At 41.8% G+C, this 57671-nt stretch carries 52 protein-coding genes (2 of these 52 only partly in view); 26 read left to right on the plus strand and 26 right to left on the minus strand.

Going from position 1 to position 57671, the window contains the following annotated elements; genetic code table 11:
- Both SY85_RS19130 and pdxA read right to left on the minus strand, forming a co-directional pair.
- Positions 1-413 carry the 5' portion of an Ig-like domain-containing protein gene (locus tag SY85_RS19130; RefSeq protein ID WP_066406581.1) on the minus strand. 964 nt of this gene lie to the left of the window's left edge, so only the first 413 of its 1377 coding nucleotides appear in the window; the start codon lies at positions 411-413; the stop codon falls past the left edge of the window.
- Between the two features lie 414 nt (positions 414-827).
- Positions 828-1925, minus strand: coding sequence for a 4-hydroxythreonine-4-phosphate dehydrogenase PdxA (pdxA, locus tag SY85_RS19135; RefSeq protein ID WP_066406582.1), 1098 nt, complete (start codon positions 1923-1925; stop codon positions 828-830).
- 357 nt (positions 1926-2282) lie between these two features.
- Here pdxA and SY85_RS19140 point away from each other — a divergent pair, with 357 nt between their 5' ends.
- The 8 genes from SY85_RS19140 to SY85_RS19175 all read left to right on the plus strand — a co-directional run bounded on the left by SY85_RS19140 (position 2283) and on the right by SY85_RS19175 (position 16488).
- Positions 2283-6326: a PQQ-dependent sugar dehydrogenase gene (locus SY85_RS19140; RefSeq protein ID WP_066406583.1), complete on the plus strand. Its 4044-nt coding sequence runs from the start codon at positions 2283-2285 to the stop codon at positions 6324-6326.
- A gap of 490 nt (positions 6327-6816) precedes the next feature.
- Positions 6817-11019, plus strand: a complete 4203-nt coding sequence (locus tag SY85_RS19145; protein ID WP_066406585.1) for a T9SS type A sorting domain-containing protein — start codon at positions 6817-6819, stop codon at positions 11017-11019.
- Positions 11020-11091: 72 nt separating this feature from the next.
- Positions 11092-11865, plus strand: coding sequence for a 16S rRNA (adenine(1518)-N(6)/adenine(1519)-N(6))-dimethyltransferase RsmA (gene rsmA / locus SY85_RS19150; RefSeq protein WP_066406586.1), 774 nt, complete (start codon positions 11092-11094; stop codon positions 11863-11865).
- 77 nt (positions 11866-11942) lie between these two features.
- Positions 11943-12872, plus strand: a complete 930-nt coding sequence (locus SY85_RS19155) for an NAD(P)-dependent oxidoreductase (RefSeq protein WP_066406587.1) — start codon at positions 11943-11945, stop codon at positions 12870-12872.
- Between the two features lie 135 nt (positions 12873-13007).
- Positions 13008-13388 (plus strand): fibronectin type III domain-containing protein, encoded by a 381-nt coding sequence (locus tag SY85_RS19160; protein WP_066406588.1) that lies wholly within the window; start codon positions 13008-13010, stop codon positions 13386-13388.
- A gap of 60 nt (positions 13389-13448) precedes the next feature.
- Positions 13449-15410 (plus strand): T9SS type A sorting domain-containing protein, encoded by a 1962-nt coding sequence (locus SY85_RS19165; RefSeq protein ID WP_066406589.1) that lies wholly within the window; start codon positions 13449-13451, stop codon positions 15408-15410.
- 113 nt (positions 15411-15523) lie between these two features.
- A complete protein-coding gene (gene greA, locus SY85_RS19170; protein ID WP_066406590.1) occupies positions 15524-15997 on the plus strand; it encodes a transcription elongation factor GreA in 474 nt (157 codons plus the stop codon).
- A gap of 89 nt (positions 15998-16086) precedes the next feature.
- Complete coding sequence (locus tag SY85_RS19175; protein WP_099459398.1) at positions 16087-16488, plus strand: HIT family protein; 402 nt, start codon at positions 16087-16089, stop codon at positions 16486-16488.
- Between the two features lie 344 nt (positions 16489-16832).
- On the opposite strand, the gene ruvC is transcribed toward SY85_RS19175, so the two are convergent.
- A complete protein-coding gene (gene ruvC / locus SY85_RS19180; protein WP_071891038.1) occupies positions 16833-17402 on the minus strand; it encodes a crossover junction endodeoxyribonuclease RuvC in 570 nt (189 codons plus the stop codon).
- A 23-nt stretch (positions 17403-17425) separates the two neighbouring features.
- Here ruvC and SY85_RS19185 point away from each other — a divergent pair, with 23 nt between their 5' ends.
- The 5 genes from SY85_RS19185 to SY85_RS19205 all read left to right on the plus strand — a co-directional run bounded on the left by SY85_RS19185 (position 17426) and on the right by SY85_RS19205 (position 21736).
- Positions 17426-18454 carry a lysylphosphatidylglycerol synthase domain-containing protein gene (locus SY85_RS19185; RefSeq protein WP_066406595.1) on the plus strand — a complete coding sequence of 343 codons (1029 nt, stop codon included), beginning with the start codon at positions 17426-17428 and terminating at the stop codon, positions 18452-18454.
- Positions 18455-18479: 25 nt separating this feature from the next.
- Positions 18480-19310: a DUF3108 domain-containing protein gene (locus SY85_RS19190; RefSeq protein ID WP_082886614.1), complete on the plus strand. Its 831-nt coding sequence runs from the start codon at positions 18480-18482 to the stop codon at positions 19308-19310.
- 529 nt (positions 19311-19839) lie between these two features.
- On the plus strand, positions 19840-20523 hold the full coding sequence (locus SY85_RS19195) for a DUF6624 domain-containing protein (RefSeq protein ID WP_066406597.1): 684 nt from the start codon (positions 19840-19842) through the stop codon (positions 20521-20523).
- Between the two features lie 126 nt (positions 20524-20649).
- On the plus strand, positions 20650-21066 hold the full coding sequence (locus tag SY85_RS19200) for a nuclear transport factor 2 family protein (RefSeq protein ID WP_066406598.1): 417 nt from the start codon (positions 20650-20652) through the stop codon (positions 21064-21066).
- A gap of 193 nt (positions 21067-21259) precedes the next feature.
- Positions 21260-21736, plus strand: coding sequence for an SRPBCC family protein (locus SY85_RS19205; protein WP_066406599.1), 477 nt, complete (start codon positions 21260-21262; stop codon positions 21734-21736).
- A gap of 100 nt (positions 21737-21836) precedes the next feature.
- On the opposite strand, the gene SY85_RS19210 is transcribed toward SY85_RS19205, so the two are convergent.
- Positions 21837-22481 (minus strand): hypothetical protein, encoded by a 645-nt coding sequence (locus tag SY85_RS19210; RefSeq protein WP_066406600.1) that lies wholly within the window; start codon positions 22479-22481, stop codon positions 21837-21839.
- Positions 22482-23306: 825 nt separating this feature from the next.
- Between SY85_RS19210 and SY85_RS19215 the strand changes: the two genes are divergently transcribed.
- Positions 23307-23888, plus strand: a complete 582-nt coding sequence (locus tag SY85_RS19215; protein ID WP_066406602.1) for a hypothetical protein — start codon at positions 23307-23309, stop codon at positions 23886-23888.
- A 190-nt stretch (positions 23889-24078) separates the two neighbouring features.
- On the plus strand, positions 24079-24309 hold the full coding sequence (locus SY85_RS19220; protein WP_066406604.1) for a hypothetical protein: 231 nt from the start codon (positions 24079-24081) through the stop codon (positions 24307-24309).
- Between the two features lie 23 nt (positions 24310-24332).
- Here SY85_RS19220 and SY85_RS19225 read toward each other — a convergent pair whose 3' ends face one another.
- A complete protein-coding gene (locus tag SY85_RS19225) occupies positions 24333-25370 on the minus strand; it encodes an IS110 family RNA-guided transposase (protein WP_066406606.1) in 1038 nt (345 codons plus the stop codon).
- A gap of 190 nt (positions 25371-25560) precedes the next feature.
- Here SY85_RS19225 and SY85_RS19230 point away from each other — a divergent pair, with 190 nt between their 5' ends.
- The 9 genes from SY85_RS19230 to SY85_RS19275 all read left to right on the plus strand — a co-directional run bounded on the left by SY85_RS19230 (position 25561) and on the right by SY85_RS19275 (position 34572).
- Positions 25561-26010, plus strand: coding sequence for a hypothetical protein (locus SY85_RS19230; RefSeq protein ID WP_066406608.1), 450 nt, complete (start codon positions 25561-25563; stop codon positions 26008-26010).
- Between the two features lie 433 nt (positions 26011-26443).
- Positions 26444-27445 (plus strand): alpha/beta hydrolase, encoded by a 1002-nt coding sequence (locus tag SY85_RS19235; protein ID WP_066406610.1) that lies wholly within the window; start codon positions 26444-26446, stop codon positions 27443-27445.
- Between the two features lie 209 nt (positions 27446-27654).
- Entirely contained in the window at positions 27655-28827 is a 1173-nt protein-coding gene (locus SY85_RS19240) for an acyltransferase family protein (RefSeq protein WP_066406611.1), read from the plus strand.
- A 106-nt stretch (positions 28828-28933) separates the two neighbouring features.
- Positions 28934-29269 carry an RDD family protein gene (locus SY85_RS19245; RefSeq protein WP_066406612.1) on the plus strand — a complete coding sequence of 112 codons (336 nt, stop codon included), beginning with the start codon at positions 28934-28936 and terminating at the stop codon, positions 29267-29269.
- 26 nt (positions 29270-29295) lie between these two features.
- Positions 29296-30180, plus strand: a complete 885-nt coding sequence (locus SY85_RS19250) for an XAC2610-related protein (protein ID WP_066406613.1) — start codon at positions 29296-29298, stop codon at positions 30178-30180.
- A 781-nt stretch (positions 30181-30961) separates the two neighbouring features.
- Positions 30962-31912 (plus strand): hypothetical protein, encoded by a 951-nt coding sequence (locus SY85_RS19260; protein WP_066406615.1) that lies wholly within the window; start codon positions 30962-30964, stop codon positions 31910-31912.
- Positions 31913-32015: 103 nt separating this feature from the next.
- Complete coding sequence (locus SY85_RS19265; RefSeq protein WP_066406616.1) at positions 32016-32504, plus strand: hypothetical protein; 489 nt, start codon at positions 32016-32018, stop codon at positions 32502-32504.
- A 159-nt stretch (positions 32505-32663) separates the two neighbouring features.
- The gene (locus SY85_RS19270; protein ID WP_066406617.1) at positions 32664-33290 is read left to right on the plus strand and encodes a peptidoglycan recognition protein family protein; all 627 of its coding nucleotides are present in this window, start codon (positions 32664-32666) and stop codon (positions 33288-33290) included.
- 679 nt (positions 33291-33969) lie between these two features.
- Entirely contained in the window at positions 33970-34572 is a 603-nt protein-coding gene (locus SY85_RS19275; protein ID WP_066406619.1) for a hypothetical protein, read from the plus strand.
- Positions 34573-34693: 121 nt separating this feature from the next.
- Here SY85_RS19275 and SY85_RS19280 read toward each other — a convergent pair whose 3' ends face one another.
- From SY85_RS19280 to SY85_RS19320, 8 genes are all read right to left on the minus strand, one after another.
- Positions 34694-35809: a TlpA family protein disulfide reductase gene (locus tag SY85_RS19280; RefSeq protein ID WP_158513006.1), complete on the minus strand. Its 1116-nt coding sequence runs from the start codon at positions 35807-35809 to the stop codon at positions 34694-34696.
- Positions 35810-36182: 373 nt separating this feature from the next.
- Positions 36183-36776: a hypothetical protein gene (locus SY85_RS19290; RefSeq protein WP_066406622.1), complete on the minus strand. Its 594-nt coding sequence runs from the start codon at positions 36774-36776 to the stop codon at positions 36183-36185.
- A 74-nt stretch (positions 36777-36850) separates the two neighbouring features.
- A complete protein-coding gene (locus tag SY85_RS19295; RefSeq protein ID WP_066406625.1) occupies positions 36851-37417 on the minus strand; it encodes a DUF4256 domain-containing protein in 567 nt (188 codons plus the stop codon).
- 87 nt (positions 37418-37504) lie between these two features.
- Entirely contained in the window at positions 37505-38098 is a 594-nt protein-coding gene (locus SY85_RS19300) for a YdeI/OmpD-associated family protein (RefSeq protein ID WP_066406627.1), read from the minus strand.
- A 139-nt stretch (positions 38099-38237) separates the two neighbouring features.
- Positions 38238-38711: a hypothetical protein gene (locus tag SY85_RS19305; protein WP_066406628.1), complete on the minus strand. Its 474-nt coding sequence runs from the start codon at positions 38709-38711 to the stop codon at positions 38238-38240.
- Positions 38712-38921: 210 nt separating this feature from the next.
- The gene (locus tag SY85_RS19310) at positions 38922-40283 is read right to left on the minus strand and encodes a S41 family peptidase (RefSeq protein ID WP_066406630.1); all 1362 of its coding nucleotides are present in this window, start codon (positions 40281-40283) and stop codon (positions 38922-38924) included.
- 498 nt (positions 40284-40781) lie between these two features.
- A complete protein-coding gene (locus SY85_RS19315) occupies positions 40782-41381 on the minus strand; it encodes a hypothetical protein (RefSeq protein WP_066406631.1) in 600 nt (199 codons plus the stop codon).
- A gap of 1 nt (position 41382) precedes the next feature.
- Positions 41383-41880: an RNA polymerase sigma factor gene (locus tag SY85_RS19320; RefSeq protein WP_066406633.1), complete on the minus strand. Its 498-nt coding sequence runs from the start codon at positions 41878-41880 to the stop codon at positions 41383-41385.
- Positions 41881-42788: 908 nt separating this feature from the next.
- Here SY85_RS19320 and SY85_RS19325 point away from each other — a divergent pair.
- Positions 42789-43334 carry a GAF domain-containing protein gene (locus tag SY85_RS19325; RefSeq protein ID WP_066406636.1) on the plus strand — a complete coding sequence of 182 codons (546 nt, stop codon included), beginning with the start codon at positions 42789-42791 and terminating at the stop codon, positions 43332-43334.
- Between the two features lie 134 nt (positions 43335-43468).
- Here SY85_RS19325 and SY85_RS19330 read toward each other — a convergent pair whose 3' ends face one another.
- Complete coding sequence (locus SY85_RS19330) at positions 43469-44503, minus strand: adenylate/guanylate cyclase domain-containing protein (protein ID WP_066406641.1); 1035 nt, start codon at positions 44501-44503, stop codon at positions 43469-43471.
- A gap of 797 nt (positions 44504-45300) precedes the next feature.
- Between SY85_RS19330 and SY85_RS25715 the strand changes: the two genes are divergently transcribed.
- Positions 45301-45447, plus strand: a complete 147-nt coding sequence (locus SY85_RS25715) for a hypothetical protein (RefSeq protein ID WP_158513007.1) — start codon at positions 45301-45303, stop codon at positions 45445-45447.
- 359 nt (positions 45448-45806) lie between these two features.
- On the opposite strand, the gene SY85_RS19340 is transcribed toward SY85_RS25715, so the two are convergent.
- The 12 genes from SY85_RS19340 to SY85_RS19400 form a co-directional block, all read right to left on the minus strand.
- Positions 45807-46172, minus strand: coding sequence for a DUF2200 domain-containing protein (locus SY85_RS19340; RefSeq protein ID WP_066406643.1), 366 nt, complete (start codon positions 46170-46172; stop codon positions 45807-45809).
- A gap of 138 nt (positions 46173-46310) precedes the next feature.
- Positions 46311-47378 carry a toxin-antitoxin system YwqK family antitoxin gene (locus SY85_RS19345; RefSeq protein WP_148661240.1) on the minus strand — a complete coding sequence of 356 codons (1068 nt, stop codon included), beginning with the start codon at positions 47376-47378 and terminating at the stop codon, positions 46311-46313.
- A gap of 137 nt (positions 47379-47515) precedes the next feature.
- Positions 47516-47866 (minus strand): MmcQ/YjbR family DNA-binding protein, encoded by a 351-nt coding sequence (locus SY85_RS19355; RefSeq protein ID WP_066406646.1) that lies wholly within the window; start codon positions 47864-47866, stop codon positions 47516-47518.
- A gap of 122 nt (positions 47867-47988) precedes the next feature.
- On the minus strand, positions 47989-48534 hold the full coding sequence (locus tag SY85_RS19360) for a hypothetical protein (RefSeq protein WP_066406647.1): 546 nt from the start codon (positions 48532-48534) through the stop codon (positions 47989-47991).
- A 176-nt stretch (positions 48535-48710) separates the two neighbouring features.
- Complete coding sequence (locus SY85_RS19365) at positions 48711-49355, minus strand: SH3 domain-containing protein (RefSeq protein WP_066406648.1); 645 nt, start codon at positions 49353-49355, stop codon at positions 48711-48713.
- 111 nt (positions 49356-49466) lie between these two features.
- Complete coding sequence (locus SY85_RS19370) at positions 49467-50012, minus strand: dihydrofolate reductase family protein (RefSeq protein ID WP_066406649.1); 546 nt, start codon at positions 50010-50012, stop codon at positions 49467-49469.
- A gap of 163 nt (positions 50013-50175) precedes the next feature.
- Entirely contained in the window at positions 50176-51534 is a 1359-nt protein-coding gene (locus tag SY85_RS19375; protein ID WP_071891041.1) for an alpha-amylase family glycosyl hydrolase, read from the minus strand.
- A 196-nt stretch (positions 51535-51730) separates the two neighbouring features.
- The gene (locus SY85_RS19380) at positions 51731-52399 is read right to left on the minus strand and encodes a hypothetical protein (RefSeq protein WP_082886615.1); all 669 of its coding nucleotides are present in this window, start codon (positions 52397-52399) and stop codon (positions 51731-51733) included.
- Between the two features lie 135 nt (positions 52400-52534).
- A complete protein-coding gene (locus SY85_RS19385; RefSeq protein WP_066406652.1) occupies positions 52535-52939 on the minus strand; it encodes a hypothetical protein in 405 nt (134 codons plus the stop codon).
- A 263-nt stretch (positions 52940-53202) separates the two neighbouring features.
- Positions 53203-54243 carry a hypothetical protein gene (locus tag SY85_RS19390; RefSeq protein ID WP_066406654.1) on the minus strand — a complete coding sequence of 347 codons (1041 nt, stop codon included), beginning with the start codon at positions 54241-54243 and terminating at the stop codon, positions 53203-53205.
- A gap of 9 nt (positions 54244-54252) precedes the next feature.
- Positions 54253-56163: a hypothetical protein gene (locus SY85_RS19395; RefSeq protein ID WP_066406656.1), complete on the minus strand. Its 1911-nt coding sequence runs from the start codon at positions 56161-56163 to the stop codon at positions 54253-54255.
- A gap of 711 nt (positions 56164-56874) precedes the next feature.
- Positions 56875-57671, minus strand: partial view of an MBL fold metallo-hydrolase gene (locus tag SY85_RS19400; RefSeq protein WP_066406659.1) — the 3' portion only. 64 nt of this gene lie beyond the right edge of the window; 797 of the gene's 861 nt are visible here — the last part of the coding sequence; its start codon lies off the right edge, out of view — the gene reads right to left on this strand; the stop codon is at positions 56875-56877.

Raw genomic sequence — 57671 nt, forward strand, 5'->3', positions numbered from 1 at the left:
CGATAGGTGCCTGCAGCGAGATCAGGTAATGAATAACTTCGATAATTAGTGTTTGTTATAGTAAAATTATCTAATGTTTGTACAGTGCCGTTTTGAGAAATAATATTGACTTGTAAGCTAAAGCTGCTTGAATTAGTAGTTGCTTTATAGTCAAACTTTATAGAAGTTTTATCGTTGGATTTGAAATTTATGAACGGCGTTGTTAACGTGGCTGTGGTAACTCCTTTCGTAGAGGCAGCATCATTATTGTTGCCATTTCCTGCGTCTGCTTCTAAAATAAAGCCACTGTTAGCCCAGCAATTACTATTAGTTGGTACGCTGCCTTCGAATTTTACAGGAAAGCTCTGCGCTTTTGTTGAATTCCAAGCAAAACAAAGCAGGCCTAAAGTGAATAGGGTAAAAATGCGATTCATTTTCTTAGGGTTTGATTAGATGATTATCAAGCTCCCACAGAAGTACTGGATGGTTTTAGAGGTTTATCCGGGTTGGATTACTGGTGAAACGGGTTACGTTTCATTTAGCATGGTAATAATTTCAGTATTAGCGGTAAGTGCCGGAGACAGAATGTTCCTTTGTATAGGAGAGAACGTTTAGGCTACGGAACTATAATAATCACTTAAGCGTTTTGGCGCCTTTTCTTAGTGTTATTACTCAAACATACTAGGGGTATTTTACTAATACAAGTGGCTTGAAAAAATGAGGTTATTTTACTACATGGTTAGTCTAGCTGTATGTATGGGGCGATGCAGCATGAAATGGATAAAAGTAAAGGGCCGCAATAGCAATAGCTATACGGCCCTTTTAGAAAACAATGGAAATTAGATTATTTAGCGGTCAATAGAATCATCAATTTTTTCATCTTCTACATTACGCAATACTTCTGCTGTAATCTTGCGTAATGGATTTCGATTTCGTTCATCAAATTCATTACGGCGGTTGATAATATCAACACACTCAAAAACAGCTGATATAAAGGAAGATGGTTCGGCAATATTTTTACCCGCTATATCAAATGCAGTTCCATGATCGGGCGATGTACGTACAAAAGAAAGGCCAGCTGTGAAATTAACCCCTTCATTGGCTGCTATGGTTTTAAAAGGAATGAGTCCTTGATCATGGTACATAGCAAGTACAGCATCAAACTGCTGGTAACTATGGCGCGCAAAAAATGCATCGGCACTAAACGGTCCATAAATCAATTTGTCTTGTTGCTTAGCTTCTTTGATTGCGGGTTTTATGATTGTTTCTTCTTCATTACCAACTAAGCCCTCATCACCAGCATGTGGGTTTAATCCCAACACGGCAATCTTTGGTTTATCAATGCCAAAATCGCGTTGTAGGCATTGGTGTAATAAGCGAAGTTTAGAAACAATCATGGCTTTAGTAATAGTAGATGCTATCTCCTTTACGGGTATATGCTCTGTTACCAGTGCTACTCGCAAGTTATCAGCATACAATATCATCAGTACATCTTCCGCGCCACTGGCGGCTTTTAAGTAAGGTGTATGGCCGGTATAGTTGAAGGATTCCGACTGTACATTCTTCTTATGGATGGGAGCTGTTACAATACCTTGAATATGTCCTTCCTGCAAGGCCTGCATTGCTGACTGCAAGGATTTAACGGCATAGCGGCCACCTACTTCGTTTAATTGGCCAGGCGTAATGGTTACCTCTTCTTCCCAGCAATTAAAAACATTGATCTGCTTATGATTGACTTTGGAAAAGTCTTTAATAACCTGGTAGTTGAAATGGTTATCAGTAGCACCCTTTCGGTAAAAGTTGACCAGTTTGTTAGAAGCAAAAATGATAGGTGTACACTGCTCCAGGATCCGGTTATCGGAGAAAGTTTTAATGATAACCTCCATCCCTATACCGTTAAGGTCGCCACAACTGATGCCTATGATGGGTTTATGTAGATATTGCATACAAGTCTTTATTTCAATGCCTAAAGGTAGGAATCAGTGGGGGATATTACTATAAAAGAGAAAACAGGAGTTCTGGGGTGGTCAAATTAAGATAGTCAAATGAACGGTTTTGATGATCTCTTATCTGTAGATTACAGACCGAAGTTCCACATTTTATAAGAAGAGTAAAACTGCTCTTTTTTTATCGTAAATGTACTAGATGATATATGTAAACCTTCTATGGTATGAAGAGGGCTTTTTGTTGGATGAATTGTCAATTACAGGGAATGTAGTGTTCTTTCTATTGTGAATGTAGGTGGTATGCGTTTTCTTTGCGGCTTCTGTATATCGGAAAAACCAAACCCATTTAATCCGCTTATGAAGACTACGGTGTTGAACCTTACTAATTTCAAGTTAGTAGTAAGGTTATTGTCTTGTTTACTATTTCCTTTATTCTCTTATTCGCAAACCTTTTTTGGTGTATCCAGTAGTTCCGCTGATGGTACAGCGCAAACCGGGACCACGGTATCGATAACACCGCCAGGCTCTATGGCCACCGGTGATCTTGTTGTCATTTATGCGCTTTTTACTTCCAAAAACGGTGCTCTCGCTATGTCTGCTACAGGCGGACAGAGTTGGACCACAGAATCGAGTGGTACTAATAATGCCAGTAATTTAAGTTATACTATTTTTTGGTGCCGCTTCAATGGTACTTGGTCAACAACCCCTTCGGTTACCGATGGTGCGACCGCTTCCGGTCCGCTTTCGGCCACCATGTATGTATACCGGCCCACCAGCTCCAGTAGTGTATGGGGAATAGATAAAAAAGCAGATGTAAGTGCAAATGCCGCTACTACCATTTCCATTGCAGGTGTTACCGCGGCCTTCCCCAATACAGTAACAATGGCGTTTTGGAGCAGTCCGGCCACCAATACCTGGGGGTCGCTGACCAATACTACTGAATGGAGCAAAACCAGCCTGGATGCACAAAACAGGAATACCAGCCAGTCGTATTCGGCCGCCTATAATATTCGTTCCACAGCCGGAGCCGTAGCCAGCGTGGCACAAACGCAATCTACAAGCGAAAAATCACTCACCAGTCTTATTGGCTGGTATGAAATTGCCCGACCTGCAAACGATCAATGTGCAAATGCATTTACACTAAGTAGCAATACTAATTGCACTACCACATCGTGTACCTTAAATGTCGCTACCACCTATACTGCCACAGCCAATGCTTGTGGTACCAATAATAATGACGTTTGGTATTCGTTTGTAGCCAAGTCGCCCAATCCGACCATTACTCTAACCGGCGCCCCAACCGATGCGCGGGCCCAGATCATGGCGGGAGATTGCACCGGCGGCTTTGCTGCAGTAGGCAGTTGCCCATCCTCTACCACCACCTCTGCCAGCGGGCTAACGGTAGGGGCCACTTATTATGTGAGGGTGTATTCTACCTCGAATGCCAGTGGAACCTTCACCATCTGTATCACCGATCCGCCACCAGCGCCATCTAATGATCTTTGTTTGAATGCCCTTCCTTTGACTAGCAACTTTACCTGCACTACTACGTCAGGCACGTTAAATGCTTCAACAACTTATACTGCCACAACCAATGCTTGTGGTACCAATAATGATGTTTGGTATTCCTTTGTAGCCCAATCGCCTAATCCTACAATAACTTTGGGTGGTACACCTGCAGATACGCGGGCCCAGATCATGTCGGGTACCTGCACCGGCGGCTTTGCTGCAGTAGGTAGTTGCCCATCCTCTACCACAACCTCTGCCAGTGGGCTAACGGTAGGGGCTACCTATTATGTGCGGGTATTTTCCAACTCCAATGCCACCGGAACCTTCACCATCTGTATCACCGATCCGCCACCTGTTACTGGAGGTCGCATGAATGAAGTGTACAGGCAAACCACACTATCTGCTGCCAATGTTTTAGATAATCCATGGGAAGTGACGTATGGCCCTGACAACTATCTGTGGATCACAGAAGCAAAAGGATATAAAGTTTACCGCATGGATCCCAATACAGGAGCGAAAACGACTGTGTTAGATCTTAACTCCACTAGTACTGATCTTAGTGCCTGGGGGGCAGATTCTTTAAGAGCGGTAAACCTTACAAGCACAAGCAATTGGAATACAAGTGCCAATGCCTGGCCGCAGGGTGGATTGGCTGGCTTGGCGCTTCATCCTGATTTTTTAAATCCCGACAGTGCGTTTGTCTATATCTCTTATGTTCACCGCTACCTATATACTGCTAGCGGGGATGCCGGTATATTTTTCAGAAATAAATTAGTTCGGTTTACCTATAACAGTAGCACCGGCAAATTGGGGTCGCCAGTAGTGCTTTGTGATACCTTGCCAGGTGGACAAGATCATAACTCACAAAGAATGATCATAGCCCCGGTTGTAAAAGGAGGCAAGAACTATTTATTTTATGCTCAAGGAGATATGGGGGCTGGCCAGTTTAGCAACAAGTGGCGGACCAATAACGCACAGAATCTGGCTTCTTATGAAGGGAAAATTCTTCGGTTTAACCTGGTTTCAGATAAAGATAGCAATCCCTGGATTCCTAACGACAACCCCTATTCCTCCTCTAGTGCCGTGTATAGCATGGGTATTCGGAACAACCAAGGTTTTGCTTATGATAGTTCACTCAATATTTTGTACGGCTCCTCTCACGGACCATTCAGTGATGATGAAATAAATATTATAAAGGGTCATAAAAATTATGGACACCCCTTGGTTATAGGCTATTCATGGGATGGTAACGTTAATGGAACGACCGCTGGCGCCGGTCCTAAAATGGGCCAGGCGCATCCGTCCAGCTGCCCAATTATCAACGATGAAGCGGACACTGCATCGAAAATTCCAGATTACCAGGAGCCGCTTTTCTCAGCGTATCCTAACTCTCCAACTTACCCAAGTATCACCACTTTGTGGAATAATACAACCGGTGATAATTCACAATGGCCCTCCGAAGGTTGGTCAGGATTAGATTTATACACAAACTCCATCATACCGGGTTGGAAACATTCTTTGGTAGCTTCTTCGTTGAAATGGGGTCGATTGGTACGAATGAAACTGAACAGCACAGGTGATACTGTTATAAAGTCTGGTGGCGCCGATACGGTCAGTTATTTTGGAAGTACAAACCGTTACCGTGATATTGCCTTTGCGCCTAATGGCAAAGATATTTATGTTATCATGGACAGAGGGTCGACTACCTCTGGTCCTAGTGCTCTCAACCCCATTGTGCCGGCCTGTCCGGGCTGCCTGCAGAAATACACGTTCCTGGGTTATAGAGTAAATAGCGGTAGTGGAAACAGGAGTTATATATCAAATAGTATTGACATTGCTCCTGGTAAAGCCGATGGGTTTGAAACAGCCAATAAGGTTGTCATTAATGCGGCCAATGGTAACACTAATCTTTGGGTGCCTATTACTGATTCCAATAGTAATATAGTGGCAGAAATCTATTCACAGGGGCGTGATTTGGACACGGTGACCACCACTATTTACACAAAAACCGATACCAGTCGCCTAGCAAATGGGAAAAGTTACCTGAACAGGAATTTAACGATCTCGCCACAAAAGCAACCAGGCGGACAAGTTTTGATTCGGTTGTATATTTCCAAAAAAGAATTTAATCAATTGGTAAAAGATGGAGGCGTTGGAACGATCAGTGGATTGAAGATCATCAAGAATGAGGATTCTGCTACAACAGTTATCTCTTCTAACACCAATCTTGTAAATACCTCCATAGCTGAAGACTTTGGTTCAAATGGCTTTGTACTTCAGGGTGATATTAGTGGTTTTTCCTCTTTCTATTTTGCTTCCGATGTCGTGCCTTTGCCACTTCAGTTCCTTAGTTTCAAGGGAGCTTTACAGAACAATGCAGCCCTGCTTCAATGGGAAACAGCGAATGAAGTCAATACATCGCACTTTGTAATAGAGAGAAGTATTGATGGTTCTAGCTTTAATGCCATTGGTACAGTAGCAGCTGCTGGTCATTTTGCAGGTACATTAAAGTATAGCTATTTAGATAATAAAGCCCTGCTTCAATCTGCTTCCAAGCTTTATTACAGGCTAAAACAGGTTGATGAGAATGGCAGTTTCAGCTATAGCAAAACCATTGCTATAGACTTGAATTCAGACTTTACAGTTACAATGCATCCTAATCCAATTACAGATGTATTGAAGATCAGGCTTGCGCTGTCAAAAGCACAGAAGATCCACATCAGTGTAACTGATATGAGTGGCCGTTCTGTATATAATGGGTACAAATTGGTAAGTGAGGGTAATAATGAGTTACAGATCAATACTAAGTCTTGGCCTGCTCAAGTGTATTCTGTTAAAATCACTGGAAGTGACAGCAAGCCCATTGCTACACAAAACGTGATTAAATTGTAATTCAAACATAGGTTTGTATATAAAACCCCTCTCATTGAGAGGGGTTTTACTTTTTCAGCGATTGTAGATATTGCCCCAGTTGTCTCAATAGTAGTTGTATGGATGATTGTATCTTATATAAGTAGCGTTTTGCTAAAACAATTTTTGATCCCAAGGGATTCTGAAAATCATTGAGTTATAGAAATTAAAAGAGAAGAAAGTAGCAGTTCGTTTTAAAAAAGGATGGATTATTCCATTATGGAGTTAAAAACAAATAAATAAAAGTAAAAATACGTATGAGTAAAAACACTCTATTTTATACGTATATATTACTTATTTATAGAGTAGTGTTTCTATTTAATAAAGTCCTCTTTATTGAATGAAGGGGGGGATGTTCGGATGAATTGTCAATTACAGGGAATGTAGTGTTCTTTCTATTGCGTATGTAGGTGGTATGCGTTTTCTTTGCCAACTCTATATATCGGAAAAACCAAACCCATTTAAATCCGCTATGAAGACTAATGTGTTGACCCTAACTAACTGCAAGGCAGTGGTAAGAATATTATTTATTCTTCTACTACCCTTATTCTCTTATTCGCAAACCTTTTTTGGTGTATCCAGTAGTTCCGCTGATGGTACAGCGCAAACCGGGACCACGGTATCGATAACACCGCCAGGCTCTATGGCCACCGGTGATCTTGTTGTCATTTATGCGCTTTTTACTTCCAAAAAAGGTGCTTTAGCCATTTCCGACATGGGCGGACAAAGTTGGACTACAGAATCGAGTGGCACCGATAACGCCAGTAATTTAAGTTATACTATTTTTTGGTGCCGCTTCAATGGTACTTGGTCAACAACCCCTTCGGTTACCGATGGTGCGACCGCTTCCGGTCCGCTTTCGGCCACCATGTATGTATACCGCCCAACAAATCCCAATAACTTATGGGGAATAGATAAAAAAGCAGATGTAAGTGCAAATGCCGCTACTACCATTTCCATTGCAGGTGTTACCGCGGCCTTCCCCAATACAGTAACAATGGCGTTTTGGAGCAGTCCGGCCACCAATACCTGGGGGTCGCTGACCAATACTACTGAATGGAGCAAAACCAGCCTTGATGCACAAAACAGGAATACCAGCCAGTCGTATTCGGCCGCCTATAATATTCGTTCCACAGCCGGAGCCGTAGCCAGCGTGGCACAAACGCAATCTACAAGCCTAAAATCACTCACCAGTCTTATTGGCTGGTATGAAATTGCTCCACCTACAAACGATCTGTGTTCAAATGCGATACCGTTAAACAGTGGCGCCTCCTGTACTGCGTCAACCTCTGTAACCTTAAATGTCGCTACCACCTATACTGCCACAGCCAATGCTTGTGGTACCAATAATAATGACGTTTGGTATTCGTTTGTAGCCAAGTCGCCCAATCCGACCATTACTCTAACCGGCGCCCCAACCGATGCGCGGGCCCAGATCATGGCGGGAGATTGCACCGGCGGCTTTGCTGCAGTAGGCAGTTGCCCATCCTCTACCACCACCTCTGCCAGCGGGCTAACGGTAGGGGCCACTTATTATGTGAGGGTGTATTCTACCTCGAATGCCAGTGGAACCTTCACCATCTGTATCACTGATCCTGTTCCTGCAAATGATAACTGTAATGGCGCATTTGCATTGACATCATCAACAACTTGCAATCCTACTAGTGGTAACTTATATCTTTCAACAACGTCTGCTACACCTAGCGCACCCTGTGCAAGTTCAGTAGCTTATGATGTATGGTATAGCTTTACAGCCCAAACGACTAATCCTACTATTACCCTTGGTGCTATAGGCTCAGACGTTACTTCTGCCAGATTGCAATTGTTTTCGGGGAGTTGTACTGGTGGGCTTACCTCGCTTTTTTGTGGCACTACTTCTATTGCCAGCAGTGGGTTGACAATAGGAAGCACCTACTATGTTAGGGTGTATTCATCAACCGGACCGGCCCCTACATCTACTGCTAATGCAGGCTTTACTATATGTGTAACAGATGTTCCTCCTCCAGCGCCTTCCAATGATGATTGCACTGGTGCTATTACCTTGCCCACCAATGGAAGTTGTAGCAAGGTATGGGGTACTGTAGCTGGTTCTACGGGTTCAGGAATAGTTGTTTCTACTGGTTGTACCGGGGCGTCGGGTTATGATGTATGGTACAAGTTTGATGCAATTGCTACCAGTACAACAATCACAACTGCCGATTTTGGAGCTAACTTTCAAAATCGACGTCTGCAATTATTTAGCGGCACTTGCGGTGCATTGACGGCAATAAGTTGTGGTACAGGTAATACGCTTAGCCCAACCACTTTAACAGTTGGAGCCACTTACTATATACGATTATTTTCAGCTGATGCTACCGCCCCGATAACTAATGGAGATTTTAGCATTTGTCTTACCACGGCTACTTCCAATATTGGCCCCCGCTTTGGTAACAGTTATGTAAATATTTCCAAAAAGTCTTTGGGTGGTGTCGTGCAAAAAGGTGATACCCTTGAAATACGGATGACAATCAATCATACGTCAGGCACATTGTATAAAATGAGGTATTTGGATGATGTTCCCACTAATACGCAAATGCTTGCTGGAACAAATGACAAGATTTCAGTAATCACCAATGAAGGTGTAGCTATACAGAATTATACCCCCGCTGCCGGTGATGATGCGGCTACATATATAGCTGCCCCTCCGGCAGGACAGCGCCAGATTAGAATGAATCTGGGCTTTGGTACTACTGTTGCACCATCTCCAACGCTTTCCGTACCGACTGATAACACGGAAACAGAAATTACGTCTGCTACCGGGCAAGCTATAGCTGGTTCCCATATTCCAAAAGGTGGTGGCGGATTACTTTTTGCTACATCGTTCCGTGTTGTGGTGACCGGTAATGTAGGTGATGTTATTACGCTTGGTGCTGGTAAATTTATTTATCGCAATGTTTCTACTGGTGGGTCTGATATTATACTTACGGCTAATCCTTACCAGATTTTGATATCTGATCCTATGAGTCTTTGTGCCAATTCCACTGGTGTGAATATGTCGCAGGAGTCTGGAGGAACCTTTGGGGCCGGCAGTAACCTGAACCGAAATCAAGATCTGGCCTTCCCCATTCCAGGCTATTCTTTTGTAAAAACATCTAACACTCAAGCTGTCGGCGATGGTCAATATGCTATTGTAAAGAATATGAGTCCACGGAGTGGTACCAATAGGGATGCTGATCGTAACCCAACCAGTACATTCTCTCTTCCTGATCAGCGGGCTGCGGACTATCGGATGTTTAATGGGTTCTGGGATATTGATGGTGACCATACTGGAACCAATAATGCGGTGGGTAATATCCCTACAGGAGATGGCGTTAGTAGCGGCTATATGTTAATGGTGAATGCTGACTTCGTGGCTTCTGAAACCTATCGCCAAACCCTAACCAATCTTTGCCCCAATACCTATTACGAATTTTCTGCCTGGTTCCGCAATATCTGTCCTAACTGCGGTATTGACTATGTAACGGGAAGTAACTATACACCAAGAACACCTGGTGTGTTGCCTAACCTTACGTTTGCATTGGATGGCTTAGACCGCTATAATACAGGTGAAATATCTTATCTATATCAAAATGGAAACAGCGGGGGCTGGGTGAAAAAAGGTTTCGTTTTCATTACTGGACCTACGCAGACAACAGCCACTCTTTCCATCCGCAATAACTCTCAAGGTGGTGGAGGAAACGACTGGGCGATGGATGATATTACAGTGGCTACTTGTTTGCCTAGCATGACCTATACGCCAACATTAAACCCTACCGTGTGTCAGTTTAATCCCATTACGATCAGTAATAAAATGCAGTCTTACTTCAGCAATTATACTCACTACAAGTGGCAAAGAAGTACAGATGGTGGTACTACATGGGCAGATATTTCTGGCCAGTCAGGCTCGGGATCGCCAACTTTGGTGGGCGGCCAATGGGAGTACAATACTTCTTATACCATACCGCCTGCGAATACTACTTTGGCTAATAATGGTGACCGCTACAGACAAATTGTGGCTACTACGGCAGCCAACCTAAATGGTTCCACCTGCCAGGCGACGGATGGTGTAAGTATCATATCCTTGAACGTTCTTCCGGATTGCACGCCGCTTACTACTAACTTGCTTTCTTTCAGTGGTAAGCTTCTGAATGATCATGCTCAGTTATTCTGGACTACATCTAAAGAAGCAGGTGAGTTGCATTTTGGTATTGAAAGAAGTGCAGATGGTATTCATTTTACTCGTATCGGTACGGTCAACGGTTATAATAATGCCCGTGCAGAAAATAATCACTATTCCTTTACCGACTCTTCTGCTTTTCCTGGTATGGCCTATTATCGCATAGCCATGACGGATAGCAGAACAGCGTATTCACGAACCATACAGTTGGGTAATAAATCCGAAGTATTTAATGTAACCGTCACTACCAATCCATTTGATAAACATGTGTCATTTAATGTGGTAGTTGACAAATATGCAAAAGTTCAAGTGTTGCTTTTAGATGCAACGGGTAATGTAGTAAAGGAGAAGGCCTACACGGCTTATACAGGACTTAATAACTTCAGTCTACAGCATACCGATGATCTGCCACCTGGTATTTATATCTTAAAAGTGTATAACCAAGAGCAATCGCAAAGTATAAAGCTGATTAAGAAGTAATTTTAACTTATCATGTTTGAAAACAAACCCTCCACATGGAGGGTTTGTTTTTTTTAATAGACCTTTGCAGGTATGTACACTCTCAAAAAATCGCTAGGCCAGCACTTTTTAAAGGACGAGAACATTTGCCATAAGATTGTAGTGGCCCTGCAGGAGCACCCATTTGAACAATTGCTGGAAGTAGGTCCTGGTGGTGGTGCTTTGACCAAGTATTTATTGCAGCTACCCAATATTCAATTTAAAGCGGTAGAAGTAGATGATGAGAAAGTGGTGTTTTTAAAAAAGACCTATCCTCAGTTAGCCGATAAGATCATTCACCAGAGTTTCCTGGATATTCAACCGCCCTTCGACGGTGCATTTACCGTAGTTGGCAATTTCCCTTATAATATTTCTACGCAGATCGTATTTAAGATCCTGGAGTGGCGTGATCAGGTGAATTGTATGGTGGGTATGTTTCAAAAAGAGGTGGCCCAGCGTATTGCTGCAAAAGAGGGTAATAAAGTGTATGGGGTAACCAGCGTACTTACACAGGCTTATTATGATGTGCAATACCTGTTTGATGTACATCAGAATTGTTTCAATCCGCCGCCCAAAGTAATGAGCGGTGTTATCCGGCTTACTCCTCGGAAAGCACCACTGGAAATACATGATCATAAGAAGTTCTTTATGTTAGTAAAAGCTGCGTTTAACCAGCGGCGCAAAACCTTACGTAATGCAGTGAAGCCGCTGTTTACAGAAGAGGTATTGAAAGACGATATTTTCAACAAGCGGGCGGAACAATTACGCATAGAGGATTTTGCAGCTCTTACCTTTCGAATGCAAGGGAGTTCTGCTAACGCTAAATAAAGTCTTCTTGTACATCGTACATAAACCACGGGTATCAATAACAGAAAAACGGATCTTTGCCTACCTTGACACGTAGTATGAAAAACATTATCATCGCAGCACCCGCTCACCCATTCTTGAAAGATGCTCTGGAAAGTAAAGGATATAACGTAAGCTACGAACCGGCTATATCTTACCAGGAGTTGATGCAACAGATTCCACAAGCAGAAGGTTTAGTGGTTACTACCCGGATGCGGATAGATAAAGCGCTTTTGGATGCTGCCAGCCAACTTAAATGGATAGGACGATTAGGAAGTGGCATGGAGTTGATTGATGTGCCTTATGCAGAAGCAAAAGGTATTCGTTGCATTAGCTCACCAGAAGGCAATAGAAATGCCGTGGCTGAGCATGCGTTGGCTTTGATCCTGAACCTGCTGAATCATATTACACGTGCACATAATGAAGTGAAAGAGGGTATCTGGCTTCGTAAAGAAAACCGAGGCATTGAACTTACCGGGAAAACAGTTGGCATTATTGGTTATGGTAATACCGGCAGTGCATTTGCCCGACTATTGCAGCCCTTTGGTGTAACCGTGCTGGCCTTAGATAAATACAAGCACGATTTTGCGCACGACTATATACAAGAAGCAACGCTGGAGCAAATACAGCAACAAGCACATATTATAAGCTTACATCTGCCACTAACAGAAGAAACACATCACCTGGCTAACACAGCCTTTTTTAGTGCCTTAAAGCAAACACCTTTTTTTATCACCACCTGCCGTGGGCCCGTTACCGATACCGCTGCTTTGATACAAGCGCTTAAACAAGGTCAGATAGCAGGAGCGGCACTGGATGTATTGGAAAACGAAAAGTTGGAAAAGTACTCTCCATTGGAAAAAGAGCAGCTAGCATTTCTTACAACGCAGCCCAATGTTATTGTTACGCCACACATAGCAGGTTACAGTCATGAAGCATATAAGCGAATGGCAGAAATACTCTTACAGAAACTAAGTAGTTCCTGTTAATACCCTATTGAATTGAGTATAAATGCGCAAGTAAAACCACGCAGATCGATCTGAAAATTTCACCTTTAAAATTGAGCGTATCTGCGCTGGTTTGCATTTGAGTAGGGGGCTAATTTAGCCTTAAATCTTACTCATATGAAAACACTTATGACTATCGCTTTTTTATCATTTATCACCATTACTACTTCAGCCGTTGCTACTCAATTACCAACCAGTACACCATCTGTAACGGTTACTTCTTTTAAGTCCTTCAAAATTCATCGTCAGGGCAAAGGAGTAACGCTTAGCTGGCAGCCTGCAACTGCCGATGTACAAGAGTTTGTAATTGAACGTTCTTATGATGGCGAATTTTTTGAAACCGTTTGTTCTGTAGGCTGCAACGGTACTTCTATTCATCGTTTTACCGATGAAAACGTTTTTCCTGGTTATATCCACTATCGCATTACCGCTGTAAATGCTGATGGTACTTCAGAGGCTTCACCTGTCCAGATGATCCGCATCGTACAACGTAAATAAAAGAAAAGCCTTCGGGCTTTTCTTTTTAACAAGTTGGCCGTACTAACCTAAACAACCCTTATGAAGACACGTCTACTTTTTATTACCTCCTTGTTTTTGTCCAAACTCATTTTTGCCCAGATCACCACACCCATCATTAAAGCGGGCTTCGGGGTAGATGCCGACCTGCGCGCCAACTATTTTGATGGGTTTTTACAAGCGGGCAATGACGACTGGTTTAATAATGGTACAGCGGGACCAGGCCAGTTTGTAATTGATACCACGGGTGCAGCTGCCATGGTTGCTCGCTTTGCTACTGATGCAGCATTTCGCAAGCAACCGTTCTTCCGTACCATGCGGGTACCACAATATTCTATTGTGAACAATAGAGTGTGGATCGATGCTGTTTACATACGCGATTATAATGGGCAATCTAACGGTGATGAAACCGCTTTTGTATCCAGTAATAAAAACGGTGCGAGTCCCGCTGTTTGGACGGGTGGTGCTACATCTGTATTAGATAAGAATGATATTGCCGAAATGATGGTACACGTACGCCGTGAAGGTCCAAAGGGCACCGATCCTCTTTGGTTTTTTGGGGGCGTATCGCTACAAGGCACTACGGGTAGCCGTTATTTTGATTTTGAGCTCTACCAAACTGATATTTTTTATACACGCTCTACCGGGCGTTTTACTAATTATGGTCCTGATGAAGGACATACTTCCTGGCAGTTTGATGCGGCAGGAAATATTTTAAAAACAGGCGATGTTATTTTCTCTGCGGAGTTCAGCAGTTCTTCGTTAACCTTGGTAGAAGCGCGAATATGGGTAAACAAAAGCGCCTTAAGTATCGCGCCAAAAACATTTGACTGGTCTGGCAGTTTTGATGGTGCATCTAACGGCTCTCAATTTGGCTATGCCAGTATTAAACCTAAAGTGGCTGGTACGTATTATACTGGCTTGCAAAGCGGTAATGGTACATGGGCAGGTCCATTTGGCTTTATTGATGATGCCGGTAATTACACTACTACCTATAAGGCCCGCCAGTTTATGGAGTTTTCCGTAAACCTTACTTATTTAGGTTTAGACCCGTTAACCCTTTTAGGTGGAAGCGCGTGTGGTTTACCGTTTCGTAGAATACTGGTAAAAACAAGGAGTTCTACTTCGTTTACGTCCGAGTTGAAAGACTTTATCGGGCCGTTTGATTTTTTTACAGCACCGCCGGTAGATGCCCAAGCTACAGTTCCCTATCTCTGCACACCAGGGCAGGTCAGTGAAATTAAAGTATTGAATCCTTTATCGGCTTCTGTATATACCTGGTCTACCCCCGATGGCCGCATTGTTGGTACTAACACTGGGCCCTCTATAACGGTAGATACCATTGGTACCTATATTGTGAGCCATCAATTGTTAGATGGCTGTAGCGCCTTTGCCAGCGATACAGTTATTGTAAGCAATGCACCAGTGGGTTGTACTACCTTACAGAATGGGTATCAATTGAAAGGGCGCATTCAGAATCGCAAATCCTATTTAAACTGGAAAGGCACTACCGGTGAAGGACAAACTTTTTGGCTGCAGCGCAGCACTGATGGAACCAACTTCAATACGGTGCAAACTGATTTTCCCCCTAACAATACAAGTGGATACAATACGGAAGATGATGTAAGCGGAATCAAAGCGCCTTCGATTTATTACCGGTTAATGATACGGGAAGCCTCGGGAAAAGTAAGCTATACGAATACGGTGCGTTTGCAAAACGAATGGCAGTCAGTAGGCGTGGTTGTATTTCCCAATCCGGCTACTGATAAAGTGCAGTTGTTGCTGCCGGCTGTAAAGCATACAGAAGCTTTTGTTAAGATATTTGATAGGGCCGGTGCTCTGGTATATATGGATAAAGTGATGTTGGGTGCATCTTCACAAGTATATGCTGTTAAAAATCCCGAACGCTGGCAGTCCGGACTTTACCTGGTGCAAGTGCAGGTAGGGGAGCTCAGCTTTACGCAGAAATTGATTCTGAATAATTCAGGTAAAACAGGCGAATAATGCCCCTACTATTATAAAATCAATATTTTTTTATCTTTGCATAGAATAGGCAACGCTTCGGTAACTACTGAAGCGTTGCTATTTTTTTCATATTACCCAAACGATTTTTGACTATGAGTGGTATTCAATACGTTACCAAAGAAACATTGGAACAAATGAGAGCTGAGCTGCAACGTATGAAAACGGTAGAACGTCCTGCAGCAGCAAGAGCTATAGCTGAGGCACGTGAAAAAGGTGACTTGCGTGAAAACGCAGAGTATGATGCGGCTAAAGAGGCTCAGGGAATCTTGGAGGCAAAGATCGCTCAATTAGATGGCCAGGTTGCTACAGCCCGTATTGTAGATGCCTCTACGATTGACACCAGCAAGGTTTCGATCCTGACAAAAGTAAAAGTGACCAATCTGAATACGAAAAAGCAGGTTACTTACCAGATAGTGAGTGAAGCTGAATCTGACCTGAAATCAGGAAAGATCTCTTCTACTTCGCCCATTGGTAAAGGCTTGTTAGGCAAGCAAGTAGGCGATGTAGCCGAAGTAACTGTTCCTGCAGGTGTTATTAAGTTCAAGGTAGAGGATATCACTATTTAATTAGCCAATTAGCTAATGTGCCGATTAGCTGATTGCTAAGTCGTTCACATCATCAGCTAATCAGCTAATCATCAAATTAGCTAATTATCATGAGCATTTTCTCAAAGATCATTGCCGGCGAAATACCCAGTTATAAGATTGCAGAGAATGAACAGTTCTTTGCCTTTCTGGATATTTTCCCGCTGCGAAAAGGACATGTATTGGTGATCCCTAAAATAGAAGTGGATAAGCTGTTTGACCTGCCGACCGACTACCTGTCGCAAATGCTGGTCTTTGCACAGCCTATTGCCACGGCTATTGAAAAAGCTTTTAAATGCAACCGTTGTGGTATTAGTGTGGTGGGTATAGAAGTGCCGCATGCACACATGCACCTGCTACCAATCAATTCGGCTAATGATTTGAACTTTACACAACCTAAGCTGAAACTTTCTGAAGCTGAATTAAAAGAAGTGCAGGAAAAGATATTGACCCAGCTTAACCTCAGCGCCTAAAGAGTAGCGCTTCGCGCTGTTTGTTTCACGCAGAGGCGCGGGGGACGCAGAGCGCGCCGGGGGCGCGGAGAGGGAGGAACCGCGGAGACACAAAGACACGAAGGGGCACAGAGAATAGGAAAAGAATTTAAAACAAAAGCACTCCACTTAAAGGAGTGCTTTTGTTTTATAGTTCATTCTTTCTTGAGCCTTGATCATTGAGTATTGAAAGTTGATTATTGAACATTCCTTCTTCATTCTTCCTTCCTTGTTCCTTGTTCAATATTCCTCTCCTTGTTAACTTTTCAACTTGTTAACCTGTCAACCTTCTCCTCCTAATCCTTCAAATCTGGAAAATCCTAGTTCTATCCTACTCTGTCCGGGTTTTCCTGCATAAACTTTTCCCAGCTGGAGACCGTTTTCTTCCGTGATGTTCTTTTGGGTGTGGGTAGTCCATCAGAAAAATGATGGCAGATAGCTACGGCCAAGGCATCCGTAGCATCAAAAGATACCAGGCCTTCTGGCAGCTGTACCAAGTGCTGCAGCATTTTAAACACCTGCTCTTTATCGGCATTACCAGTTCCGGTAATGGCTTGCTTTACCCGCTTGGGCGAATATTCCGCTACCGGTATATTCATGCTTAATGCGGCGGCCATGGCTACGCCCTGTGCCCGCCCCAGTTTGAGCATGGATTGTACGTTCTTTCCAAAGAACGGCGCTTCAATGGCAAACTCAGTAGGTTTATAAAGCTTTATCAGTTCTGCTACCTTGTCATAAATCAGGTGTAAGCGTTCGTAATTATCTTTTTTAGTAGGCAGTTTTAAAACGTTGATCTCTAATAGCTTGATCTTGTCTTTAACAATAGCTATCACACTATATCCCATGATTACGCTTCCGGGGTCGATACCTAAGACTATTTTATGCGGTTTTTCCAAGGCGGTGTTTATTTTTACCGCACATGCGGCTGAACAAAAATATTAAATTCCTGATCAATTACTTTTTGGGCCCGTTGCTATTTGCCTGGTTGTGTTTCTCTATTTACCAGCAGGTGAGCGGCCAGTCGCAGGTAGCGGCCACCTGGCTGCATTTGAAAGAAGCCCTGATCAATGGCAAAGGAGGTAACCTGGCACTGGCAATGTCATTAATGGTGGCCAATTGGGGACTGGAAACCGTTAAGTGGCAGATGGCTATAGCACCGGTACACCAGTTGCGCTTTTGGCAGGCCTTTAAAGCCGTTCTTTCTGGTGTAGCTTTTTCCATTACTACTCCTAACCGTACAGGCGAATATGTGGGACGTATGCTGTATATGCCAGAGGGCAAGCGGTTAAAAGTTATTGCTGTTACCTTGATCAGCAGTTGCAGCCAGTTGCTGATCACTTTTTTGTTGGGCACTATTGGATTGATCGTGCTAAAATCAGCATTGCTGAAAGCATGGCCTGCATTGGACGTTTGGTATCCTTACATTGTAACAGGCCTAGTCTGCGGTACTAGTATTTTAACACTGCTTTATTGTAAAGTTTCGCAACTGGAGCGGTGGGCCGAGCAATGGCTGAAACGTAATAAGTATCTTTATTTGGTAGAGGCGTTGCGCAATTATAGCATGCAACGTTTGGCTGCCATCTTGCTTCTTTCTTTTACCCGGTTTTGTGTGTTTGTGGTGCAGTATATTTTACTTTTTCATTTATTTGAAGTCCATATACCTGCAGTGACACTTTTTTGGATCATGAGCCTTATATTTTTAGGATTAGCCATTGTTCCAAGCATCACTTTAGTTGAAATCGGTGTCAGAGGAGAGATAAGCTTGTTGTTAGCAGGCTTGTATTCAAGCAATAACCTGGGTATATTACTGACGTCTGTGTCCATTTGGCTGATCAATCTGATCATCCCTGCGCTAGCTGGTAGTGTGTTGATATTGGGCATACGGATATTCAAAAAACGAAAAGAACGACAACAGGCGTATAAAGGAAAGCAGGCGGAAGTTTTATAAGGCGAATTTTAAAACTAATGGCGTCATGAAGCGATTTAAATCTGTACTGTTACTATTCGGACTGTCTATACTTGTGGGATTAAGAGCTGAAACGCCGGTACAGGAAACACCTGTCGAAACGTACGATACATTTTGCAGTATACGCAACAATTCTTTTTTGCCTGGCGAGGAACTGAAGTTTACCGTTTACTATTCTCTATTTGGTATTTATGTAAATGCGGGTCATGCTACCGCCGTTACTTCATTGGAGCATGTCAACAATAAACCCGTGTATCACGTGGTAGGAACGGGCGGATCTAACTCATCGTACAGTTGGGTAGGGAAGGTCAATAACCGCTACGAATCTTACATCGATACCATGACCTTTCAGCCGGTAAAGTTTGTTCGCAACGTGCACGAGAACAACCACAAGAAGTACGAAAATGTAACGTTTAACCGGGTGGCTAATACGGCCATCAGTAACGACGGCGTGTTTAAGGTGCCCGCCTGTGTACAGGACGTGGTAAGCTCTATTTACTTTGCGCGCAACATCAATTTTGATAAGTATAAACCTGGCGACAAGATCTCTTTCAGCATGTTCATCGATAACGAGGTGTACAACATGTATATCCGTTTCATGGGCAGAGAGGAGATCAAAACCAAGTACGGTAGATTCCGCACTATCAAGATTAAACCATTACTTGTGAAGGGTGATGTATTTGATGGCGGTGAGAAGATGAACCTGTGGGTAACGGACGACGCTAACCGAATTCCGGTGCGCGCCGAATCTCCATTAACCGTAGGTAGTATTAAAGTAGACATGATGGGCTACAAGAACCTGCGCTACCCGCTGACATCGCTGATGAAGGTGCGTTGATAAAACGTGAGAGAGCGCTGCAAGCTGCACGCTACAAGCTGCAAGCAGAGCGCGCCGGAGCGCGCGGAGAGAGAGGAACCACAGAGGTACAGCGAACACAAAGGAGCACAGAAAAAGGGTTTCGCACAGAGCAAAGGAGAAGGATTTTGTGATTTCGGATTTCAGGTTTCAATCTTCCACTCTTAACCTGCATGCCAATCATAACGCCTCTGGCTTTTGTCATCCCGAACGCAGTGAGGGATCTCAGAGACTACGGTTATAGGACAAACTGCAATCATGGGAACTCTTGCTGTCAGGCGTAACTTGATCCTGAGCCTGTCGAAGGGAGCATCTGCTTTTATACTAAAAGAAAGTCTCAAAACCCAAATGCCAACTAACGCAAAAGCGTATCCGCCGCTAGCAGTACATAGCACTTCTCCTGCCGTATAGCAATACTATCTCACACCTGACCACGAAAAGAGGATCCGTTCAAACGATAGTGATCTATTGATCCTATGTATATTTAGCATACCTATTCAAAGTATTCAACATGCGCTATACTTTACTAACTGCCCTTTTTTGTTTATCTGCATTTATCATGCATGCTCAATCCAAACTGAATATCACTTTAAAGCGAGAATTAGATAGCATGCTGGTACTCGACCAGAAATACCGCAATATTTTAAGTTTAGACCTAGAGGAAAAAGGCGATTCATTGGCATCAGTTTATAGTATTAAGAAGGAGGATTTAACTGATTACTTATGGAAGCAACAATTGTTAATCGATTCCTTAAATACAATACGTGTAATTGAAATAATAAAGACACATGGCTATCCGGGAATTTCGCTAGTAGGTGAGCCTGCAAACGAAGCTGTATTTTATATTATTCAGCACTCTAAAGTCATTGACACATACCTGCCTTTTATAAAGGAAGCTGCAGAGAAAAAGGAACTTCGTTTCTCGCTTTATGCTATGATGCTTGACCGGTCATTAATGTTCCAGGGAAAAGAACAGCTCTATGGAACACAAGGAACATCCTTTTATGTAAAGAATCCGCAAACTGGTGCAAGTGAAAGAAAATGGATCATATGGCCCATAAAAGATGTCGCAACTGTAAATAAAAGAAGAAAGGATGCTGGCTTTGAACAAACTGTTGAGGACAATGCTAAGCGGTTAGGCATTGAATACCAAGCGCTGACTTTGGAAGAGGTAAATAGAATGAGAGGGTTTTAACCATTTTCGTTAGATATAGTAAGTGGTGCTGTGATTAGCCTTCCAATTGCACTACCTTTATTCTCCCTCCTTGTGATATTCCCATCTGTACCACATGTCCTATTATTTCACCTTTAAATAAATCAGATGGAAACCTCAACCGCTGTTGCTACTTCTCCTTCATTAAAACTTGTTCAGCAGGCTTACACCGATTTTGCTAATGGAAACATTGCCGGCATCATTGATGCTTGTGCTGATGATGTGGCCTTTGGAACATACAGTAATCCGTATGTTCATCCTTCCGGGTATTTCTATGGAAAGGAAGGTGCGATAGAGTTCTTTAAGCAAGTGGAGGCGAACTACAATATCACCCTCTTTGAGCCACAGGAGTTTATTACTCAAGGCGATCGAGTGATGGTGCTAGGCCGCCAGACGGCAACCGTTAAACAAACCGGCAAGACCATTGATCACAAATGGTGTATGAGCTTTACTGTGCTCAATGGAAAGATCAAAGATTTTTTTGAGTTTGGTGACTCTTACCTGATCGCACAGGCTTTCCAGTAAGATTGAACCGCTTCTCTTTTGTTGTTGGTGTTTAGTAACAATGCAGCTATTCCATATCTCTATCAGATATGGAATGGCTATTCATATGTACCAATGCTAAACAAAGTACATAACAAGCTATGGTATCCTATCTTTGATCATTGTGTTGTATGCTATTATTACAACACAATGATACTTACCTAAACAACCAACCATGACAACCAATAATACCATCCGTGTAGAAACACAAATGATGATCCGCAAGCCGGTAGATCAGGTGTTCCAGGCATTTATTGATCCAGCTATTACCACCAACTTTTGGTTTACCAAATCCAGCGGGTTATTAGAAGCCGGTAAGACCATAACCTGGGAGTGGGAGATGTATGGTGTATCTATCAACGTGGTGGTAAAAGAAATTATTCCCAATCAGAAGATTGCCACCGAGTGGGGTGATCCGGCAGTAGCCGTAGATTATGAGTTTACCGCATTGGATGCCCATAGAACCTATGTAGTGATCAAGAGTTATGGATTTACGCAAACCGGTACTGATCTGATAGAAGTGATCAAAGACAATACTGGTGGTTTCACAACCGTATTAGATGGTTTAAAAGCCTATTTAGAATACAACATGCGCTTGAATCTAATAGCTGATAAGTTTCCCAAAGAAGTAATGGCGCACGGTAACCAATAAGCTCACTATTGATACGTAGAAAAGGTTCGGGATATTTCCCGAACCTGTGCTTACGTGATATTGAAACGGAAATGAGATAACCGCACGGAACAAAACGGATCTATAAATTTGCGGCTTGTTGTTTCGGCTTGCGGTTCATCCAACCCAGCACCAGCTTAAACTCGACACCTACAGGTGATTGTATTGAGTTGATGTTGGCAAAAGTGCCCACACCTAAACCGGCAAAAGAAGCAAAGGCCCAGGTGAAATCGGCCCTTAATAGGCCGCCTACTGTTGATTTATCTGTAGACGTTTCATCATAATTGGAAGTGCTGCCAATGATCCAAAAACCACCTGACTGAGGTTGGAATGTAAACTCTTGTCCTTTCACCATAGAAATACCAGCTTCTGTTGTGATCCAGGTTTTTCGGCCCAACTCAAAAAGCTTTCCACCAGAAAGACTAAAACTGACCAAGTTATTTTCTGGGTACATGGCAATGAACAAGGCAATATCTGGTTCATAGTCCTTTGGCAGGTTATTCGGATTCAAACTGAAATCCTGGTATGAAGCAGATACCGTCCAGTTGTTTTTCCATACACTTTGAACTGCTATTCCGCCCACAACCCCGCTACTGGTGGTAGGACCCATCCCCCCTTGCAGGTATATTTTTTTTAAAGCCGATGGCTTGGTTTGCGCTTGCACATTTAACGAAAACAGCAGAAGAAGGCCTATCCAATAAAATGGACGTGTAGAATTCCGGAACATGAGTATAGGTTTTAGAGTGTTTAAATCGAAGTGGTAACTATCTGGCTATTGGATGGTTATTGTTCCTGTTAGGGAAACCGATAGTGGATGCGGAGCCAGTTCTTAATGGATGTTGTTTGTTACTACAAAGCTATCATGTGTCCCAGACTGTTCCTAGTGATGGAATACTAATGCGCACAACTATTATTGGCAATTTTTACTAATAGCTGAGCTGCAGAAAGGGTAGTAGTAAAAAACCGTAGCGGGATGAAGAAATAAGAGTGCTTTTGCAATTTTTGCAAACCGGGTTATTGGGACTTGTGTAATCGGTATCATTTTATAAGGAGGATGTATTGATAGCTGCTATTTCTAGTACGCAATAAGCATTCAGTTGATAAAGACTTTTGGCTAACCCTAAACTTGTTGTAGGAGGTATTTAGGAATCGCTATCGCTACCAGCGTTCATTATCAATCTGACTGCCAGAAATAACGCCTCAGGCTTTCGTCAGCCTGAACAGTTTATCCTGAGCGAAGTCGAAGGGTAGTGAAGGATCTCAGAGACTACAATAATAAACTAGGTAGCTACAATAATGCCTCTTGCTGTTAGGCTTAACTTGTTTCACCTTCTAGTAATGAATTCCCAATAGGATAGCAAAGAAGAGAACATTTGTTCTATTAGCATTGCGCTTTTGGGGTTAACTGCAATTGTTGAAACATGCGCTTTTCATGTTAACGTTAACAAAGAAACGCAAGTGCAATGTGTTCAATATTATGCGTTAACAACTTAGCGGCAAATCTTACCAGACTGCAAAAACATGCGTAGATTTGAGTGTTAGCAGCAATTCTATGAAACAATCAACATTACTAGTTTTCATATTGTTCTTATTAAGTTGCTCAGTTAGTGATTTACAGAAAAGAAAAATCCACATTATTGACACGGATTGGACTTTTCGGCTTCCTAACAAATTGACACTTTCTGATTCTTCTTTTGATAGTAACGGTAATATGGAAAGGCGTTTGTATGAAGAGATATCTAATAATACACCCCTGTTTTCTATCAAGAATCCGCAAAAGGGTTTTGTGAGAAGCGGTCTTTGCAGAGACACTATAGAGCCTAAACAATTGGAAGCAAATCTAGCCAGTGTTGCTACTTGGTATTTTCAAGTTAGAAGTCTGTCAGATGACGTTAAAGTATTGGATACGGCTTTTACTACTGAAACCGTGGGCGGTTTGCCATTCAAAAGACAGTATATCAAATATGTTAATTTGGATACCAAAGATACCATGCGCAAATATGATTACTATGGTACATTGAAAACAGACCATAAAAAAGGCAATCTCTATTTAGTAATTGATATTCAATTTACCGATTCAACTTATGGTAGCTACTATCTTGATCTATTAAAAAGTTCAAGTTTCTCAAATTAATGCGCCTAACATCAGCTCCTATGTAAAGAGATAGCTGGTTTTTTATAAAGTTACATTGATTTTCATGTATATTTTTTGGGGTTCTGTTGGTCCCGTTTTGTTTCCTCAGCTCAATAGCGTTCCCCTCAGCTGACAATACATTTAATCCTAACCCTTTTGATAACTTTTCTCCTACGCCAGCTGTAAACGAATGGTGGTTTTGTCTTCTCAATACCTTTGTCCTGAGCATCCTATAAGCAGTCGGATCCTTCGTCCGCTGCAAGCATTTATCAAAGAAAAGGAAGTGGCGCTGTATGCTTTGCAAAAGCAGTCTGCAAGAAGCGCTGCGGCTTCATTTGGTACAGCTGCACACGATGTTTTACAGTCGCCACTTTTTTTATTGTTTGTTCTTTTATGCATCGTTAAAAGGCTAAAGGGGTAATAAGAAGCACTTTCCCTAGACGGCTACGCTGCGGCTTTACTTGCCTTATACGGTTCGCCTTTTTTAATGACATGATAGATCCGGCTTAACGTCTTGGCCGCCATCTTAATAATGATCTTGCGGTGATCACAGCCCTTTCTTTCCAGATAATACTGCATCAGTTCTTCATCTTTTTTTGCAGCTATCCAGGCACCTTCGATCAGGTAACTCCTTAGTAAGTTCTTGCTCCGATAGGTAATGCCCCGGCTATAGCTTTTCTCTCCCGAGCTATGCAGGGAAGGCACCAACCCTACATAACTGCTTAAGCGGTCAATGCCTTTGAACCTTCTGAGGTCGCCCACTTCAGAGAGTATGGCGATAGCAATAAAAGGCCCTACGCCAGGAATAGACCGGAGTAGGTAATAGTCTTTCCGGTAATTTTTCCTTGCATAACTTCTCAGTTCATTGCAGACACTCAGGTATTGCTTTCTCAAGAAGTCATATTCATCCAGGCGGCTTTTCATTGTCTGGGCAGCCGTGGGGTATCGCCATTTAAGTTTAGAAAGCCAAAGTCCCATTGCCTTACTCCAGTTAATGTTGTCATAGTGTGCTGGTAGATTGATGCCATAATATAGAAGCATGCTCTTGATGTGACATTTGATCCGTCTAAGGCTTTTTACTAAATCATTGCGACGCCTGAACAGGCTTCTGAACTGTTCTTGTTTTTCTTCCGGAATGTGGATGCCTCTGAGATGGCCGGAAGCCAGGTGGTGGCACAGATAGCGGCTGTCAATCTTGTCTGATTTGTTGGTGCTTTGTTTATTGATGCGTGGGATGTCTGCAGGGTTAACCACCAACACGTCCCAACCGGCAGCACTCAAGCTGCGATAAATATGATAGCCGCAACAGCAGGCTTCATAACAGCATTGTATGGTGTAGCCTTTGTAATACTTGTTTACGTAATGGGTGAGAGTGTCAGCATTTGCTTCCATGGAGAAGCGTTTAAGTACCACCTGACCTTCCTGGATAGTGACACTCCAACTTTTCTTATGAACGTCGAGCCCGATAAAGAGATGTTTCATAACTTACCTCCATTATTTTAGATATGGTAAGCTACTCTTTTACATATATGCTTTCTAAAACCACGGCTGACGAATATGGCTTTAGTTAATTAACTTTATTAACCTACAGAACTGTTGTGGAGCACCATGAACACGGACTTCCGCGGCTTCTGAAAGCTGTTCTCCGCTAGCGGTAATTATAAAAGTCACTATGAAGCAGATAGCTTTAGTCCTTTCCGTTTTTATATTCAGTGCATTTCAGCAGGATAATACTGTAAAGGTTTTGGGGTTCTTCTCAAACGAAAGAAGTGCTGATGGTGAGCATTCGTCGGGATACACATTGCGCCTTTGGCAATATAATGGCAGTTTGATAGGTATTCTTTCTTATAATCAAGGACTAATAGGTGACCAGGTTGTAAATGTAATCAGCAATATAACTTACAATAAGACAAATGGCGACATTTCCTTTGGCTGTTCTTTAGACGGTCAAGCAGTTACCTTCAAAGGGAAAATCCTTCCGACTAAAGTTACCGGTTCTTTTACATGGAGCAACAGAGTGGATAAAAACCAATCTTTGAAAAGCTGTTGCAAGGATGCTGAGATATACAAAAACTACAAGAGCTATAAAGATTGGGAGAAGATGATGCGACAACTATATTAGAACTACCGTTAACCTCGGATCCTATGTAAAGGAGTAGCTGGGTGTTTTCTAAAGTTACGTTGGTTCCGGTCCCCGCCGTGTCTCCTTCACATAGCCTTGCGCGTGGCAAGGGACACGGCAGCTGTCGTGACTGGTAAGGTTAGCTTCATTCTTGTGTCTATGTAAAATAGCTAGACCGGAAAGATACAGTCACCACTTCCTGCTACCGCCGTGTCCCTGCAATCACACAAAGCCAGGCAAAGGAGACACGGCGCGGACCGGCAAAGGCAAAGCCTACTACTTTGCGTTTGATAGGTAAGCATGGGAAAGCGTACCAGCTATTTGCGAAATGGTTGGTACGCTCTATATCACTTAGTACTAAATTCGTGTAGTCGTCTAACGACAGACATTGCTCAGTTGACACTCTTTTGTACGGCTCCAAATTAACTGTATTATGAAAAAGCTAGTGTTCTTTGTGCTCCTCGGTTTTGTTCTAAACCAACAACTCGTTGCTCAAACCTGTGGCACCCGGCAGCTAGATCCTGCCATTGCTGGATTCCTGAAGATGATAGGGTATACCGACTTGACCTTGGAACAACTGCGTAGCCTACCTATTGAGCAACTTAAATTTGCAGGGCCGCCCGTAAGGCCTTATCCCCAGGAAGATGTAAAACGCATTAAGATCACGGCCGATAGCATTCCCGTACTGGTCTTTAATCCCTTGCACAAACCGAACCTTCCTATTGTGATCAATTACCATGGAGGTGGCTTTATTTCTCCTTTACTACCCGCGCTGGAATACAGCTTGTGGCAAGAAGCCAAAACCTATGGGGCAATTGTTTTTGCTGTTGATTACAGGGTGGCCCCTGAACACAAGTTTCCGGCTGCTGTAAACGACAGTTACAATGCTTTTAAATGGATAGCTGGACATGGCAGCGAACTGGGTGGCGATACCAGTCGCATAGCTTTAATGGGTAATAGCGCAGGTGCTAACCTGGTGGCGGTAATTGCTCAAAAAGCAAAGAAAGAAGGAATTAGTAGTAAGATAAAGCTGCACGTCATGAACGGGCTTCCTGTTGATTGTAGCCCTAAGAATATGGAAACCTCTGTTTCGTACCAGGAAAATGCCACCGGGTATTTCCAAACAAAGGCAGCCTGTTATTTTGCGATTGAAACCTATGCACCTGGTCAGTATACTAATCCAGAAGTATCGCCCATACTTACTGAAAACTTGCAAGGCCTGCCGCCGGCGGTTATTATCAATGCCGAGTTTGATCCACTACGAGATGATGGTATTTTATATGCTGCCAAATTAAGAAAGGCCGGTGTTAAGGTTTGGGACAAATGCTTTGCTGGTCAAATTCATTGCCTGATTGGATTGCAGCCAGATGCCCCGGCACAGAAGGAATATGAAAACATCATACGGATGGCAATGAATGAAAGCTTTCAGAAGTGACATCCTTTACCTCTAAGTGGAGCTTCACTGCTTTTACCTCATTATAGATAACGAGGCGAGGAGCAAATGTTAAACCTGTCAACAATTTTTGATAGGCAAGTATCCTATTAAACAATCCGCTAGTTTTGATATTGGCGCAGCCACTGCTCATTGGCTAGGACAGGCGCCAAATACAGCATAAAGAATTTCACCTATTTCATTAAACTAAATTGGCAACTCAACTAACTGCGTCTGCATCGAAGGGCAAACTATATGGCCTGGACCATTTGCGCACTCTGGCTATTGTTTTAGTATTGATCTATCACTACCGGATCTTTTTTCACCCGGAATGGATAGATACGGTTGGGAAGTTTGGCTGGACAGGGGTAGACCTGTTTTTTGTATTGAGCGGTTATTTAATTGCGGCGCAGCTTTTTAAGCAGATGGCAGCCGGTAAAGGCCTCTCGTTAAAGCAATTCTTTATTAAGCGAAGCTTTCGCATTCTTCCGGCTTACTTTGTAGTGGTAGCCATCTATTTTCTATTTCCCTATGTACACGAGCGGCCTGCGCTTGCGCCCCTTTGGAAATACCTGACGTTTACACAAAACCTGGGACTAGATCTGCGCACACAGGGAACCTTTTCTCATGCCTGGTCGCTTTGCATTGAGGAACAGTTCTATCTATTACTGCCCTTGATCTTGTTGGGACTAGTTTATTTCAACGCCTTAAAGAAAGGGTTCTGGCTACTCGTGGGTCTGTTCATAGCAGGCTTACTAATCCGGTTGTATTGTTATCAAGTGCTTCTGCTGCCTCAAATAGAGAATGGGGCCTTTGGTGTTTTGTGGTACAAATGGATCTATTATCCAAGCTATAGCCGGCTAGATGGGTTATTGATAGGGGTTGGTATTGCGGCCTTTCTCCAGTACAAGCCAGTGCAGGCAAAACGTATTTTACAATACGGTAATCAACTGCTGGTATTGGGCATTCTTATTTTGGCAGGTGCTTATTTTCTATGCCTGGATGAACTAAGTTTTGGTGCATCGGTATTTGGCTTTCCCTTGATAAGCCTTGGTTATGGCGTGATGGTTCTGGGAGCTCTTAGTCCGGGTAGTGTTCTGTATAACTACAACTCGCGGACGACAACAACCATTGCTACATTGTCTTATGCTATTTACCTGGTACATAAGTTTATCATTCACATTACACAAGATCAGTTGGCAAAGTTGGGTGTAGATAAGAACAGCAACTTGATGCTTGGTATCTGTGTGGTTACGGTATTGCTTGGTGCGTGGGTATTGAATCGGTTAGTAGAGAAGCCGTTTTTGAAAATGAGAGATAGGGTGTTGCAGGATAAGCAGGTTGGCAAGAAACGAAAGCTAGTAGTTAAAACAGTTGAAGAATAGATGAAGAACAAGTAAGTACTATACTCTTGCTGCCTCCATTGGTCCTTGGTATCTAGCTGCTGGTATTGTATCTTTTAACCACCAACAACCTAAAACTAACAGCACTATGACCAATTATTCTGAAGCCAGCTATGCAAAACAAGTATTTGTTGGATTAATAGATGCTTCTCTTTGCTTAACGCTTACGGTTACGTTGTCCATTACCAAGCAACCCGAAGTTCTCTATCAATTGATGGGGAATGGCAATTCCTCTCATTTTGTTTTTATCCTATTTGCTGTTTATAGGTTTGTCGCCTTGTGTTTCTTTAATCAGACCATTGGTATGCGGTTACTTCATGTGATATTACTGAATGGTGATGACCAGCCACTCACTTTCCTAGAAAAGTCGTTGGCAGCCGTTTTTATATTATTTCGTGGGACAGCCTATTACACGACTAAATAGACATAACACCAACCTACTGCAATAAAATGAAGCCAACACTTTTCTTATTGACTATTCTTTTGGCCTCGTATAACTTATTGGGCCAAACAAGTTATACAGGATATATTGATAAATACCCGATTGAGCTAGTTGCAAACATTTTTTCTGACGGAGATATAAGAGCTATATATGCTTACTCCAATTTTGATGAGCCAATTGTAATAAACGGCAAACTGCTACAGGGTCGATTGACACTTTTTGAGAAAGATAAAATGGGTAACAACAAAGCAACATTAACTTTCGAAAACTTTAATACGCAAAGTGACAAATTAGAGGGTAACTGGACTGACCTTGGCACTGGAAAGCAGCTTAAAATATCATTGACAAAGTCGTTTGCTATTGACCAAGGCAACAACATTGAATGGAAGGATAGAGAGTTGCTGCAACCAGTTTCCTTAGGCGACAACTATTTCAAGTTGATTGTTTCTAAAGCGAAAGATGAATTCTATGCAAGAGTGACTGGAATAAAAATATTGGAGAAGAAAACTGACAGGTTAATTCAACAAATTGATTTGGAATGTCAACTAATGGGTTTGAATAATGTAAACGTGGATGATTATAACTTCGATGGCATAGATGACTTTTCTGTTTTTGAAAGCAGTTATGCAGGCCCCAATACGTCAAGTTTATACTTTCTTTACAACAGAAAAACAGGCAAATATTTTGACAGTGGCTTTAGTGGAACTTCATTGGAGTTTGACAGCAAGGCAAAAAGAATTTACGAACGTAATCAATGCTGTGCAGGTGCAAGCGTGACCACTGCAGAATATAAAGTAGTTAATAACAAAATGGTCTTACTAAAAGAGCGTTGTTTTAAATGGGACGAAAAGAAGCAGGAATTAGTGGAGCGAAATATAAAAGACTGCCAGTAAAATAGTAAGATACATTCGGCTTTTATGCCGATATAAATAAAACAATGACAGGCGTAACTTACAATAAACTATTCCCTCTACAACTTTGGGTGTTAACCATTGTACTTGGGCCTATCCTTCTTTGCATTGGAGGCGCTGTATACGATATTGGCTTGTTGGATAACACAAAGAACTTGGAAGTTATTTTGCTATTTATCCCATTCGGCTTGTTCTTTTCTTTACCTACTTTTCTTGTTGTTTGCTTGGCGTATTTTCTTACACAAGAAAAACTGCCTGCCACTTTTGTGAGGTTATTATTAATAATCCTTGCAATTATAGGTGTATGTGTTACTTTTTGGTTGATAGAAGGTTCCTTAGCTATTCCATTAAGCATTACATATTCATTAACAGTGGTTATATCAAGTTTATTCTTGAAAGTTCGAAAGTAATGAGTGTTACAGCTACAATAAGTGGTTGTCACCAAGTCGGTTGCCAACAAAAACGGATTTGCGCCTTGGCTAGGTGCTTCGCTTGGAAAAAGGTTTTTAAGTACAATATTTACGGCTTTCGCTGTAGTGGTCTTTTGACAATCACACGATGTTTAGGTAACTATCATTGATATGCTGCTGTTGCTGAAAACAGCCACAGTGCTGTAGTTGAAACTAGTTTTCAGAATAGAATCAAGTGGATTTGTAGTAAGGATAAGATCGGCTAACACGATCGTAGCTGCTATAGTGGAAGGAGTGCATATCCTCAACTAATTATGTTTATTTACCTTCCACCCTTCTACCAAATCTAAATAATGTCAAGACTTACTGCCTTAAGTAATAACATTCGAATCCTTGCCGCATTACCACTTTTCCTGTTTACTGCTTGTAGCCATGTAGCTGCTGATAAAGCAGCACAAGGACCAGAAATTGACAGCTCCAAGATGGCTATCCTTAAAAAGCCTGTAGGTGCCCAGTCGTTATTGAGTAAAAGCCAGTTATTGTATATAGACAGTCTGTATGAAGCAAAAGCAGATTCAGCAGCTATCCGATCAGCCTTAATTCGGTTTGCTGTCATTAATGATAGTTTGTATGCCCACTATACCAACGTTGATGATACGGTAAGCGACTGGCGCAATTTTATAGAAGAGAAGGCTACGCTGGGTTATTCCTATCTTACGCCCGAGGTGTATATGGGCAAAGGGTATGATTCCATAACGCATACATATGGTCCTACATATGCAAGGGAGTATGTAGGACGCCATTTCCTGTCTTCCCGTAAAGTGGGCGTGGAACTTAGAATACCGTTTACTTATACAATGATCCGGAAAAAGTGGAAAGAGGGTGATTCGGTTGACCGGGCGGTCATTCACATGCCCAAACAAGGTGGAACGCTCAGCCTGCTCAATGCCGGCACTCAACCGGGTACTGTCCAGAGTCCTGAATTTTTCAATGACGTAGAGGTTCAAAAGGATTTGTGTTGGGTCTCATTTTCTGCTCATTGTTCCGAAAAGCGAAAAGTATTGGCGCAGCCAGGCAAGGATGGGACGATCTTCGCTGACGGTGACTGGGTGCCTGCCCCAGGCACTCCGCTGAACGAGGAAAACCACAAGCGTCTGACCCTTAACTCCTATAATAGCTTTTATGTTGATGGATACCTTCGAATTAAAATGGCGCCGGGTTCCATTGGTCCCTTTACGGCAACGAATAGGCCTCAGTTGGAATACATAGACGGCTGGGATTTTTTCGGAGGAGGGCCACGTTAGATTGAAGTTCACTTGCTGCTTTCTTTGGTCTTATCTTAATTCTAATTGTGGGCTCCGTAACAATGGTATATTTTAAAACGCACCAAAACGGAAACGTACTTAAATGGAAACAATACTTGAACTAACTGAAAAAGAAATTATTCAGGCGAATGCTGAATATGTACTCGGCATGTATGATATGTATGGCAACGACCAAGAGATAGTCGACATGCTAAAAATGAAAGGACTTAGTAACGCTATTGTACAAAGCGTTCTAATTGAGGTGAAAAAGCCAGCCTATATAAAACGGGTAAAACAAGCCAAAGTAATGATAGGAATTAGTTCTGTTTTGCTTCTTGTGTTCTTGGTGCTCCCATACTTATTTATACATTTTACAGAAACGGCAACATCTACACCTCCAATTCAAAGTGAGTCAATCACAGCAAATCAGACCAATGCCAGTTTCAGTTCAGGAACAGTAGAAGGCGTTTTAACTGTGTTTGCATTGTTTCTAATGCGGATTGGCTTTTATGTCATTTTACTGGGCGTCAGCCAATTGGCAATAGGGACATACTTATTCTTTAAGTATAAAAAGTTATTAAGAAACGTATAAATAACTTTTGGTAAGAATGTATAAGCCTCGATCTAGGTTCCTGCTGTGTATCCTCACTATAGCCCTGCGCGTGGGAGCTCCCCTTTAGGGGCTGGGGGTGTGCGCTAGCTCTTTTTCCTTACACGAAGTCGTAATATTGCAATCGCAAAACACGACACGATGAAACGATCTTTACCCTTAGGCTTGTTCTTGTTTATTCTTGCTGTTTCAGTTGGCTGTAAGGTGCAACAGAAAGTTTCTTTACCAAAAGATGTTACCATTGTTACCCGGAAGGAGTGGGGAGCTGAACAATCGGTGTTACCTATGCGCAAACATGTGCCGCAGCAGATCACCATACATCATACAGCTGTTAAGCAAGCGCCGGAACGTAGTCTAGCCGATAAGCTAAAAGCATTGCAGAAATTCTCCTTTAGTAGCAGTAAGCTGGCCAGTGGAAAGGTAAAAGAGCCCTGGGCCGATATACCGTATCATTTTTACATAGCAGTGGATGGCTCAATAGGCGAGGGGCGTCCCTTACAATATGTAGGTGATTCCAATACACCTTATGATCCTACCGGCCATGCATTGATTGTATTAGAAGGTAACTTTGAAAACGAAGAACTTTCCGATAAGCAATATCAAAGTTTGCAGGCACTGATTATTTCTATTGCCAAGCAATATCATATTACATCCGATAAGATATCGGCCCATAAAGATCATGCGGAAACATTATGTCCTGGCGCGCATCTCTACGCCCTGATTCCACAATTACAAAAGGCTGTAGTAGAAGCCGAACTGATGAAGTAGGTAGGGGTGTTTATGTTGTTTCCTTTCGGAGATATTAATGTGATAGCAGCTGTTTCTTTTGCAACCTAACGGTTCATTATATTCCTTTTTCAGTGTTGTGGTATAACCTAAATGGGAGTCTTTGGTGTTGTTGTGGCGGGGTTAATTTTGTATCTTTAGCGTCTTCTCTACAAGAGTTATTTCGACTCTATTTATTCCATTTTCTTTACTATCTCTAATGAACTCTTACCGGTTGTCAGGTGGCGTGGTACAGGCCAAGGAAGGGCTGTGGAAGGGCTGATGTACGGGTGAGGTACGGGTGAACCCACACGTTCCCTACTGACTTATAGGACGTTTCATAGACGTTACTATGAAGGAAGTATGACGTAAGGTGGAGGATGTCTGAACCGGGATTGGGGGAGATTTAAGGATTTGCGGGAATATGGCTGATGTAAGGATGGCTGATGGCTGATTGGAGAGGGAGAGCAGCTGCTGAAATAAATTACGCCTGCCAAAAGCAAGAGGCGTTACAGCCGGCATCCGGATGGAGCGCGCAAGAGGGCTGCTCTTCGAGGGGGCCGGCGTGTGACATTCAAGGCAATTTACATGTGTATAACTAAAGAGGCTGCGGCTTGTAAGGATAAAAAGGAAGGGTTATTTTTACTAAATAATTTAGTATTAAACTTAAACGAACAACCCTATGGCACGACAGGCAGGACCTCTCTTTATTACCGGAACGATTGACGATATGGTGTTTTACCAGATGAACGGCAAGTACTACATGCGCCTCAAAGGCGAACCCACCACTGGTACGAAAAAACGCATGAGCCAGGACGAGCATTACCCCTTGCTGTGCCTGCGCAAACGCGAGTTTAAAGAGGCATCTAAATGGGTGCGGACCTGGTACTACACCCTACCCAAGGAAGTAAGGAAGCATGGCTTGTTTGGAAAGCTTACCGGCAAAGCGGTGCGTATGCTTCGTAAAGGTGTAACAAAAGAAACGGTTAAGACCTTGCTGTTGCAGGAATTGGGACAAGTGGTGACATCTGTTGAACCGCCTGTAGCTAGAAAAATAATGAAGTCCACCAACACAGTATTGCCACCAATTTGTAATAGACCTAAACAAAAGCGTAAAGGGAAGAACATCACTCCCAGCCGCCTATCGTCCTGGCAGGTGAGTGAGCAGGGGCAGTTGCAGAAAGAGGTGGCAAAGGAGAAGGTAGTTGTTACTCAAGATAATGGTGGTACTAGCTTGTACGCCGCGCAGGGGTATTATAGTACCTGGACATGTAGTGGATGGTAACTACCGGCTAGGGATAAGTGTAGTTGGCGATTGAATTCTTGGGTAGCTGATATTTAGTGCGATATAAGAGTTTCGCCTTGGCTTGTTATGCATGGGGCATGGTGTGGAATTTTCTGTGTAATTAAAACGTCTTCATATCCTTGTATTGCTGGAACTTTGTCTCCAATTCAGTCATTTCTAACGCTTGTTTTACTTTCATAGCGTCAATGGCTTTTTGCTGGGCCTCTATGGCTTTTATTTTATTATTGGACCGCCAATACATATCGGCCATCTTGCTATACATCTCGGGCAGGTTAACAAGTTCAGGGTAAACGACATGATCAATTTCCAACTGGCAAGCTTCTGCTCCTAACTCATAAATTTTGCCAGGGATTTTCATTTTATCGGAATACCAGGCGATGTTGCCTATAATGGCATTATAGGCAGGCTCTTGGTAGGTAGGGTTCACCAATACCTCTTTGCCATATGCATAGGCCTTGTCCGGATCCGTCATAAGTAAGAAACGAAAGTTGTCATAAGCAATAAAAGGTGCATATTTCAGCTTAGGTTCCTTTCGAACCATTTCATTGATCGCAAAAAGAATGGAGTCTGGTTTAGTAACACTACCGGGTTTGAATTGATCGACTTTATACTCCATAAGTAGGGACGGCACTTCCCGATCCAGGTCCCGTAAACGCCGGTTCTCATTTAGCCTGGACGAGGCTTCTTTTATATTCCAGGTATTGTTTACGATGTTGGGCAGTACTGCAGGCAGGTCTTTAGGGTGTCCAAACCAAGCCAGCTTCCCTTCTGCGTTTACTACAAAAGTCGCGGGAATTCCCTCGTGTGCTGAAGCTTCGATCCAACCAGTAGCCATGAGATTGCTATCCTCAGTAGCCACCGGAAAATCCATCCGGCTTCCCATGCGCTCTACGACCGCTTTTATGTTCTCCAGGGTGGTGGTTTTATTTTCCATCACATCTATTGCTATAAAGGTGACGTGATCCTTGTATTCGCGGGCCAGGGTGGAGAGGTGTGGCATGGAGGCCAGGCAAGGTCGACACCAGGTTGCCCAAAACTCTACCACATAGATTTTCCCTTTTTCAAATTGTTGAACCGGTAAACCTTTAAACCACTTACGCACACGCAGGGGTGGAGCCGGGTCGCCAATGTTTAAGAAAGGGGTATTCTCATTTTGAGCATGGAGGGTTACTGTTATAGTACATAAAAATAGAAGTAAGTAAAAGCTTGGTCTCATATGGTCTTTAAGCATTGGGTTTGGTAATTACCATCACCAATAACAAAACAAATATTGCAAGCTGTATAGGAGTCTATGTTACAGGTCTTCAATAAACGTTCTGTAGTTAATTGCTGTTGGTAGTTCAAATATAATTCCTGGCATGTATTGGCACAATGCCGTATTAGTGCTATTTTCTTTCGGATAGTTTATGGATACCCAAAACAATTCCACTTACAATAAGCCAGACTATAAATGATTTTACTATAAATGTTAGTGGAGCCTGTTTGCCACCAGATGTAGTTTTAATAAGATAAGGTACATATACCAAGTTGGTACCCACGATCAAGAGGGTCAAGAAACCTATTGTTCTTAAAAATGTTTTTTCACTCATCTACCAGAATTTCCACCAAGGCTTTATTGAATTTGTTTTCGATGAGGAAGTATTGCTAACATCCAAGCTGACCTGCGTCATTTTCTTGTCTGTCCAAAGTGTTGCAGTCTCTAAATGGATTTTGTTTAAATTACAGAAGCTATCAATTCTTCTTTGTATAAACTCACTTTTAAATGACTTCCATTCTGTTTCTAAAGAAGAGGGCAGCTTGCCGTTGAAGTCCAAGTTTGTCTTGCCATTTTCAATATCTACGCACTGCTGTAGTTCTCCCATACTTTGTAGATTCTGACTGTCAATAAACATTTGTAACATTTCCTTTCTTTCCCCAAGTGTTAGTCTTGGTAAGTGTAAAATAGAAGGGTCATTAGCTTCTTGTCTGTCTATTCTATTAGACAGCTGTTTTAGTTCTTCTTTTGTATATGGCGAGTCGGAATTATTACTACTTGAGTTTGGATCCGTAAGGAAGTAATCTGTTATAAAAACTGAATAAAATTCACCGTCTCGTTTATCGAAGAAATACTGTTCAGTGATCCTGCCAACGTGCTCGGTGAAAGCAAATTCTAGCCATTTACATATGTTATTTGGAGCGCTCATTTAAATGCAGATAGTGGTATTAGAGGCAGGTTAACAGATACTGTGATTCTATCTAATATAGGTTAAAGAAAATATTAAACCCTTAACGCCCCACGAAACCCTCTGGCTGCATAATAAGAAGATGCACCATTATGATACAGGAACACTGTATCGTAACGGCGATCGCAAAAGAGGGCGCCATCCAGCTTTCGAATAGCAGCAGGTGTTTGCACCCAGCTGGATGTTTTCAAATCAAAACTTCCCAGTTGCTGTAGTTGTCTATATTGTTCCTCCGTTAAAAGCTCAATGCCCATAGCAGCTGCCATATCTAAAGCACTGTTTGCTGGCTTATGTTCTTTTCTTGAATCCAATGCTTCGCGGTCGTAACAAACACTTCGGCGGCCTTTGGGACTTTCTGCTGCACAATCAAAAAAGATGTATTCGCCTGTCTTATTATCATAACCAACAACATCGGGCTCACCGCCGGTGCTTTCCATTTCATTTAAGGGCCACAGTTTGCCAGGATTCGCTTCCAGCCTTTCTTGTACGCTAGTCCATTCAATGCCTTTATGACGGTTCTTGTTTTTCTCAAAGCGGGCTTTCAATACACTGATTAGTGTTGACTGTTGTTCGGCCGATAACTTTTTATCTGTATTTTCCATTCTCTAGCTTTTGATTGCGTATTAATCTTAAAGGAGTGCGTGAATGCAATGTGAAGTAATGATCTGTTTATTTACTACTTGAAAAGATCAATCATTTAGTCCCTTTCCATCGAGAATCTGCTCTATACAGTTTTCAACTCGTGATGCCCGGGTTTTGGATTGTTTAGGAGCAGAGAAGTGAAGCAGGTAGCCTCTTTGTCGCCCTGGTGTTAAGGCCTCGAAGGCTGCTTTTAATTCCGGCATCTCATCCAGCTTCGTTTGGAATTCTTCAGCAACAGTATAGGCCTTTGTCTTTTTCAGATCTACTTTCAGTCCGGCCTTTTCTACTTCAATGGCTTCATAGATATAAGCTTTTAGTATAGACTCTAATTCTACTATCTCCTGCAGGTTAGTGAAACGAACCTGGCGAGCGGCCTGTACGTTTTCTGTTTGTTGAATGAGAATGCTTTCGATATCCTTCAATAAAGCACCTTTATGAAATAGAAGCGCACAGTATTCTTTAAAGCCATGAATTAATACGATGTTGCTATTCTGAAAGGTGTAGCAAGGGCAACCCCATTTCAATTCTTCGGTGAGCCCACAGTCCAGAACAATTTTTCTCAATAGTTCGTATTCTTTCTTCCACTTATCGGCTTTGTTGAAGAAGAAGTCAACTTTTGGATTCATGATATTGTTGGTCATGGTGTGCTATTTAAAATGCGCCGTTTTGAACCCAATCATGCCTCAGTGCTGTGACTACGTTTCTACCTTGCGCGGGGTGAAGATACTATGTACGGCGTAAACAGTATAAGCATGACGGTTTACTTTTCGTTGGCGTTGGTTACCGATTTTTAATAGACTTAACCAATTTTATATACTTATGTTCTGTTCCTGTCCAAAAAGTGGTCTGTAAGAAGTTTTCTTTGTCTTGGTTTACAACTTGAAAAGACAATTGCGTACTGTCGTTAAATGTTAAGGCCACTTCATCAATGTCCCACCTGCGGTATTGCCATTTGCCCTTTCCATAATTTAATGTGCTATCCACTTTTGCAAATTCAAACGTATTGTCTGGGTAAAGCTTGAGAATAGCTTGTTCGGTGCTGTCCAATGTATAGCTGCCGATTAACGATTTTTCATTACCGTTCTCAATCCTGTGAAGAAGAAAAGCATGAATACAAGGAAGTAATAGCAGGATAACACCAGCCCCAATTCTTTTCATGCCCTGCCCTTTACCAGAGTTGAAGCCTTTCAAAAGCAGGATGATGCCGGTTACTGGCATTATAATATAAAGGGGTATCATCCAAATAAACTCCATGAAAATGTTTTCTGTTTGATCACTGTGAATTTAAGGTGTGGGCTTGAAAGTATTGCGTATAACATAAGGAGTGTTATACCATTAGTGACGTACTGCTTAACATTTGTGATGCAGCTGCACAAACAGTACGTTTTCCTCAGGGGCTGTTTAGATTAAGATACCATGTACACTTATATACTAAAGAGGATAAATTTTTTGCGGAATACTTGATTACAGCTTTCTAAACCTCTCAGTAAATTCGCCATGGTTTGTAACTTCAATTTGCCTTATACTTCCATTATTATTCCTTGCAAACTTTACCGAAAGTGGGCTATCTGTTGTAAAGAAGTCAGTTACTTCTGGTACCAATATTATTTTTTTTAGGTTATCATAATACATAACCAATCTAGGGCCTTCTTGTACAATCTTTATCTTTCTATAATCGCCAACATAATCTGAATAAGACTTCTGAAAGTGTTGCTCATATGGACTGGACAGCGCAATGGTTTTCTTTAAATATTTTACCTTGGAATGAAGCGGTTTAGGGTAGTCCTTTAGTGCCATTTGATACGCTATATAAAATGCACTATCTGTTGTGGTAATGATATCTGGAATTATGCCTTTTGCTTCATACGAATAATTGGCATTGGTTTCATCAAATACTTTAATGTTAGGTATAACAGCATTAAATAAATCGGTAACAAGGCCTATTGTATAACCATTACCGCCGCCGGCTGTTGGTTCTCCGATTAAAGTAGTATTTGGTTGGTAGGATTTGATTTTATAGGCAGTTAGTTCAGCAGAAGAAAAGGTTTGATGACTTGTGAGAATATAAATGTTTTTGTACCTGTTATGTTGGCTAGTGACTTTTTTATCAGTGAAGTATTTAAAAGTTTGGGATAGCTCTTTGTATATGTCATTGGAATCGCTTCGATAGTGCCGCTCGGTAGTTATAAAATAGTTGTTTGATGCAGGGGAAAAGTAAGAACATAACTTGTTGGCTTGATTAAAGAATCCTCCCTGATTGTCGCGTAAGTCAATAATAAGTGTATGCGTCTTTTTCAGGAACTTAAAAATAGTAGCCAAACGTATATTCTTTTTATTGGCTTTCTTTTTAGCAGGCATATTGGCAAAGCTTTTTACCTCCACATAACCAATGTTGCCCGGCAATTTCTTTATCTCACCATATTCAATCTTCTCACGTTGAGCGTCCTTTTTGAATCTTTTCTCATTTCTCTTGTTGCGTCTATTAAGGTGTCTGAGATTTATTTCTTTAAAGTCGCTTTCGTCAAACATTCTTGTGAAGGGAGGTGTTACAGAGATATGCAGGTCACTACTAATCCGACGTAAGTCTTTGGTGATCTCAAAAGCAAATTCGTCTTCGTTTAATGTAGAATCATATTTCCCAGCCATAAGCTTGGAACTGATGGTGTCACACATTCGTAATGCCATGTCAAATGAAAGGTAATTTCTTTTGATTTCCCTGGTCAGTTCATTAACCATTTTAAAGCGACTGGAGTCAGATTGCCCTAAAGCCAATGTAGTTATAAAGGATAGCGTAATTGTATAGAATAGCTTTAGATAAGAATCCATATTCAAAAGCAATAAAAAGGAACGTTGCTTGCTAAAGTGTAGTTTACTTAGCTCCTCGTTTGGTTATGACTTGAAGATAATTAATGTCTCGGTATTAATTTTTAGTACAAGAGGACTCTCTAGATGATGTTGTCGATTAAGCTTGTCTCGCTAAACAGTGACCTGTAGTGACGTCGCCGCTTAGATGTGAACTCAGGATCAAGTTCCGGGTGACAGCTTATAGTCGTTATGGGTTAGCAGTCTTATTTTAGGTGTGAGTCTCTGAGATTCCTCGCTATCGCTCGGAATGACAAATGCATGAGGCGTTACAGAATGCAGGCAGTTGGCTGGTGTAAGTGCCTTTCCTTCGACAGACTCAGGATCGAGCTCAGGGAGGCAAAGGGGAGAGGCGTTATAGTTAGCGGTCTGGTTGTGGGGAGGAAAGATGAAACCTGAAAGCTGTAACTATCCTCCTTTTCTCCTTTGCTCTGTGCGAAATTTTAATCTTAAAACCAGAAACTACTGCATCTGCCGAACCAGCTCTTTCAGGTGCGCAATGTGCCGTCCAAACTTTCGGTAGCTAACCGTACGGCTTATTACATATTGAAACAGGAATAAAGCGGCATAAGCGCCAAACCGGATGAAGGGCGATAATGCGTGCCATTTGTTAAGCATGCTAAAGTCCTGGATATAAGGTAATACTTCTGTTAGTACGATAAAGAACAATAGGGCTATTCTTACACCAATGATGTTTTGTCTTACTCTTGTTTCCAGCAGGGTTATTTGCTGCTCAAGGTTTGATTTTACCATACCATCCATTCCCTCCATTTTTTCTACAAGTGAATAATTAAGCCTTGCAAAAATGATTACAACTATGCAAAATGCTATGTAGAACCAGAACAGGGCGCTGGTTAGTGTTTTGTCAATATGCTGTAGGTTGGTACCAAGAATAGCAATGGGTACTACCGTCATGGCAATCATTTGCTTACGAAATGATCGTTTTAATTCGGCCACAGGGCCATAACTTTTGTTTTGAATCAGTTGCATGATATTTTGATTTTTAGGTTGCTGTGTCTTTTCCGATTGGTTCCACTGTTGCTTAAAGTCGTCAAGTTCCATATCAATTATTTTTTGTGAGTTGACGTAGTTTGTCTTTTATGCGGCTCATTTTTACGCGTAAGGTGCCTTGGTTTATACCCAGTATCTCTTCCATTTCTTCATAGGCTTTGTCTTCCATATACAGCATGACAATGGCTTTCTCTACTTGATTTAGTTGTTCAATGGCTGTATATAAAAGTTTCGATTGTTCTTCCGCCACATGGCTTGTGTTATCATCAGCATGTTGTGGAAGGGTTTCCGGCTCGTAAGAGTCTATGAAATCTTTTTGCTTGCGTAGGCCGGTTATGGCTGTATTGATAGCCACGCGGTATAACCAGGTGCTGAATTTCGACTGTCCCTTGAACTTGGGAAACGCTTTCCAAAGCTGGATGACGATCTCCTGAAAAAGGTCCTGCCGGTCGGCATCCGTGTAGGCGTATATCCGGCAGACTTTATAAATCAGCAGTTCATTCTCCCGGATATGCTTTTCAAACTGCTTTTCTATTTCGCGCTTTTGCAACGTGTGTGTTGTTTGTATAAATAGTCGTGAGAGGGATTGTTTTGTTACAAGAAGGTAGGAAATTATTTTTTAGGGAATGTCCCAACAAAAACGTTGATTGCTAACCAATACTAGTAGAAAGGCATTGTTTATAGAAAAAGGTTGTTGATTTTTATTTTTAGTGGCCTTCATTGCGTAACGAGACCCTGCCTGGGTGAGTGGTGAACAGGCTTTTCGTTTTTTAGTATTCCTTCTTACCCTTGCTTTTCAACTTTTTTCCTTGATGAAAAAAGTTGAGCAAAAAAATCAAGGCCCACCCGATCGCTCCGCGCGTTGGGCCGGCCCGCGCACAGCATCCCTCCGTTGCTTTGAGCCTAGTTTAGGATAGGTAGGTCGTTTGGAATGTATCTTTCCCAACCCTGGGTGCAGTGAGCAAGGATGGTAGTATCAGCTGCTGGTGGAAAAAACGGCAGGCGCTGTATATTCCGCCCGACTCTGATAATAAGGTGAGGCTGCCAGCACAGGGCGGGATATAAGGCGCTGAACCAGTTTGCTTATTTTGTTAAGGGGATAGAGGCTGATGATGTAGCGAACTTTGTTTTATGTAATAAGAGGAGGAATTCTACCGTTATGAGGGGTTCTTTAAAGCAACTAAAACACTCGAACACGTGGGGGCGACGCCCCCACGTGTCAACGAAAGGTGCGTTACTTTCATAATTTGACGCCATGTCCCGGCTAACTCACCAAACCTATAAGAGGAGACAGGCTAGAACCCAAAAAGCCGCATCGCTTGTCTTGCACTTGACAGGCCACTATATGATTCCATCATTTTATTGAAGAATGATTTTGGTAATAAAGCTTTAAAGGGATTAAGAAATTCAGTAATTTGATATACCATACGATATTAAACCTACCTACGCCGTTTTTCAATGATTACAGACCAGGGAAATAATTTGCTAACACAAGCGTCGGATGCTCATATTATAGCTCAAAGGGCCGTGCAGCAAGCCAATCAAATGCTGGAAGAAGGTGAACTGCAGCATAAAGTACTGACCTGTCTGATAAATGCGGCGGAAGAGATAGCCGGCGCCGACTCTGTCAGTTCCATTCTGGTGCTGGACAAAGGCGGTTTATTGCGGAATGGTTGTTCGCCTCGCCTCCCATATGATTATCTAACGGCCATTGACGGCTTGAAACCCAATCCGCTGTTGGGTACCTGTGCCTCGGCGGCGGCCACGGGTACAATGGTGATAACAAAAGATTTTAAGTCGGATGATAAATGGGCTGAATTACGCCACCTGCCACTGGCGCTTGGCTTTGTTGGGGCCTGGAGTATGCCTATTAAAACAGCCGAAGGAAAAGTGTTGGGAACCTTTGGTACCTATTTTAGGCAAAATCGCGAACCATCACCGGAAGAGATCAGTAGCGTTCAACTCCTTGCCGATACAGCGGTAAAAGTCTTGTGCGTAGTGTGATGTGTTGTGGCCTCTTACTATTTGTAGTATTCTTCAAATCATAAACGACTGTTATCCCGAAATTGCAACTTCAGACTTGGATGCTTTGCGGAATACCGACAATGATCAGGCTGTATGTGTTGCCAGGTTTATAGTCATAGGCTACGAATATCACTCACACTGAAAAGCTCCACTTCTGTTTCTTTGCCACGAAGTGTTGTTGCACCTATTCGTTCCCAGAGGAAACCATTCATCGATTTGAGCTGGTTCATCAGTATTCCGGAAACCAGGCACTCACATTGGTATTGCCTGCAGGCATCCCGGATTCTGGCGGTTGTATTGAGCACATCGCCGTTATAGACAATCTCCTGTTTTAGATCGCCTATTTGTGCGCTAATGACTTTTCCAAAATGCAATCCTGCTTTGAAGGTTGGCTGTACACCAAACTTTTTCAGGTAATGACTGCTATTTCGGTGCAGGTTTTCCTGGAATAGAAAAAAGGTTTTTAGGCAATTCGCATTTTCCAGACCCTGCTTTACCTCCCATGTAAGAACAACTTCATCTCCCACATACTGATAGATCTCCGCTTTTGTTTGAAGTACGGGTTGAGAAATTTCATGGAAAAGCTCATTCAGCAAAGCGTAAAAACGTACATGTCCTAGTTGTTCTGCAATAGTTGTGGATGAATTCATATCAAGGAACATAAAGATTCGTTCCTCCTCGTGGGGCTTGTGGTATTTGCCACTAATGAATTTCCATAATATCCCTTCACCCAGCAGGCGGTTGAGATGCAGAAAGAAAACAAGCAAACTATAAATGGCTAGTGTATAAACCACTAATATCAATTGATCTAAAGAGGCCAGCGATACAAAGAGCTCACTGATTTTGCGATGTTCAAAAAGGCCCGCAATAAACATCATGATAACACTGACAACATAAATGGCGGCCGTATATAGTAGTATCTTAAATAACGTGATCTTGGTGAATGACCAGTGTTGAAACCGTCGTTCGGTCTTTGGGAACAGAAATAGCTCCAATAAGCCAAAGACCAAGCCTAGTGGCAGTCCGACCAACACACTTCTATGATCGAGGTGCTTTTCATTTATAAGTTGATAGATCACCCCGGCAAAACCTGTAAATAGGCAAATGAAGGCCAGCGTTCTAAGCGTTCTGACGCGATTGGGTTGCATATGTCAGAATTAATGGTAGAGAAATTATCATTCTCGCTAGGGTATGAAGTGCCGTTCGACTATAATGAAGGTAGATAAAGTTGTTGTGTTAAATAAGTATTCTGCTTTCACATGTCTGCATCCCGGTTTTTGGGAGATAAAAGAAACGTTGGCTGGAACAACGAAAGGCCGGTTGCAGTCATAATCAAACGCCGTGTCCCTGTAAACGCAACAAGCCTATGAGAGGAGCCAAAGCTAGTGCCAGGAAAGAGTGTGCAATGCTGCACTATTAAGTTGATGATCGTTACTTAATAAAGGAAGCTTTTAATGACCGCTTGCTTCGTTTCACGTTCAAAAAAAGTCAATTCATTCAATACGCTTAGCGCATCAGTGTTTGCTGTTACTATTTTTGTGTGGACCTAAATGGATTGTGTGTGTAAGACTGACGTTCAGTTGCCGTTGTTGGACGGTAGTTCTTGTAGAGGCACTATTCACCGGATATGCTTTGTTGAATAGGATTTACAGCTTCAAGTGCTGTTTTTAAAAAGGGCAGCTCCACTTATTCGACACCTCTATAAAGCATTCGGTCGTTGTCACCATTTATATAGAATGAGGTTGCGCTGATGAAGATCAAAGGCTGCTGTTGCTGCTTTTGTGCTTAATGGTATTCAAACGTATTTGTTTGACTATACCAGTGTATCGATTTGCTATACTATGAAATGTGTGGCTTTCTGTTGACCTTAAAATTAATCTGTAATAAGCTATCAATTATTTAAATGCGCCCGCACAAAGGGCATATAGATGAAAACATACCTTTTATGAAAATTAAACAAACTTTAGATTTACGCATTGTAGCGGCTTCTCTTATCATCGCGGTTTTAGTAATTGCTTCCTCCTGTGCTTCTGCAAAAGGCTATACCGGCAGAAGGGGTGGGTGTAATGCTACGCGGTATACTATTCTGTAACATACCGGCTAGAGACAGCGCGGCGAGAGCCAGGCTGGTGAGTGGTGAGTGAGGGAAGCTGCAAGCTGTACGCTACACGCTGCAAGCAGAAAACAGCCTGTCGTGAAAGAGCCAGGCGCACGCCCCCAGCCCCTAAAGGGGAACGCCCGCGCACATAAGAGCAAATACTTTTAAAATATAAAAGCACTCCGTTAGTGGAGTGCTTTTATATTTATCAATTCATCTTTTCTTAATTGAACATTGAAAGTTGGATCTAGGATTGAGTATTGAACATTTCCTCCTCTTCTATGTGTTTCTTCCTGTCTTTCAACTTTTGTTTCAGAGGTGAATGGTGGTTATTCAACTGTTTGCAAGCTGCTCTATGCCATTCGTAAGATCTTCTCCATCTTACGGCCTTTCGCTAATTCGTCTACCAGCTTATCTAGATATCGTACCTGCTTTGTTAATGGGTTTTCAATTTCTTCAATCCTGTAGCCACAGATGACACCGGTAACGAGGTGGGCATTTGGATTAAGAGTAGCTTGCTGAAAGAATTGTTCAAACGTTAGTTTCTTTTCTATGATCTCTTGTAGTTTCTGTTCATCAAAACCCGTTAGCCATTCAATGACCTGGTGCAATTCTTCTTTGGTTCTTCCTTTCTTCTCGGCTTTTGCCACATAATGTGGATATACAGAGGCGAATGTCATTTTTGCAATACGCTCATCGTGATTGTTTGTATTGTTCATAGCTTGTATTTTCTACGCTGTTATAGGTGTTTCTCTTGGTTTCGGTGTTGCAGCTGCTCCAACACCGAAATTAATAAAAGCGAGACAAGGAAAGAATGGCAAGACTTTATATCAATATTTTGTTAGCAACAGGTTGTATCAATTAATCTCAAGACTTACAATCTGTGGTTGTATTGTTGGCTTGCCGTTTACTTTCATTGGCGTCCAATTTTCCATTGTCTGTAAAACTTCAATTAAATCTAATTCGTGGCCAATTCTAGATAGTGGTCTAAAATTAGTCATCTTGCCATCTTTGTCAATTATTATCCCAATTCTAATAATCCCCCGGTTGAGTATTGGTCCGGTGAGTACTATTCTTTTCCTTATCTGTTCATAAAATCTATTCATTCCACCTGGGTACTTCGCATATTCCAGGTTGTTCTTTTGAATTTTATAGCAGCGGCTCATCTGGAATTGTTCTGCTGTCAAAAACGCTGGAGTTTTCTCAATGGAACAATACTGGGTGTCTTTGTATGATTCGGTTCCTGAAGCCACTGAAATCATTTTCCCGCTAATAAACTTCCCTTCTTTGTATTTTTCAATATTGGTCGTCATGTTTCGAGAAGGCAATGTGTTTTTCCATGTTCCATTTTTTCGTCCATTAAGAACTTCCCCCGAAGTTTTTATGAATTCATCTGAAGGTGTATAACTATACCATTCACCATTTCCAGACTCTACCAATTTCTTTCCTTCTTTATTCCAAAATTCCATAATTAGAATTTCATTGTCCTGAAAGTCCAGTATCTGGCGCTTGGTGCCGTCCTCATAGAAATATTCCCAAATCCCAGTTTTTTTATCATTTACATACTTGCCAGATTGTTCAAGTTGCCCGTTTGGGAAGTAGATATTAAATAAACCTTCCTTATTCCCCTTTGTATAATTCCCTTCAATGGCTATTGTACTGTCGTGAGCATAATAGTCAACAAAGTTTCCAGTAAAAGTTAATAGGACTGTGTCCATTCTTGAGATCCTGAAAATTGTACCGCAAACAGGCTTTACTAATTGCCATCTGTCATTGTAATAAAATACCAGCGTGTCAGAACCCCTTTGTCGAATGACTTCATATATTGAAGTTGGACGTGCTTCAAAATTTGCTGAGTCATTAGTTTGGGAATACAGGTTGTTAAACAATAAAACAAAGGATATTAATAGTAGGAGTCTTTTCATAAGTTAATTGTCTCTTTACGACGTTGTTGGTATTCCTATTGGCTTTGTGTTGTATCTGCACCAACACCGAAATTAAGGAAAGCTGCACAAGGAAAGGCTGATGATACTTTATATCGGGTAGTTGGCGGGGCATTGTTTTATTCGTTATCATAAGGCCTAACTTGGTCAGCCAGTTTTTTAGGGGCTACTTCACAATAGGCGCATGTCAATGCGTCTGAGAATAGGTCTTTATTAACTTTATTCATTTCAATAAGTGTCCAACCTTGCTTGCCCCATTTGTTGTTAACTGGATAAATAATTGTCTTGTCAGCAGCCGAAAAAACATTCTGATCTATCTCTGATAGTTTTATACAAGCTCTTTTGTTTTGGTTGTCATAAGTTGCAAATATTTTCTTTTTCACTCTGAAAGAAGTCTTTTCAAAATGAGGATCTTCTGTCACTTCTGGAAATGAAAGAGCAATGGTTCTATAGGTGTCAAAGCTTATCATTAATTGTCCATTTTTCAATGCTTTCTACAAAACATCATCCCTTCAGTGTTAACCTATCTAATTGGCTGAAACATGGCGTAAAAGGCTGTATTGAGGAAAATACAGCCTTATGTGTTTTCAGGCTATGATTTCAGGCTTAAAATCTGGCGGAATACTGGTTGGATCTGGCCATTATGTTTGATCTTTTTTGTAGACCTGAGTTCTACCATCATGGCCCTACCGTCCACCTCCCCAGAAACGACGATAGCATACCATTTGTGGTTTTCTTTTGTTTCACAGCTAATGGCATATCCTGATACTTCTTTGCCCAACAAATAACAAGTGATTGGCTCTTTTTTAAACGTTTTCTGTTGCTGCTGCATTTGTGAGGCGAAGCTCTCCACATTCCAAGCTGCAACTTTCAGATTTTGCATATAATCCCAGGATAGTCCTGTGCCGTTATCGCAACCCAGTTGATCCGGCTTGGATACATAGGAGCAGCAATTTGATTGATCCTTGCCCTCACAATCTCTTGGTATGGCGTAGGTTTTACCTGCAAAAACAAAGCTGTCTTTCCGGGTAATTTGTTTTGATGTTGTACTGTCGGTTAAGAGAGCGTTACTGTTAGCTTCCTGACTAAAGGCCGCAGTGAAGGTTAAACAAAGAAATGTTGTTAATAAATGTCTCATATGCAGTAGTTATTGGTTAGTGTACTAATTAGTGCATAACGGAAGTGAGCCTGCCGACTATGGTAATAGTCAGTGCTGCATCTGTTTGTTTGCAGTTTGAAGATAAGTAGAAATAGGGTTGTAAAGAATGCATAGATAAAGGGATTTCCCTTTTAGACGTTAAAGGCATTTCGCTTTTAGCAAGTGAGGCCATAACCTATAGTCATGCGATTATTATATCTCCATCTTATCCATCCAGACTTGATAGGTCTTTTGCTTTCATTACATTCCAATGTCTCGTTGGTTCTTACCCTCATCCATTCTCCTTTTATTTCCAACACCTCAAAACAATCTGCCTGTTCCATCTTCTTGATGGTTTTGGCACCATCTGATGGAGCTAATTTTACATCCAAGTTGAATTCAGTAAGCTTTTCAATAGCAGTTGTTTCCTTCAATAAAAAGGCAGGCCACTTTACCACTTGCTTAATGGGCTCCGATTTCGTCCACATTGTTCTACCTGATTCATTATTGACAACTACTTTATGCCATTTGCCGATACTCGTATCCAAACGGATGATGAATATGCTGTAGTCCAGCCAAAGGCCCTCTGGCTGAAACCAGGAAGCAACCTGCGTGCTGTTTTTAATTAAATACTCGCCTTGTTTATCCTGTATCACCGAAACAGTTCCTGCAGGAGTTTTCTGCAGCGTATCAGCGTAAAAATAAAGTGTAGGCTTTTTGTAAAAATCAATTTTAAGAACGCCCAAGCCTAAGTTAATGTTCTTCTGACCGAATGCTAGTAGGGGAGCTAGAAAGAAAAGTATTGACAAAAAGTGTTTCATAGAAGATGGTAAAATGAGTTTCAACTAACGGAAGGGAACACTGCACTGTAGCACCATCCGTGCTTCTTAGTTGGTTTACTCAATGAAGATAATTAAAGCTTTGTTGCTCCATCATTTTAGGTGTCTATAAATAAGTTGCACCACACCTGATTTAAATCTGTTCACTTCAACTAACTCAAGATTCATTCTTTCTTTCAAACCTTCAAATAAGGGCTTGCCACCTCCAAGTACAGTAGGATGGACTGAGATCCTGTAAATATCAATCAAACCATGATGGATGAATGTGGTGATCAATTTTGCTCCACCATACAGCCATATATCCTTGCCATCTTGATGTTTGATCTGCGCTACTTTTTCGGCTAAGTCAGAAGTTATATACGTAGCGTTATTGTCTTGCGTTGGGTTGCTGGAAAACACATATTTCTTTTTGGAATGAACGCTAGACCAAATAGACGTTTCTGTTTCGCTAGCGTTTACATCTGGCTGATAATTTCCCCACGCATCATAGCTTACCCTACCGTAAAAGATGGTGTCGATACTGGAAAGGAAACCTTCAAAGTCCATATCGTCGTCCATAATACACCAATCCACTTCTCCATTGGGGCCTTCAATAAATCCATCAAGTGTTACGGCTAAATCTAAAATGATCTTTCTCATTGCTGGTGAATAATAAGTTTACTTGGGGCTTCCCTGCTTGACCTTACGCCTTTGTTGGTGTTCATCTCGGCTTTGTGCTGTGGCTGCACCAACAAACGAAATTAAGGAAAGGGCGATCATACTCAGTAAAGTGAAGACTCTTATATGTGCAATAACCTTTTGCTTAATCAGATTTGTATTCATACACTGCATAACCCCATGGTGATATATTCCAGGCTTTATTACTTATAGACTCTTTTGTGCCCTTAAAAACATTGTAGGCGTTGCCCAATAAAACTTTCTCTTTGATAGTTATTGGTTGTGGACGATTAGAAAAATTAAGAATAACCAATACCTTTTTTCCTCCTTTCTCTCTAATGAATGCATAAACTGCTTTATCATCACCCACGCTCAGTTTTCTAAATGAGGCATCAGCCGAAAGCGCCGCGTTTCTTTTACGAAGATCAAGCAGGGTTTTATAAAATGGAGCTCTTTGAAGTTTGCCAAAATGCATCGGGTCTTTATCAAAGAATTTTAAAGCCCGTAGCACTGGTTCTTCCTGGCCACCATAGATCAGGGGAACGCTATTGGCCGTTGTTTGTGTAAATACGGCAAAGGGCGCATGTACAGGCCCGGGAAAAGTACCGAAGTCGGCATGGTTCCAGCTATTTTCATCATGGTTGCTGGTAAAGTACATCTGAATGGTATTGGCAGGATACATACTGTCGCTTTCATGCACAATGCTATCCAGACCAACGGCAGGTCTTTCGCCTTTGGCTACCTTCTCCATCATTTTAAACATATGCCATGCATAAACAGCATCAAAGCCACTTTCTGGCAGGTAGGCACTGTCACCTTCAGCCAGCATGAAAATGCTTTTCATGCGCTTTAATTGTGGAATGCATTTGCTCCAAAAAGTAGCAGGAACGTTCCAGGCTACATCGCACCTGAATCCATCGATGTCTGTATTGGAAACCCAGTATTTCATAGCAGCTATCATACTGTCCTGCATAACGGGGTTTTTATAATTCAATTGCCGGGTGTCGGCCCAGTCAACCGCCATGGCCGCTTTGCCGGTGCTGTCTTTTACAAAGAAGTCGGGTTGCTCGGTAAGCCATCTATGGTCTGCCCCTGTATGATTCGGCACCCAATCAATGATAACCTTCATTCCCTTGTTGTGTATGGTTTTTACCAGTTGCTTAAAGTCGGCTATGGTACCAAATTCAGGATTGAGGGCTGTATAATCTGAAACAGCATAATAACTCCCTAATGAACCTTTTCTATCTACCTTACTGATGGGGTTAATGGGCATAAACCAAACTGTTTGTACGCCCATCTCTTTCAAACGGTCAAGATGTTTTGCAAAAGCATTTAACGTTCCTTCTTGAGTATACTGTCGCACATTGACCTCGTATATATTCCCCTGCATGATCCAGGCTGGATGTTCATTGGCAACTCCAGTTTTATCATCAGTAGTTGTTTGACATAAACTATAAGAAAGTACAAGGAATTGTAGCAGGAGAAAATTGAATATTCTTTTCATTACCGAAATTTAAATAATCAAAATACTGCGTTAGATAGGGGATTGGATTGTGTATAACGAACAGGCTTGTTGCAATAGCAGCAGGTCGTTTTCCAGTTGTTTGATTTATAATCTGAAGATAACTAAAATTGATTTGTAGAGTATATGTACTGCTTCCGCTTTGGTAGCAAGCTGGTTTTGTAGGCAGCTTTTCTATTTACAGGAATTGTCGGTAATTGTTCGTCCAGTATTCTTCAATAAATCCCCATTTATAGTCTTTATATTTCCAAATGGTCATAATGGGAAGCGTTTTAAAAAACTGTTTTTGCTTGCCATGAAACTTATGTATGTAAACCGCATCTTTGACACCATCTCTGTTATCGCATTGTCTACCTGAAATCTTTCCAAGAGTAATGGCTTTAAAGTCTTTGATGTAAAACAAATCACTATCCCAGTTCATATCTGCACAACCACTTTTGTGGTATGAATAATAATAGCCTGTATTCTTAATAGGTAAAGGGGCAGGAAACTGCCGGAAACCCTTTACTTCTTTAAAACTCTTTATTGTCGGTATATAAACAAACAGATCTAACACCATTGTAGCATTACTGGAATAGTGCAGCAGAATGTCTTTATGGCCATCCTGATTAAAGTCTTTGAACTCAGCACCAAAATAATAGTCAGTCTTTTTAATCAGGGTATCGCCTTTCCCATTTAATAAATAATAGGTCTTGTCATTAATAAATCCGATGAATTTGTTTTTGCCAACAGTAACTGTATCAATTGAAAAGATATTAGTATCTAAATAGACCTTTTCCCACTTTTGAGCTATACTGCAATAGGAAAGTGTAACAAAGGAAAATAACAATCTTAAGGGCTGGTTCATATAGTTGCCTACAATGGAACAGGCATTCCTGCTAGTAATGACAGTCTGTGTTCCTTGGCTTGGTTAAAGATAATAGGTTGATTGATGTTTTATAGCAGGTTAATCTTATGCAGCCCTCATTGAAGTAACATAGCGTTACGAGTGTGGCTTTTTTAAGTGTTTTAATTCTATTTGCTCCAGGTTCTCTTCTGATATGGCAAGCAGACCATCGATTTCTTTTTCCAACAATTCTATTTGGCCTTTCTTAATAAGTGTTCGCATCCACATAGGCTTTGGTGAAGGTTTGGTTGAATGTGACACATCTTCTAACCAAGCAAGGTTGATAAAGTCCCACGTATCTGAACTAACGCCAATTCCTGGCTTAATGTCTGGCCGAATCATTATTCCTTTTCCGATTCGCCCATCTATACAGACAACACTTCTTTCTTCTACTGGAAATGATGGCTCTGGAAAGTATACAGTACCATTCGTAGCTACTTTTACCTTTAGCTTTTGGGCAAAGGCTTTCAGCTTGATGTCTATTTGTTTGAATTTACTCATGAAGTAAGCGTAGTCGAATGTTCGTAATTATTGCACATAACTCTCTAAAATACCACCTTGTTGTTCATTTTTTTATTGAAACAGCAAAAGTTGAAATCATCTCAAGCGGTGTCTCCCTACGCTTAGGCTCGGCAGAGAAGACCCCGCTTAGACCCTAAATATGCAACGACTACAAAAGAAAAAGCACTCCTTATCAGAGTGCTTAAGTATAGTAGAACAGCTGTTATTTCCTCCTAATCCTTCTAATCAAAATAATCCTAGTTCTACTTATAGCTGAACTTTTCAATTCTAACACCCACTATTTTTCCATACTTACTGGTGAAGCTGTAATCAAACCCATCAACCTTACTTGACGGAGAAGACAACCCAAAGTTCAGGCTATTATCGGCCAGGTAAGGAACGTAGGAAAAATGTCTGGTGTGTCTGAAATCTTGTCCAGTGGTAGTATGTACCACAAACGTAACATCAATTTCCAGGTCTTTACCGGTAGTGTTGTAGCCGCATATGCTTACAAATTGTGTGGAGGGTTCAAAGGGAGCATCAAACACACAAATACTCCTTAGTTTGATCTGGCCATCTGCAAAACGGTAGGCATCGCCCAGATCAATGAATTGTTGATTCTCGTAGCAGGGACGGCACTCCGGTATTGTTTTATTCAGCGGCGTTTTAGGGTTGCTTGTTTGCTTATTTTCTTTTGAGTTGGGTAAGTCCATGTTTTGTCCCTGAAAGGGAACTCCATTCTCCATCTCAAAGGTCTTTTTCTTTTGCTCCTGTTTGGCACTTTCCACCTCCAGGCTTTCCAGGTCAACCTTGGCTGTTGATGAATTCACTACTTTTCCAATGGCATTATAGTTTTGCGCTTGTTCATTTTCCAGCACTTTATTATGCGCAGGTTGGGCGTTATTATATGTTACCTTAGCTTGCTCTGCCTTTTTGGATGCCGCTTCAATCTCCTTTTCAATTTTCGCCTTTGCCTGGTTATACTGCATCTCTAATTTCTTGTACGCTGCATCTACTTTGAGACCAGAAATACACTTTGAATAACATGCATTTAACTTGTTACCGATATCTAGCAGTTTATCATAAGAACTTCCTGGCGCATTGCGATTATAAGCGGCATATTCACGATTAAAGGTTTGCTCTAATGTTCTACATTCAGGACAAACATTTGCTCCACTGGTGAGGCTGAAATTGCTTTGTTTCCCATTTCCTGTTGGTCCACCCACTTCACCATTTATAGCACTCTGTGCCAATAAAAGGCATGGCAGCAGTAGTATGGATACGATTACGACTAATGACTTCATGAATTGTATTTAAAGTTCAAACTCTTGTGGAATCTTGTTGCCTTTACATTCATACATGCGACACGCTACTTCATAATCCCTTATTTTCTCTACGATGTGTAAAAGGGCTTCGTTTTTGGCCTTTTCGTTTTTGCCGGCAGCTACGTAGGCTTTCAGCAGCTTTTTTAATGTCGGCTTGTCTGATGAAAATTCCGTGAGCATGCGCAAGGTATACTGCTCATTGGCCAGCATAAAAAACTGAATGTCCTGTCCCAGGAATGTTTTGCTTAGCTCGATTTCATTGACATCTTTCTTTAATTGCTCAAGCAATTCCGTGTTTTGTTTTTTTCCGGCTAATGAAGCGTACATAGAAGTGGTTACTTGCTGGTCAAGCTTTTCCAGTTGCTTTTGCACTAAGGCATCCTGGTATTCATCTTTTTTAAATGAGCGGTCAAAGCTTTTTTGATCAAAGGTTCCGGAAGTAGCCACGGTGCCGGCTCCTATAGCTGTTTGCAGGCCCAGGTTAAAGAAGAATTTTGCATTTTCCGCCTTTCTCAAGGCTTTCTTGTAGGCTTCATAATCTATTCTGTTTTGCACTTGTTCATCTGCTACAGCCAATTGTTTATGAACTTCTTCCATGGCAGTATAATAAATGCTATCGGCTGTCTTGGCATTTGGTGAGGCAAGGTAATTCTCGCTCAGTTTTGCGTCGAGCTCTAAAAGACTGCTATAAAATGTTTGCTGACGCTGTGCTGCCACAGAAGCCAACCCTGCTAAACATTTTTTGCGTATATCCACTTTCACGGCTGCACTGGCATTCAGGTTGTTGGTCAGCAATAAGGCGGACCAGAAGTAATGGGCAGCGGCAGTCTTGTCTTGTAGTGCTTCTTTTTGATTAGCTATGTATTCCAAAAACAAGGGTGCTCCAGGATTCGAAAACTTGGGAAAGAACATCGATGAAACACTGTAAACGAAATCTTCGGGTAAGTTTCTATCCAGGCCCGTGAATTCAGCAAAATAGAATTCCTGCGACTTCAAAAAGCGGTAGTTTAATGTATAAAATTCTTCCAGGTCGCTTAAGGAAGGATCCTTCAATTCTTTTTCAGGTGTTTTTGAAGGGAACCGCTTTAGCCACTGGTCTTTGGGTAAACTGTAATTAGGCCAGGTAATACAGTTATAGCCGGGTATTACGCTGGATATACTGGTATTTTTATACTTGCTCTTGTACTTTGCAAGACCTAAAAGACCTACTTTATGGCCATCGTTGCCTAATTCCATCAACTCTACTCCGGTAAACTTTTCGAAAGTGATATTTGAAAAATTATAGGCCACACTGCCCTTTTTCGATTTTGCGGTCGTTCCGCCGGTCAACTCCAGAATAGCTGTGTGCAGGTCTATGAGACCTTGCTTTATATCCATCAATCGCTTATCCACAGCCCAAAATCCTTGGCAGTTACTATTACCTACTATAGGCTTATAGCCTAAGAAATAAGTACAAAGGTCTCTTTCTGTAATGGTTTTGTGAATCCCTGTTTTCCTATCGTCAAAGTAGGTTGTATCCTTTAATTCCTGCACCAGTCTTTTATTCTTCCAGATTTTGAAAGCCATATCTGTTTCAAAAGTGTTGCAGTGATCTGCCTGATTAGTTTTTGTTGAATCGGGGCAACATCCCGTATGATAATGCTTGAAGCTCCCGGTTATGGCAAAATCCGTTTGGTAGGGATCGTCTACCAGTTGCACTTTAAGCGGGGTGCCATTGACCATTATGGGGTTATCCATAAAAAACTGGTATACATCGTGTGAGATGCGATCGTAGTCAGCGTTGTCAATGATAAGCCCAATGCCAAGGGTAGCGGTTTGCGCCGTTGCGGCAGTTGTGTTAAAGAAGGCTGCCATTACTAGCAGGCAAGTGGCTGTTAGTTTTTGAAATCTCTTTCTCATTTCCATTTGTTTTCATTAAGTCCAGATACAAGGTAGGGCTATTCGGCTCTATTCAAAGCCTGCCCATAACGGAGAAGGTATTACCGTTGTGCAGCTATGCTATTTGCAATCGTTCACTCGGTATTCTGCCGTTATTTTTTGGTTGCGAGCAAATATAGGCTACGCCTGCATTTTAGCAACTTATTGTAGATGTTTATTGAGGTGTATTTTGTACACTTCATGTTTAGGTAAGGGCTTTACTGCATAGCCTTAAAATTTAGGGTGATTTTGCATGAAGCAAAAAGAAAGAGGTGTTGTTGATAGTTGCTAGAATGAGATAGTGACCATTAGATGCTGAAACGAGTTACGCCTGACAGGTGAGAAGCATTATGGATGGCAGACAGGTTTTGTATGGCAGTGAGGCTTCGCCAGGCTCAGCCTGACAACAGCACAACGTTACCTATGGATAGTAGTCTGTTCTTTGATGTGACAGCAGATGCTGAAACAAGTTACGCCTGACAGCGGAGTGTCGTTATGATAGCATTCTGTGTTTATGTGTGAGCGTATGAGATCCTTCACTGCGTTCAGGATGACAAAGGGAAGAAACAATATTGACGGCATTCTTACTCCCTATGTTAAAAGAATAAATAAAAGCACCCTATTAAAGAGTGCTTCTGCTATATTAATCGGTTATCCTTTCCTCTTAATCCTTCTAATTTCCAAATTCTAGTTCTACATGTCTTTCAGTTCAATCGCCTCTTTCATACGAATACCCCTTTCCGTGAGTTGCAGGTTGCAGCATTCGTATTGAGCATCGTGCTCGAAGTAGAGGATGTAGTTATTATCTATAGCTTCATGTAAAAAGCTTTTCTTTTCGTTGAGTGTTGTTAAGGGGAACATATCGTAGGCCATTACATAGGGTAGGGGCAGGTGGCCAGTTGAAGGCAACAGGTCGGCCATGTATACAACGGTCTGGCCCTTGTAACGGATCTGTGGTAGCATCATACTTTCAGTATGACCGCTAACAAAACGGATATCAATGTTCTCCATGAATGGTGTAGAACCTAATTGCGGACCATTGGTAGTAGGTGTATCTACAAACTTCAGTTGCCCGCTTTCTTGAATAGGCAATATGTTTTCTTTTAAGAAGGAAGCCTTCTCGCGGTCGTTAGGATGTACCGCCCATTGCCAGTGCTTTTCATTGCTCCAATAGGTAGCGTTTTTAAAGGCGGGAACCAGCTTATCGCCTTCGCGCACAATAGAGCCGCCGCAGTGGTCAAAATGCAGGTGAGTTAGAAATACATCTGTAATATCGTTGCGGTGGAAGCCGTGTTTTTGTAATGACTTGTCTAGTGTATCATCGCCATGCAGGTAGTAGTGCTTAAAGAATTTTTCATCCTGCTTATCGCCAATACCATTATCTACCAGGATCAAACGATTGCCTTCCTGTATCAGTAGGCAGCGCATAGACCAGGTGCACAGGTTGTTAGCGTCGGCTGGGTTCAGCTTGTTCCAAATGCTTTTGGGTA

Origin of the sequence: Flavisolibacter tropicus (assembly GCF_001644645.1) — a bacterium.
Classification (GTDB): domain Bacteria; phylum Bacteroidota; class Bacteroidia; order Chitinophagales; family Chitinophagaceae; genus Flavisolibacter; species Flavisolibacter tropicus.

Excerpts from the sequence above, each read along its gene's own strand:
- SY85_RS19225 (WP_066406606.1), bottom strand. The coding sequence starts at position 25,370 with ATGAAACATCTCTTTATCGGGCTCGACGTTCATAAGAAAAGTTGGAGT.
- SY85_RS19275 (WP_066406619.1), top strand. The coding sequence starts at position 33,970 with ATGGCACGACAGGCAGGACCTCTCTTTATTACCGGAACGATTGACGAT.
- SY85_RS19145 (WP_066406585.1), top strand. The coding sequence starts at position 6,817 with ATGAAGACTAATGTGTTGACCCTAACTAACTGCAAGGCAGTGGTAAGA.
- SY85_RS19310 (WP_066406630.1), bottom strand. The coding sequence starts at position 40,283 with ATGGATTCTTATCTAAAGCTATTCTATACAATTACGCTATCCTTTATA.
- SY85_RS19190 (WP_082886614.1), top strand. The coding sequence starts at position 18,480 with ATGAAGCGATTTAAATCTGTACTGTTACTATTCGGACTGTCTATACTT.
- SY85_RS19390 (WP_066406654.1), bottom strand. The coding sequence starts at position 54,243 with ATGAAGTCATTAGTCGTAATCGTATCCATACTACTGCTGCCATGCCTT.
- SY85_RS19245 (WP_066406612.1), top strand. The coding sequence starts at position 28,934 with ATGACCAATTATTCTGAAGCCAGCTATGCAAAACAAGTATTTGTTGGA.
- SY85_RS19185 (WP_066406595.1), top strand. The coding sequence starts at position 17,426 with ATGCGGCTGAACAAAAATATTAAATTCCTGATCAATTACTTTTTGGGC.
- SY85_RS19210 (WP_066406600.1), bottom strand. The coding sequence starts at position 22,481 with ATGTTCCGGAATTCTACACGTCCATTTTATTGGATAGGCCTTCTTCTG.
- SY85_RS19330 (WP_066406641.1), bottom strand. The coding sequence starts at position 44,503 with ATGCAACCCAATCGCGTCAGAACGCTTAGAACGCTGGCCTTCATTTGC.
- greA (WP_066406590.1), top strand. The coding sequence starts at position 15,524 with ATGAGTGGTATTCAATACGTTACCAAAGAAACATTGGAACAAATGAGA.
- SY85_RS19235 (WP_066406610.1), top strand. The coding sequence starts at position 26,444 with ATGAAAAAGCTAGTGTTCTTTGTGCTCCTCGGTTTTGTTCTAAACCAA.
- SY85_RS19325 (WP_066406636.1), top strand. The coding sequence starts at position 42,789 with ATGATTACAGACCAGGGAAATAATTTGCTAACACAAGCGTCGGATGCT.
- SY85_RS19230 (WP_066406608.1), top strand. The coding sequence starts at position 25,561 with ATGAAGCAGATAGCTTTAGTCCTTTCCGTTTTTATATTCAGTGCATTT.
- SY85_RS19265 (WP_066406616.1), top strand. The coding sequence starts at position 32,016 with ATGGAAACAATACTTGAACTAACTGAAAAAGAAATTATTCAGGCGAAT.
- SY85_RS19345 (WP_148661240.1), bottom strand. The coding sequence starts at position 47,378 with ATGAAAAGACTCCTACTATTAATATCCTTTGTTTTATTGTTTAACAAC.
- SY85_RS19375 (WP_071891041.1), bottom strand. The coding sequence starts at position 51,534 with ATGAAAAGAATATTCAATTTTCTCCTGCTACAATTCCTTGTACTTTCT.
- SY85_RS19355 (WP_066406646.1), bottom strand. The coding sequence starts at position 47,866 with ATGATAAGCTTTGACACCTATAGAACCATTGCTCTTTCATTTCCAGAA.
- SY85_RS19290 (WP_066406622.1), bottom strand. The coding sequence starts at position 36,776 with ATGAGCGCTCCAAATAACATATGTAAATGGCTAGAATTTGCTTTCACC.
- rsmA (WP_066406586.1), top strand. The coding sequence starts at position 11,092 with ATGTACACTCTCAAAAAATCGCTAGGCCAGCACTTTTTAAAGGACGAG.
- SY85_RS19305 (WP_066406628.1), bottom strand. The coding sequence starts at position 38,711 with ATGGAGTTTATTTGGATGATACCCCTTTATATTATAATGCCAGTAACC.
- SY85_RS19360 (WP_066406647.1), bottom strand. The coding sequence starts at position 48,534 with ATGAGACATTTATTAACAACATTTCTTTGTTTAACCTTCACTGCGGCC.
- SY85_RS19215 (WP_066406602.1), top strand. The coding sequence starts at position 23,307 with ATGAAACAATCAACATTACTAGTTTTCATATTGTTCTTATTAAGTTGC.
- SY85_RS19260 (WP_066406615.1), top strand. The coding sequence starts at position 30,962 with ATGTCAAGACTTACTGCCTTAAGTAATAACATTCGAATCCTTGCCGCA.
- pdxA (WP_066406582.1), bottom strand. The coding sequence starts at position 1,925 with ATGCAATATCTACATAAACCCATCATAGGCATCAGTTGTGGCGACCTT.
- SY85_RS19200 (WP_066406598.1), top strand. The coding sequence starts at position 20,650 with ATGGAAACCTCAACCGCTGTTGCTACTTCTCCTTCATTAAAACTTGTT.
- SY85_RS19340 (WP_066406643.1), bottom strand. The coding sequence starts at position 46,172 with ATGAACAATACAAACAATCACGATGAGCGTATTGCAAAAATGACATTC.
- SY85_RS19165 (WP_066406589.1), top strand. The coding sequence starts at position 13,449 with ATGAAGACACGTCTACTTTTTATTACCTCCTTGTTTTTGTCCAAACTC.
- SY85_RS25715 (WP_158513007.1), top strand. The coding sequence starts at position 45,301 with ATGAAAATTAAACAAACTTTAGATTTACGCATTGTAGCGGCTTCTCTT.
- SY85_RS19385 (WP_066406652.1), bottom strand. The coding sequence starts at position 52,939 with ATGAGTAAATTCAAACAAATAGACATCAAGCTGAAAGCCTTTGCCCAA.
- SY85_RS19250 (WP_066406613.1), top strand. The coding sequence starts at position 29,296 with ATGAAGCCAACACTTTTCTTATTGACTATTCTTTTGGCCTCGTATAAC.
- SY85_RS19395 (WP_066406656.1), bottom strand. The coding sequence starts at position 56,163 with ATGAGAAAGAGATTTCAAAAACTAACAGCCACTTGCCTGCTAGTAATG.
- SY85_RS19160 (WP_066406588.1), top strand. The coding sequence starts at position 13,008 with ATGAAAACACTTATGACTATCGCTTTTTTATCATTTATCACCATTACT.
- SY85_RS19195 (WP_066406597.1), top strand. The coding sequence starts at position 19,840 with ATGCGCTATACTTTACTAACTGCCCTTTTTTGTTTATCTGCATTTATC.
- SY85_RS19270 (WP_066406617.1), top strand. The coding sequence starts at position 32,664 with ATGAAACGATCTTTACCCTTAGGCTTGTTCTTGTTTATTCTTGCTGTT.
- SY85_RS19295 (WP_066406625.1), bottom strand. The coding sequence starts at position 37,417 with ATGGAAAATACAGATAAAAAGTTATCGGCCGAACAACAGTCAACACTA.
- SY85_RS19380 (WP_082886615.1), bottom strand. The coding sequence starts at position 52,399 with ATGAACCAGCCCTTAAGATTGTTATTTTCCTTTGTTACACTTTCCTAT.
- SY85_RS19315 (WP_066406631.1), bottom strand. The coding sequence starts at position 41,381 with ATGGAACTTGACGACTTTAAGCAACAGTGGAACCAATCGGAAAAGACA.
- SY85_RS19280 (WP_158513006.1), bottom strand. The coding sequence starts at position 35,809 with ATGAGACCAAGCTTTTACTTACTTCTATTTTTATGTACTATAACAGTA.
- SY85_RS19140 (WP_066406583.1), top strand. The coding sequence starts at position 2,283 with ATGAAGACTACGGTGTTGAACCTTACTAATTTCAAGTTAGTAGTAAGG.
- SY85_RS19220 (WP_066406604.1), top strand. The coding sequence starts at position 24,079 with ATGGTGGTTTTGTCTTCTCAATACCTTTGTCCTGAGCATCCTATAAGC.
- SY85_RS19205 (WP_066406599.1), top strand. The coding sequence starts at position 21,260 with ATGACAACCAATAATACCATCCGTGTAGAAACACAAATGATGATCCGC.
- SY85_RS19175 (WP_099459398.1), top strand. The coding sequence starts at position 16,087 with ATGAGCATTTTCTCAAAGATCATTGCCGGCGAAATACCCAGTTATAAG.
- SY85_RS19155 (WP_066406587.1), top strand. The coding sequence starts at position 11,943 with ATGAAAAACATTATCATCGCAGCACCCGCTCACCCATTCTTGAAAGAT.
- SY85_RS19300 (WP_066406627.1), bottom strand. The coding sequence starts at position 38,098 with ATGACCAACAATATCATGAATCCAAAAGTTGACTTCTTCTTCAACAAA.
- SY85_RS19365 (WP_066406648.1), bottom strand. The coding sequence starts at position 49,355 with ATGAAACACTTTTTGTCAATACTTTTCTTTCTAGCTCCCCTACTAGCA.
- SY85_RS19370 (WP_066406649.1), bottom strand. The coding sequence starts at position 50,012 with ATGAGAAAGATCATTTTAGATTTAGCCGTAACACTTGATGGATTTATT.